Raw genomic sequence first — 55,603 nt, 5'->3', positions numbered from 1 at the left:
TGGTGATGGATCAGCTCTGCAACCAGGCGGCCAAGACCCATTACATGTCGGGCGGCAAGCTGAGCGTGCCCTTGGTGCTGCGCACCAATCTGGGCGCGACCCGGCGCTCGGCCGCGCAGCACAGCCAGTCGCTCCATGCGCTCGTGGCCCATATCCCGGGGCTGAAGGTCGCCCTGCCCTCTTCGGCCTACGAGGCCAAGGGGCTGATGAAGACCGCGATCCGCGACAACAGCCCGGTCGTCATTTTCGAAGACAAGCTGATGTATAACGACAAGGCTCCGGTGCCCGAGGAGGAGTATTACATTCCCTTCGGCGAGGCCAACGTGCTGCGCGAGGGCAGCGACATCACTCTGGTCGCCACCTCGTCGATGGTGCAGGTGGCGCAGGCTGCCGCCGAGACGCTGGCCGCGGAGGGCATCTCCGCCGAGGTGATCGACCCGCGCACCATCGTGCCGCTGGATGAGAAGACAATCCTCGACAGCGTGCGCAAGACCAGCCGCGCCATCGTCATCGACGAGGGCCACCAGAGCTACGGCATCACCGGCGAGATCGCCGCGCGCATCTCGGAGAAGGCCTTCTACCATCTCGACGCGCCGGTGCTGCGGATGGGCGCGATGGACGTGCCGGTGCCGTTCTCGCCCGCGCTCGAGGATCTGACCGTGCCGACGGCAGAGGGCGTGGCGCAAGCGGCCCGCCGGCTGGTCCGGCAGGAGGTGAGCGATGCCGCATGAGGTCATCATGCCCGCGCTCGGCATGGCCCAGCAATCGGGCCAACTGGTCGCCTGGCTGAAAGCGCCGGGCGATGCCGTGAAGGCGGGCGAACCCCTGATGGAGGTCGAAACCGACAAGGCCACGATGGAGGTCGAGGCGCAGGCCGACGGCTACCTCGGCGGGCTGCGCGCGAAGGCGGGCGATGACGTGCCCGTGGGCTCCGTGGTCGCGGTGATCGCCGAGACGAAGGAAGCCGCGGAGGCCGAAGCTGGCGGAGAGGTTGCCCAAGACGCACCTGCCGACGAGCCGGCCTCCGGGTCCGATACCGAGACCGCGAACGACGACGCGCTCCCCGAGGGTGCGGAGGTCATCATGCCCGCGCTTGGCATGGCGCAGGAGACCGGTCAGATCACGACCTGGCTCAAGGAGCCGGGCGACGCGGTGGGTGCCGACGACATTCTCTTCGAGGTCGAGACCGACAAGAGCGCCGTCGAAGTACCTGCCGGTGTCTCGGGCTACCTTGCCGCGATCCTCGCGGACCCCGGCGAGGAAGTCCCGGTCGGCGCGCCGATTGCGATCATTTCGGCGGAGGCGCCCGCGAATCCGGTCCGCCGCAGCCACGCGCAAAAACCGGCCGCGCCCAAGCCTGCCAAGGCAGAAGCCCCGGCGAACAAAGCCACGCCGGAAAAAGAGACCACATCGAAGCCCGCAGCGGCTAGGCCGTCTGCGAAACCCGCGGCAGCCCCCGCGCCCGGCGGTCGCATCCTCGCCTCGCCGAAGGCGAAACGGCTGGCCCGCGAACAAGGGCTCGACCTCGCGCGGCTGGCCGAGGCGGGCATCGCGCAGCCCTACCACGTCTCGGATCTCGAGACGCTGCGCACCCTGCCCGCACCGCAAGCGGCGACAGCGACGGCTCCGACCGCTCAAGCGCTGCATCTGAGCGCCGAGGTGTCGGCGAAAGGCTTCGCCGCGTTCTGCGACTGGATTGAAGCGGAGACGGGTCAGGCCCCCGATCCGGGCGCGCTGCTCGCCGGTCTCGCGACAGGTGCGACGTTCTCGGGCCCGGTCGCGGTTTCGCGTCACGGGCGCAGCCGCTGCTTTGCCGATCCGGGCCGTCACCCGCTGGGGCAAGCCCCCGAGTCGGAAGAGGATGCCACCCCCGCGCTCCTGATCCGCGATCTGCGCGGCAGCGCGTTGCAGCGGATCTCGCTCGGCGCAGAGGCGCAGCCAGTGCTGACGCTCACCGGCTCCGATCCGCTGACCCTCACGCTCGAGGCCGATCCCGGCCAGCTCGCGCCCGAGACGGCGCTCGACCTGATAACCGGATTTGCCGCGCGGCTGGCCGAGCCGCTGCGCCATCTCCTCTGATACAAGGAACCGGACCGACATGGACCAGACCGACCTCTATATCGACGGCGCGTGGCGCCAGGGCGCGAAAGGCGCCCGCTTCGATGTCATCAACCCCGCGACCGAGGAAGTGCTCGCCTCCGTCGCCTCCGCCGAGATCGAAGACGCGGATGCGGCGCTCGACGCCGCGCAGAAGGCCTTCGTGGACTGGGCGGCGCGCTCGCCCCGCGAACGCTCGGAAATCCTGCGCAAGGCGTTCGAGTTGATGACCGAACGGCTTGATCACTTCGCGCATCTCATCACGCTGGAGAACGGCAAGGCCGGGGCCGACGCGATGGGCGAAGCCCGCTACGCCGCCGAGTTCTTCCGCTGGTTCGCCGAGGAAGCCGTGCGCGCCGACGGGATGATTACCCGCGCCCCCGCCTCTGGCGCGCGGATCGTGGTGCAGCACAAACCGGCGGGCATCGCGGTGCTGGTGACGCCGTGGAACTACCCCGCCGCGATGGGCACCCGCAAGATCGCGCCTGCGCTGGCCGCAGGCTGCCCGGTGATCATCAAGCCCGCCTCCGAGACGCCGCTGACGATGCTCGCGCTGATGCCGCTGCTGGAAGAGGCCGGCGTGCCCAAGGGCCTCGTGAACGTGCTGCCGTCGGAGAATTCCGCGGAGATCGTCGATCACATGCTGCACGATCCGCGGGTGCGCGTCGTGAGCTTCACCGGCTCGACCGGGGTCGGCCGCAAGCTTCTGCGCTCCGCCGCCGATCAGGTGCTGAAACCGGCGATGGAGCTGGGCGGCAACGCGCCGCTGATCGTCTTCGAGGATGCCGATATCGACGTCGCTGTCGAAGGTGCGATGCTGGCCAAGATGCGCAATCTCGGCGAAGCCTGCACCGCAGCGAACCGGTTCTATGTCCACGAGGCGGTGGCCGAGGAATTCACCGCGAAGATGACAGCGGCGATGGGCGCGCTGAAGGTGGGCAACGGCGTCGAGAAGGATGTCGATGTCGGCCCGCTGGTCAACGCCAAGACCCGCGACAAGGTGGCGAGCTTCGTGACCGACGCGCTGGAGCGTGGCGCGGAACTGAAACTCGGCGGCAAGGTCCCGAACGGGCCGGGCTATTTCTACCCGCCGACCGTTCTGACGAAGGTGCCGCAGGATGCCGCATGCGTGCATGACGAGATCTTCGGCCCGGTCGCCGCGATCCAGACCTTCACCGACGAAGAAGACGTGATCGCACGCGCCAACGACACCGAATACGGGCTCGTGGGCTATGTCTTCACGCAGGACATGGCGCGCGGGATGCGGGTCTGCGAACGGCTCGATTACGGGATGGTCGGGCTCAATCGCGGCCTCGTCAGCGATCCTGCAGCGCCCTTCGGCGGCTCCAAGCAATCGGGTCTCGGCCGCGAAGGCGGGCATGAAGGGATGCTCGAATTCATGGAAACGCAATACATCTCGGCCAGCTGGTGAGGAGGATGCCATGAGCTATGTCGCAAGCCCTTCGGTGCGCAGCTACGCCGCCGAACGCGGGGTGGATCTCGACCGCCTCGCGCAGGAGACCGGGCGCGAGACGCTCGCGCGCGAAGATGTGGATCGCAAGGCCGACGGGGCGGGCTCCGGTGTCGCACCCGGCCCCGCCCCGGATGCCGCGCGCTACTGGGATGTCGATCATGCGGCCTTCGGGCCGGTGACCGAAGACCCACTCTCACGGATCGCCCGGGTCGCCGCCGACAACCTCTCGGCCGCGAATTCACTTATCCCGCAGGTCACGCATCACGATAGCGCCGACATGCGCGCGGTCGAAGCCTTCCGAAAAGGCCTTCGCGACGAGGCGCGGGACCGTGGCACCCGCCTGACGGCGCTCGCCTTCCATGTGCGGGTTCTGGCGCGCTGTCTGCGCGAATTCCCCCGGTTCAACGCCTCGCTCGACGCAAGCGGCGAGACGCTGGTGCTCAAGGATTACGTCCATGTGGGCATCGCGGTCGACACGCCGAACGGCCTGATGGTCCCGGTGATCCGCGACGCCGACCGCAAGGGGCTTTGGGAAATCGCGGCGGAAATCACCGACCTGTCGCGCAAGGCGCAGGGCCGGAAACTGCGCGCCGAGGAAATGGGCGGCGCCTCAATGACGATCTCCAATCTCGGCGGGATCGGCGGCAGCGCCTTCACCCCGATCGTGAACCCTCCGGAAGTCGCGATCCTCGGCATCACCCGAAGCCAGGTCACACCGGTCTGGGAAGGCGAATGGGTGCCGGTGCCGCTTTGCCCGCTCGATCTGAGCTACGATCACCGGGTCATCAACGGCGCCGATGCCGCGCGCTTCCTGTCGCGCTATGCAACACTGATGGCGGATCCGCGCCGGATGCTGATCTGACGGCGGAACGGGGCGCGAAGCATCGCGCCCTCGCCGTGGTCCACGTGGCGATCTGCCGCCCCCGCCGGAGACAGCCCGCCGATTACGATTGCCGGGTTAAAGCACAGCGTCCAAAGAGACGCGTGGCCGGTAGCTTCGAGCGACGTCCGTTCACCGGGCATCCCTTTTGAATCCGATCTGGGATCGTGCGGGTATGGCGGCGAAACCGAACTGCGAGTTCGTCGGTCTCACAGTAGCGGGGCAGCGGGACTTCCTGGGGCTCAGCACCGATCGATTGACGCTTTTCACACGCCATGTGTTCTGCCTCCCAGGTTCTGGGGGGATACGGCGAGCAATCCCCTGCACTGAGCCGTCGAGGCATGTTTCGAGTCGCGATTTTCCGTCTGGCAACTCCGGCATTTGTGGAAACCGGAACGGAGATGGGGCAACGCCCGTTCAAAAAAATCGAGCTCTCAACCCTATGCCAAACTTTCTGCTCAGAGATGATTAGCTTCCGACATACTGCCAGAAGGGCGGATTCCAGAAGTTCGCTGCGTTCGGTTCAAATGTATGGTTAGAGCGCGTTGCGGCGGGCTCGGGGGATGCCGGGCGGGAAACGGAATTTCCTTGCGATAACCACGAACGGCCCCAACGGGCAGGCACTGGACTTTCACTATATCGGCCAAAAAAATTAGACTTCATGGTCAGATGGCATTCAATGCATGCGTCATCGGGTATTTGAGTAACGAAGCTATTCTTCTGGCAAACCTGCCCGACGCATTGCGTCGTAGAACTCCTGCCGGTTCTCTACGGCTGATGGTGGAAGCGAGTCACTCAGTTTGCGAACGGTCAGTCCCGGATACGCTGCAAGCAGCTTTCGATAGGCTTCTTCGGCATCCGCCTGCCGTCCAAGCCGAATATTCAGAGACGCTATGAAACGGTAGGCCCATTCGACGCCAGGAGAGAGGGCCATTCCTCGCTTGAAGTGTTTGAGGCACTCCTCAAAGCGATCTTCATGGAGATATGTGACCCCGCGGCCAAACTCTATGTTGAACAGGAAAGGGTCGAGTGGACTAAGGGCTTCCGCACGATCAAAGCTCAAGCGCGCCTCTTCGGTTTCTCCAAGATAATGACGGTTCCAGCCGCGGCGCATCCAGCCCCAAGCACAATTTGGGTCGATCGCAAGCGCGCGATCAATAAAAGTTCTGCTGAAATCGTGATCCGTTGAAACGAGGTCAACTGCTGCGCCGACAGCCACCATCGAAGGCGCATGTTCACCGACGAATTGGGCAGCCTGCTGCGCCAACCGCAGCGCCTCTGCCTTATCTGCCAAAGGATTGTCTGACCATATGTAGGAGCACTGTTGCGCAAGCGCCCATGCCTTATGCGCCAGAGCAGGTCCATAGTCCGGAGCGATCGAAAGCGCTCTATCGAACAGGTCAATCGCTCGTGCGTTGCTTTTGCGTTGATGGGCCCACATGTGCGGCAGGCCGGTCAAAAACAATTCGTAAGCATTCCGGCTTTCCGGCGGAGTGGTTCTTGCGCGTGCGATCTCGGCATTGCGCAGACTGGGTAAAATCTGCCCCGCGACTTGGCCTGCGACCCTATCCTGCAAGGCGAATAGGTCGTCGAGCCGGTCGTCGAAGCGTTCAGTCCAGATTGTGCGACCGTCGCGCCCCTCTACGAGTTGAACTGAGATCCGCACTCTGTCGTCGGCGCGCCTGACAGTCCCCTCAACAACGTAATCAACCCCGAGTCTTTCGGCGACTTGAGGCACATCCAGATGCTCGCCGATAATCGCGATTGCAGATTGGCGGGCGATGACGTGGAACTCATGCACCCGGCCGAGCGCACCAGTAATTTCCTCGACCACCCCGTCGGCAAACATGTCTGTTGCAGCCACTCCGATCTCTTCGAAGGGGAGCACTGCAAGGCTCGGAAGCCGCCTTGCTCTATGAGGGGCGGCTGTAGCTGCAGGAGTGGCTGAGCCAGGGCGCTCGGCTTGCCGCATTTCCCGGAGCCAATCTTCGAAACCTTCCGTGGCAAGATCGAACCCTTCGAGAAATACGCCCGAGCCGGACTTGTCGGCGACCACTACGGTCGGGTCCAGCCAGACGAGTTGTCGGTTCGCGTCAAGAACCCCTTCGGGCAAAACGCGACGCAACACCGACAACTCCTGTCGGAGCGATGCCCGGGCTTGCCCCTCGGATCGGTCCGACCAGAGAAGGTCTGCCAATCGCGCACGCTCGGCCCGCATTTCCGGTTGTTGTGACAGGAAGGCAAGCAGCGCCTGCCCCCTTCGCGACAGGCCCACGAGTTCGAGGCCTGACCCATAATGGGCAGAGAACACTCCGTGAAGGATAAGTGTCAAATGCAGCTGTCCCGTCGACGTAGCCATAATATCTCGCGGTTCTCGAAGCTTCTTACGGTCGTCGCATTCGATTTTACGCGATTTTTACGCTGGAGGGAGAGTTTTGGTGGGCGGCTTTTGCGGGTGTTTTGCGGAAGACTGGCAATCTGGCTTCAGTTTGCCACTTCAGCAGGAGCCCAGAGATGCAAACCCTAAGCGACATTGCCCTCAAAATTCGCCGCCCAAAGGGCTGGATGCACGCCCTCCACTGGATTGTGGAGCAGAATGCCAACTACCGCGCTTCGCACAAGTTGCGCTCCATGACCGACGAACGGCTCAAGGACATGGGGATATCACGTGAGGACGCGGATACCGCCTTCTACAAACGCTTCGCGCTCCGCGACGATTGATCCTGTGCCGGGAGGGCGGTGGCATTTCCTTCACGGGTGTCATGCGCGAGCAGTCGCCCTCCAGCACACCTTTATTGCGTTGCAGCCGCGCAATGCATGACTGCTGTCATTAGATGAGAGGTTAATTCAAGCGAGCAGACGCCTGCTGTGCTCGGAGCAAGTGTCTGGTTTGGGATGGGCCGACAAGAGCTCGTCATCCGGGGCTGCTGGGCGTAGCTGATCGCTGCATGTGCACTAAAACATCGGGCGATCGGCCAATTTTCCGAGACTTTGTCTCCGACATGATGACCGTTCCGTATCGCTACCAGTTTATCTGACGCGCTCGACACCTACGCGCATCGGCAGTGCATTGAAGCATCAACATAACCCCATTCGACAGCGACGCGTCGGCGATATACCGCGCCTCGTAAAGATAACATCGGAGCGAACGGATGCAGCTGCAACGAAACTGAATCAGTTCGCATAAGCAAACGCTGTCCAGTTCTGGGTAGTTCATATCCTGTTCACCTTCAGGCCGCGCGCATAGCGCGCGGCCCGCAGGATCGATTAAAGACGTATAATCTGATACTTACCCGATCCGGTAGTTCGGACTCTCGCGGGTGATCGCGACGTCGTGGACGTGGCTTTCCTTGAGACCCGCGCCGGTGATGCGGACGAAATTGCAGTTCGTGCGCATCTCTGCGACCGTCGCGGAGCCGGTATAGCCCATCGCTGCGCGCAGACCGCCCACGAGCTGGTGGACGACGGCGCCTGCCGGGCCTTTGTAGGGCACCTGCCCCTCGATGCCTTCCGGCACAAGCTTGTCGTTCGCCGCATCCTTCTGGAAGTAGCGATCCGCCGAGCCGCGTGCCATCGCACCTAAGCTGCCCATGCCGCGATAGGATTTGAACGAGCGGCCCTGATAGAGGATCACTTCGCCGGGGCTCTCGTCGGTGCCCGCGATCATCGAGCCGACCATGGCGCAGCTTGCGCCCGCCGCGATGGCTTTCGCGAAATCGCCCGAGAACTTGATGCCGCCATCGGCGATGATCGGCACGTCTCCGGCGGCACTCACGCAATCCATGATTGCTGTCAACTGCGGCACGCCCACGCCCGCGACCATCCGCGTCGTGCAGATCGAACCCGGACCGATGCCGCATTTCACTGCATCCGCGCCCACGTCGATCAGCGCCTTGGTGGCATCTGCCGTCGCCACGTTGCCCGCGATCACCTGAATATCGTTCGACACCTGCTTGATGCGCTTCACCGCGTCGATCACGCCCTGACTATGGCCGTGGGCGGTGTCGACGACGATCAGGTCACAGCCCGCATCGATCAGCGCCTCGGACCGCTCGAAGCCCGCATCGCCGACCGAGGTCGCGGCGGCCACGCGCAGGCGGCCCAGCTCGTCCTTGCAGGCGGTGGGGTTGAGAACAGCCTGCTCGGTGTCGCGCAGCGTCAGCAGGCCGGTCAGCTTGCCCTCGTCATCGGTCACCAGCAGCTTCTCGATCCGGCGCTCGCGCATCATCGCGATCGCTTCGGACCGATCCGCCGGCTCCTGCAGGATCGCGAGGTTGTCGGTGGTCATCATCACCGAGACCGGAGTTTCGTCCTTCTGGGCGAAGCGCATGTCGCGGTTGGTCACGATGCCGACGACGCGGCGGTTTTCATCGACGACCGGAAAGCCGGAGAAACCGTAGCGCTCGGTCAGTGCTTTCGCATCGGCCAGCGTCTGATCCGGGCGCAGCGTGATCGGGTTGTAGACGATGCCGCTCTCGAAACGTTTGACGCGGCGGACCTCGTCGGCTTGCTGCGCGACGGTGAGGTTCTTGTGGATCACGCCCACGCCGCCCGCCTGCGCCATCGCGATCGCCATGCGCGCCTCGGTGACGGTGTCCATCGCGGAGGACAGAAGCGGGATGTTGAGCCGGATTTTCTTCGTCACCTGGGTCGAAACATCTGCGGTTGCCGGAAGCACCGAAGAGGCTGCGGGAAGAAGAAGAACGTCGTCGAAGGTGAGCGCCTCGCGAATCTGCATGGGGGGTCTCCAGTGTCCAGATGCGTTTGGCAGTTTGCTGTTTCACGCAATGGACGCGAAGGCAACCCCTCGCGGACGCGGTACGCAGCGGGTGTGCGGAAAGGTCGGCCTGCGTGCACCGCGCCAAAGGTCTCTGGGCGCGGGGGCGACCAGCCCCGGGCCGCGCCCGAGCCTCCCCCGGTTGGGCGCATCGGTCATGTCGTCGCGGGCACACTCGACATCCGGGCCTTCAAGACAAAGCGGCCGACCACGTGCGGAGCAAAGCGCCCACCCGAGGCTCGGGGCTGCCCTTTCGTCTCACGCAATCGCGGCGTTGGTCTTCATCGCAAGCTGCCCCTTCGCCCAAAGTTGCAACACCTTCAGCGCGATCGGTACTACGACCAGCGTCGCCGCCGTCAGCATCAGCGCGCCGGGCAGCGCCCAGACGCCGCCAAGCGCGAGCCAGCACCCCGCCGTGGCTGCGACCGGGAAGGTGAACGCTCCCCAGAGCGGCGAGAAGCCCCCAGCGAGCAGCCAGCGCACCGACACGACCAGTGCCAGCAAATAGCCCGCAGACAGGATCGCCATCGCCTGCGCGATGCCCATCGCGCCGAACCCGCTCGCGACAGTCCCGAGCAGCGCCGCAGGCGCGAGGTGAATGGCGAGTAGCGGGCGCAGCGGCGCGGGAACGCGCTCATGTGCGAATTGTCGCAGCGAGATCATCCAGATCACGACGGCCGACAGCATCGCGACCCAGAACATCACCAGAGCCGCGCTATCGAGCCCGAGGATCACGGCCGCCACCGCGCCGACGATCCAGCCCGAGAAGGTCAGCTGCCACGTGGGATTGACGCGGCGCTGCTCGGCCGGGCCGGTCGCGAGCGTGTAGATCACCGCCGCGATCAGCACCAGATGCACGACCACGCCCAGCCAGAAGACGATCGCTGCCAGCCCGCCATAGGGCGCAAGCGACGCCGCGATCAGATAGATCGTCAGCGTTCCCGCCGCGAGCCCCGCCCGCCCGGGCAGCACGCGCAGATCCTCGAACACCACGCCCGGACGCCGCACGATCTTCGCGCCATAGGCAACCAGCGTGAACAGCGCGAGCAAGGTCACCGCGCCCAGAAACAGCTCCGCCAGATCGGGCGGCAGCGCGAATTGCCCCACACCGCGCCGCCACGCGATCCCGAGGCCCATCAGCCCCAACACGGGCGGGAACATCGCGGGCGGGGTGCGGCGAAACAGGCCCTTGGGCGTCATCTTGGGCGGGGCGAAGGACATGCGCTCTCCTCGGGCAATCGGCAAATCATTTCGGTCGCGCAGAAGCTTGCAATATTTCGCGCGTGGCGAAAAGCTGTCGGGGGTGCGACAGGGTGTCTGGAGGCAAGATGGCGGGACATGGGTATGAGGCGGGGCGGCTGAACCTGCCTTTCGTGGGGATTTCGACTTTCGGCAAGCGCGCATACGTGGCCGATTGGGATGCGATCGAGGCGGATGTGGCGGTAATGGGCGCGCCCTTCGATTTCGGCACACAGTTCCGCCCGGGCGCGCGGTTCGGGCCGCGGGCGGTGCGCGAGGCTTCGACCCTGTTCTCCTTCGGCCATGCCGGGGCTTACGACCACGAGGATGACGCGACCTATCTCGGCCCCGAGGTCACCATCGTCGATATCGGCGATGCCGACATCGTCCATACCGACACGGTGAAGAGCCATGCGAATATCGAGGCCGGTGTGCGTGCGATGCTGAAGGCGGGCGCGCTGCCGGTGGTGATCGGCGGCGATCACTCGATCAATATCCCCTGCATCCGCGCCTTCGAGTCCGATTGCGCCGAGAAGGGACCGATCCATATCCTGCAAATCGACGCCCATCTCGATTTCGTGGACGAGCGTCACGGCGTCACCGAAGGCCACGGCAATCCGATGCGCCGCGCCGCCGAGAAGGACTATGTCTCGGGCATCACCGCGCTCGGCATTCGCAACGTCTCTTCCACCGCGAAAGACGGGTATGACGCCGCCCGCGCAATGGGCGACGACTTCCTGAGCGTGCGGCAGGTGCGCAAGCTGGGGTCCGAGGGCGTGCTGGCCCGCATCCCGGAAGGCGCACGGATCTATGTCACGATCGATATCGACGGGTTCGACCCCTCGATCGCGCCCGGCACCGGGACGCCGAGCCATGGCGGGTTTCTCTATTACGAGGTGCTGGAGATCCTGCAGGGCGTGGCAAAGCGGCACGAAGTTGTGGGCATCGATCTGGTCGAGGTCGCCCCCGATTACGACCCCAGCGGCTCGACCCCGATCCTCGCAGCGCAGGTGCTGCTGAATTTCCTCGGCTTCATCTTCCACGCGCGACAGTCCAGCGGCGCGTCTGCGGCTGGCTGAGGAGCCTCCGGCGGGGATATTTGGATCAAGAGGAAGGGGTTAGCCCGGCAACACCCACATAGTCGCCCCGAGACTGTGCGGCTTGGCGCCGGTGCCCAGTTTGAAGTGCATCCGCCCTGCCCCGTCCTCGCTATCCACCGCACCGAGATCGAGCTGTCGGATACCGCGCGCCTTCAGCCGCAGTGCGGCCTGCCAGAGCATCAGGTTATGCGCGCCGGACACGCGCCCCTCCCGCCCGGTCCAGCCTATGTGATAGCTGGCACCTTCGCCGTGAAGCAGGAAGATGCCGCCCGCGATCCGCTCTCCTTTCGATGTCGCGACGCGCAAGGCGAGAAGGTCGGCGGCGCTGCGATCCGCCCACGCGAGGGTGAAGCTCGGCGGCAAGGCGCGGTAACCGCGGGCGTGTTGCTGGGCCGCGTCGGAGGCGAGAAGCCACTCGATCTCGGGTTCGGGCTCCACGCACAGCCCGGCACGCTCTGCTGCCGCCAACCTGTTGCGCCATTTTCCCGCCAAGCCTGCGCGCAGCGTGTGGGCATCGGGGAGCAAGGACCAATGCGCATGGTGGCGCGGGGTGATCAGCGGGATCAGCCCGAACCCGGCCAGCGGGTTTTCCGGCGTCATCAGCACCAGCCCGGCACGGCGCGCGATCCGACGCAGCACTGCGCGCCGGATCCAGATATCGAGCTCCGGCGCAAAGACCGGCCCGCGCGACAGAAGCCACAAACCGCCGCGCGCGATCATCTGGGCCAGCGCGACCCGCCTGCCCTGACATGTCGCCTCCAGCCGCAGGCATCGCCGCCCGCGCGCGGTCGCGATCGTTCCATAGAGCGCCGCCTGCTGAACGGCCGGAGAGTGTTCCGGCGCAAGCGCGCGCAACGCACGGTTCCAGCTGTCGTCGGAGCCGGGAAACTGCATGACACGAAGAGGTTTCATCGCTGCCATTAAGGCAGGCTTCACCTAAGTCTGGGTTAATGGAGACGCGAAACGTTTCAACCTTGAGGCGAACATGCCCCGCATTCTCCCCAACGCGCTCCGCAACCTGCGCCAATCACCCAGACCCGCGCGCAAACCGTTGCGCCCACGCCAGACCGAGGAACCGCGAAATCTGCCAGCGTCGCGCGCGACGCTCTGGAGCGCGCTTTTCATCGCAATCTTCGGCGCGGCGCTCTGGCTCGGCCTTCTCGCGATTCTCAGCTTTTCCAGTGACTTCTGAACGCTTCAGTTCATAACTTGACGTTCAGGTCACCCTGGAGTGACCGCGAAGACACGCTTTTCCCTGCACAGCTGCAACAGAACGTGACGTCACCGTGATCCCCAGATTGATTTACACCTTCCGGGTGGTAGCGTCGCCAAAAGGAATTCCTTCGAGACGTTAGGATCTCCTTCGGGACACGTTAGGGAAGAGGACAATTATGAAACGTGTGATGACTTCTATGGTCGCCCTCGCAATTGGCGCAGGCGCGGCCCATGCGGGCGGGGTGGAGCGCTCGACGCAATCGGTCGGTATCCTGTTCGAGCAGGGGAACTACGCCGAATTCAGCGTGGGCGGTTTCAACCCGGATGTGTCGGGTACTATCGGCGGCGGAGCCTTGAAATCCGGCGACATGGCGCCGGGCTATGGCACGTTGAGCCTCGGTTACAAGCAGGCGCTCAACGACCAGTGGGATCTTGCTGTCATCTTCGATCAGCCCGTCGGCGCGAAGGTCAACTATCCGGCTGGAACCGGCTATCCGGTTGCAGGATCCAACGCTTCAATCAAATCTTCCGCGGTGACCGCCCTCGTCCGCTACAAGATGCCGAGCAACATATCAGTCTATGGCGGCCTGCGCAGCGAAAGCGTCAAAGGTAACGTCTACCTTCCAGCTTATGAATACACGATGTCCACGTCGGAAGAGACCGATTTCGGGTATGTCGTAGGCGCGGCTTGGGAAAAGCCCGAGATTGCCGCTCGCGTCGCGTTGACCTACAATTCCAAGATCGACCACGAGTTCTCCGTGACCGAGAATGGCGTGCCGAGCGCCCCCTTCACGACGACGGTTCCGGAATCGGTGAATCTCGAATTCCAGACCGGAATCATGAAGGACACGCTGCTGATGGGCTCGGTGCGCTGGGTGCATTGGAAGCAATTCGACATCACCCCGCTCGGCTACCAGATCGCGACCAAGGGTGACTCGCTCGTTGACTATGCGAACAACACGATCACCTATAATCTCGGCGTTGGTCGGCGCTTCAATGACCAATGGTCGGGCGCGATCATGTTCGGCTATGAGAAGCACCAAGGAGACATCGTCGGCAACCTCGGTCCGACCGATGGCTTCAAATCTGTCTCGCTCGCGGCTAGCTACCAGGCTACCAGCAACATCAAAATCACCGGCGGCGTGCGCTATGTCGATATTGGCAATGCCAAGACGGAAATCGGCCCCTACACCACCGACTTCTCCGGCAATGACGGCTGGGGCGCTGGCCTCCGCGTCGGGATCAACTTCTGATCGCAAGGTACTGATAATTCTCGAAAAGCCCCGTCTCGTGCGGGGCTTTTTCTTGGAATATCGACATTGCCGCAAGTTCCGGGTGGTGCGCGTCGCTGCCGCCCGCTAGATCGAAGCGATGAAACACGCACCCGCCCCTTTATCCCTCACCCCACTCGCCTGGGCGCTGCTCGCGGCGCTCGCGCTGATCTGGGGCTCGTCCTTCCTGTCGAACCGCGCGGCGCTGGAAGGTGCGGGCGTCTTTACCGTGGTCTTCCTGCGCGTGGCCTCGGGCGCGGTGCTGATCTGGGCCTATGTCGCGCTGCGCCGCCTGCCGGTGCCGCGGCACCCGATCTATCTCGGGCATTTCCTGATCATGGGGCTGTTGAACAACGCCATTCCCTTCTCTCTCATCGTCTGGGGCCAGAAGCATATCGATAGCGGGTTGGCCTCGATCCTAAACGCCTCGACCGCGATCTTCGGGGCGCTGGTCGCGGCGGTGGTCTTCACCGACGAGCGGTTGAGCGCGCGCAAGGCCACCGGCATCGCGGTCGGCTTCGCGGGCGTCGTGGTGGCGATCGGGCCGGATGCGCTGAAGGGGTTCGATCTGACCTCGGCGGGCCAGCTCGCCGTGCTGGGAGCCGCGCTGAGCTATGGTTTCGCGGGCGCCTATGCGCGCTTTGCAATCAGAGGCTTACGGCCCGAAGTTGCAGCAGCCGGGATGCTCACCGGCGGCGCGATCTGGACGCTGCCGATCCTGCTTCTCACCGAAGGCGTGCCGAGCTTCGACTACGCGCCCTCGGTCTGGATCGCGATGCTCTGGCTGGGTGTCGGCTGCTCGGCGCTGGCCTACCTGCTCTATTACCGCATCCTTGCGATGGCGGGGGCAGCCAATCTCGCCCTCGTCACGCTCTTGATCCCGCCGGTCGCGATCCTCGCAGGCTGGGCAGTCTATGGCGAGCGTCTGGGCTGGGCAGAGGCCTTGGGCTTCGCGATCCTCGCGCTCGGTCTGTTGATCCTGAACCGCCGCCCCAAAACCCCGTGACGTGCGCGCCTTGCCGGGCTACACCGGGGCGAAAGACCTATGGGGACACGATGATCTATTCCAATCGCGCCGAGTGGCTGGCCGCCAAATCGAGGAAGGTTGCCCTGTTCGGCATGTCCGGCCTCGGCAAGACCTGGGCTGCGAACCTGCTGCGCGACGAGGGCTGGTTCCACTACTCCGTCGATTACCGGATCGGCACGCGCTACATGGGCGAATATATCGCCGATAACTTCAAGCGCGAGGCGATGAAGAACCCGTTCCTGGCGGAGCTTCTGCTGTCGGACTCGGTCTATATCGCGTCGAACATCACGTTTGAGAACCTCGCGCCGCTGTCGACCTATCTCGGCAAGCCGGGCGATTCCGCCAAGGGCGGACTGCCCTTCGAGGAATACCTCGAACGCCAGCGCCAGCACCGCAAGGCCGAGATGGACGCGCTTCTCGACACCGCGCATTTCATCGACCGCGCGAAGCAGATTTACGGGATCGAGAATTTCCTGTGCGATTCCGGCGGCTCGATCTGCGAGGTCGTGGACCCCGACGACCCCGAGGATCCAATCCTGACCTCGCTGTCGCAGAACCTGCTGATGGTCTGGATCGAGGGCTCCGAGGCGCACACCGAGGAGCTGATCAAACGCTTCTCGCGCGCGCCGAAGCCGATGTATTATCAGCCCGCGTTTCTGGCCGCGAAATGGGACGAGTATCGCGATCTGAAAGGTGTGGCGGAGACGGAGGTCGACCCCGACGACTTCGTGCGCTGGACCTATGCGCAGGCGCTGGCCCATCGTCAGCCGCGCTATGCGGCGATGGCGAGAAACTGGGGCGTGACGATCCGTGCCGAAGACCTCTACCTTGTCCGCGACGCAAAAGGCTTTACATCGCTGATCGCCGACGCGCTGCCCGCGTGAGCCTGGACACTTCACGCATCACTTTAACTTCACCCTGCAAGAGACTGAGAAACAATGCCGATCAAGCTGCCTGAAAACCTCCCCGCCTTCGACATCCTGTCGCGGGAAGGCGTGATGGTGATGTCGCCCGAGCGCGCATCGCGGCAGGAAATCCGACCCATCCGGATCGGCCTTCTCAATCTCATGCCGAAGAAGATCCAGACCGAGAACCAGTTCGCACGCCTGATCGGGGCGACGCCGCTGCAGATCGACTTCCAGCTGATCCGCATGAGCGAGCATCAGACGAAGAACACCGCCGCCGAGCATATGGAAGAGTTCTACCGTCCCTTCGAAGAGGTCGAGGCCACCGGCGAGAAGTTCGACGGGCTGATCATCACCGGTGCTCCGATCGAACATTTGCCTTTCGAGGAGGTGACCTACTGGGAAGAGCTCAAGCGGATTTTCGACTGGACTCAGACCCATGTCTTTTCGACCTTCGGCGTCTGCTGGGGCGGCATGGCGATGGCCCACTACTTCCACGGCGTGAACAAGCACATGCTCGATCACAAGGCCTTCGGCTGCTTCCGGCATCGCAATTGCGCGCCCGCCTCGCCCTACCTGCGCGGCTTCTCGGACGATCTGCTGATCCCGGTGAGCCGCTGGACCGAGATGCGGCGTGACGAGTTGGAAGCGGCGGGCATGATCACGCTGATCCATTCCGATGAAACCGGGCCCTGTCTGGTCGAAGATCGCGCTCATCGGGCGCTCTACATCTTCAACCATCTGGAATATGACAGCGGCACGCTGAAAGAAGAATACGATCGTGACGTCGCGGCGGGGAAACCGATCAACGTCCCCGCGAATTACTATCCTGAGAACGACCCGAGCCGGGTGCCGACGAACCGGTGGAAGAGCCACGCCCACCTGCTTTACGGCAACTGGATTAACGAGATTTATCAGGAAACTCCGTATGATCTGGCCGAGATTGGTAACTAGCCTCGTCCTCGTGCTGCTCATTCTGGGCGGCGCGACCTGGGGACTCGAGAGCTGGCGCGGCCGGATGGCGGAGCAGCGCTATCCGCCCAACGGCATATTCGTGGACGTTGGGAACCAGCGTGTGCATATGGTCATCAAGGGCGATCACGGCCCGGCGGTCGTGTTGATCCACGGCGCCTCGGGCTCGGCCCGCGATCTGACCTTCGATCTCGCACCGGAACTAGCGAAACGCTATCGCGTCTTCGTGCCCGACCGTCCGGGGTTCGGCTATTCCGATCCGCTGCCGGAGGAGCACGACACGATCGAGGACCAGGCCAAGCTGCTGCAGCAGGCGACGAAGATGGCGGGCGCGGAGAAACCGATCGTGCTCGGCCATTCCTATGGCGGGGCTGTCGCAATTGCCTGGGCGGTATATCTGCCCGGTACGCTCTCGGGTCTGGTGCCGGTCTCCGCTCCCTCGCATAGCTGGGACACCGGGCTGCCGCTTCTCTATCAGATCACGTCGCCGCCACTGGGTCAGGCGATCGCCGTCCCGCTGATCTCGGCCTGGACGCCACCCGCGATCATTCGCTCCGAGGTGGAAGGAGTCTTCGCGCCGCAGGAGATGCCGATCGGCTACATGCGCTGGTTCGGCCCCGGCATGACGCTGCGTGTCGAAACGATGCGGGTGAATGCGCGCCAGCGTGCCGAGCTGAAGCCCGAAATTCAGCAGATGATCCCCCATTATCCCGATCTCGACCTCCCGGTCGTCTCTTTGCATGGCACGGCCGACACCATCGTGGGCGAGAAAATCCACGCGGTGCCCTTCACGAAGGAGGTGCCGGGGGCGGAACTGATCTCGCTCGACGGAATCGGACATATGGTCCCGCATGTCGCGTTGCTCCAGACCGTCGCCGCGGTGGACCGTGTCGCGGCGCGCGCTGGCTATGACATCGCGATGAAGGCGGCGGCGGAGTAACCGACACTCAAGCACTGCAGTCGCGTGAAAAGCGGTCACTCCTGCGGTTTTGCGCGCACGTCACACGCCCGGTATCGCCTGCCCGCCGCTGTGCGGCACCGCTTGCACCGTCCCGGCCCGCGCAGCATACTGCCGTGAAACGACAAAAGGCAGATCATGGCCAAGGACAAGAGTGACCCGCCGTTCGATATCCCCTTCGTGGGCGACATCACCCGCTACCTCGAGGAGGAAGCGCCGGACGTCGTGCGCGAGGCGATCGAGAAGGCGGGCAAGGATGACATGCTCTCGCCCTCCTACCCTTACGACGAGGAGATGAAGCGCAAGAAATACGACCGTCACATGGATGCGCTTCAGGTCGAACTGGTCAAGATGTTCTGGGACGCCAAGGAAACCGGCAAGCGGATCGCGGTGATCTTCGAAGGGCGCGACGCGGCGGGCAAAGGCGGCACGATCGGGCGGATGCGGCAGAACCTGAACCCGCGCTCGGCCTATGTCGTGGCGCTGCCGAAGCCCACCGAGACCGAAGCCACGCAATGGTATTTCCAGCGCTATGTCGACTGGCTTCCGGCCGCGGGCCAGATCGCGATGTTCGACCGCTCGTGGTACAACCGCGGCGTGGTGGAACATGTCTTCGGCTTCTGCACGCCCGAGCAGCGCGAGCATTTCTTCTGCCAGTTGCCCGATTTCGAGAAGATGCTGGTCGATGACGGGATCATCCTCGTGAAGCTCTGGCTCAACGTGGATCGCGCCGAACAGCTGCGCCGCTTTCTCAAGCGCGAGAAGGATCCGCTCAAACAGTGGAAGCTGAGCTGGATCGACGTCGAAGGGCTCAAGCGCTGGGACGCTTATTCCGACGCGATCCAGGAGACGCTGGCGCGATCCGACAACGCGCATGCGCCCTGGACGGTAATCCGCTCGGACGACAAGAAACGCGCCCGGATTGCCGCGATCCAGACGGTGTTGAACGCGGTCGATTATGCGCATAAGGACCGCGACGCGATCGGCGAGATCGACGGTGAAATCTGCGGTGGCATCGACGTTCTGAATGTCTAAGCAAGGCTATCATCACGGCAACCTGCGTCAGGCGCTCGTAGCCTCCGCGCTGGAGCTGATCGAGGAGAAGGGCCCGACCGGCTTCACGCTCTCGGAAGCGGCGAAACGCGCAGGCGTGACCCCGGCTGCGGTCTATCGCCATTTCGAGGGGCGCGAGGACCTGATCGCGGAATGTGCGCGGCAGGGCTATCTGATCTTCGGCGACCTGCTGGATCACGCGTGGAACGGCGGCAAGCCTTCGGCGCTGGCGGCGTTCTCGGCGGTGGGGCGCGCCTATCTCGCCTTCGCGCGGAAATATCCCGGTCACTACATGGCGATGTTCGAAAGCGGCATATCGCCCAACCGCTCACCCGATCTTGCGGCGGTGGCGCGCAAATCCAGCGACGCGATGGAACGTGCGACGCGCGCCCTGATGGCGCATATGCCGCCGGAAAAGCGCCCGCCCGTCGCGATGGTCGCGGCGCATGTCTGGGCGATGAGCCACGGCGTCGTGGAGCTTTATTCCCGCGAGGGAAATCGCGCGCCCTATGCCCCCGAGGACCTTCTGGAAAGCGGCATCGGCGTCTATCTGCGCGGGCTGGGCCTGATCGCTCCGGATTGAGCGGCCTTGCCCGATCCCGCCGCGTCGCAGCAACATCCGGACAAAGAAAAACGGGCGGAGGTTTCCCCCCGCCCGTCGATATCAGACGATCCGCCTGAGATCAGAACTTGTAGGACGCGGTTAGGTTCAGCGTCGTGGTGTTCAGATCGTCGGGGGTGCCGTCGAAGTTGTTGCCCTTGCGGTAGTCGAGCTCGGTACCGACGGTCCACTTCGGGTTAATGGCATATTTCATGCCGATACCAACCAGCGGAACGGTGTCGGAGTAGCTGGCGCCCGAACCGTTTTCAGCGTCGACGTAGGACGCGCCGAGCGTGCCGTAGAACAGCATGTTGTTGTAGGGCGCACCGGCGATCATCTTGAGGTCGGTCATCGAGTTGACCTTCGCGGCGGAGTTGCTGTCGTCGATGTTCGCGGCGTTATAGGCCAGCTCGCCACCGAGGACATAGCCGCCGAAGTCGCGCAGGTAACCCGCGTGCAGACCGCCCACGACGCCGTCGCCATCGATCGACTGGTCAGCCTTGCCGTAGCCGAGTTGAGCACCGGCATAGAAGCCGTCCCAGCTGAACTGCGCGGGCGCGACCGCGACCGGGGCCGGGGTGACTTCCGGAGCCGGTGCCGGGGTGGTGTAGCCGCCCGCCATCGCGGCGGAGCCAGCGAGTGCCAGAATGCTCGACGTAACGATGATACGTTTCATGTTTCTCTCTCTCCTGTCTTGGGGGTTCATCCCCCGTTGAGACGTTTTGGATCAGATCCGTTGCCCGGACCTATGCTCATTCAATGCAACGTCAATCGGCTTGGTTCCGACCATAGGCGGCAGGTTGCCGAAGCTGTCACAAGACGTGATCGGGGCGCCGGATGCTGCAGCCGCAAAATGCATTGGCAACACTGGACAAAGCGGCGGTTCCACTGGTTAATGAACACGCGTTCATTTCGAGGGAGTATCACATGGAGTTGAGCAAAATTCGCGCCATCATCACCGGCGGCGCTTCGGGGCTGGGGGCTGCGACCGCGCGGCACTTCGTTGAGTCGGGCGCGCAGGTGACGCTCTTCGACCGCGACCAGGCGGGCGGCGAGGCTTATGCGGCAGAGATCGGCGCGACCTTCGCCGAGGTCGACGTGACCTCCGAGGACAGCGTCGCCGCCGGGATCGCAGCCGCAGTAGACGCGATGGGCGGCATCGATGTGGCGGTCAATTGCGCCGGTATCGCCACCGGCGAGCGCGTGGTCGGCCGCGACGGGCCGCACCGGCTCGAGAGCTTCGCGCGCACGATCGACATCAACCTCGTGGGCAGCTTCAACGTCGCCCGCCTCGCCGCCGCCGAGATGGCCCGCAACCCCGGCCCCGAGCGTGGCGTGATCATCAACACTGCCTCCATCGCGGCTTTTGACGGCCAGAAGGGCCAGGCAGCCTATGCGGCGTCAAAAGGCGGAATCGTCGCGATGACCCTGCCCCTCGCCCGCGATCTGGCCAGCCAGGGCGTCCGTTGCTGCGCCATCGCGCCGGGCATTTTCGCCACGCCGATGATGAAGGGCCTGCCGCAGGAGGTGCAGGACAGCCTCGCCGCCGAAGTCACCTTCCCGAAGCGGCTCGGTGATCCCTCGGAATACGCCAAACTTGCCGGTTTCATCGTCCAGAGCGGCTATCTGAACGGCGAAGTGATCCGCCTCGACGGGGCGCTCCGGATGCGTTGACCTCACGTTTATGACGGCTTTGCGAAGGATCTGAAAAAATCCTCGAAAAACGGGTTGCAAGGGCGCGCGAGGGCGGCTAAATCCCGCCCTACGAAACGACCCCTGATGCGGAGAGGTGGCAGAGTGGTCGAATGCGGCGGTCTCGAAAACCGTTGTCGGTGAGAGCCGACCCAGGGTTCGAATCCCTGTCTCTCCGCCACTTCCCCCGGCGAATGAATGTGGGGAAAATATCCAAAAAAATCAGCGCTTAGCTAGCGTAGCTCGGCGCGTGGCTCGCCTCTTTCGGTGAATTTGCCATGCCAGCGGAGCGCTTGCCCTTTTCCCGGCTTCCGAATTTTGGCAAACAGCCGCCCCCTGCGGAAAGTCAGAGGCTCCCAGACCGAAGCCAGTCGCCGCGCCGGGAGCATTGTTCCCGGCGGCAGACGCGGCGCGTCGTGCTCGGACGAACGAAACCGATCCCTCCAAAACCGATTCTCACCGGCGTGTGACAAAACATTGCTCTCAGATGACGGTTTTGTGCACAAATTTTGTGCAGCCACCCCGAAAAATCCACCTCTGAGCTGTGAACCCGCAGAGGTTTCGCAATTTGCGCTTGCCGCCTGAGTCTCACGCTGCAAATTTGGTTCCACATCGGAACAACCCGAACGGCAATTGCGCCTCGCTTTGACACCGCTTTCCTGCGGCAAGTCAGCGGGGCGTTTTGCGTTTTGGATCAGGGGTGCTGCGGGAGCGGATATGAAGAAACGGATCGAACTTGGCCTGCTATATTCCCGCTCGGGGAGCTATTCTCTGATTTCAGAGGCTTGCCGGACCGGGGCGCTGAGCGCGATTGCAGAGATCAACGCGATGCCCGATTTCCCGCTCACCTTTGCTCCGGTCGAGCGCGACCCAGAGGGCAACATCGACGCCTACGGTCCGCTCTGCGAGGAAATTCTGCGAGACAGCGATGCCCGCCACGTGATTGGTTGCGTCACGTCGTGGAGCCGCAAGGAAGTGATCCCGACGCTGGAGAAAGCGGGCGGTACGCTCTGGTACGCGGTGCCCTACGAAGGGTTCGAAGCCTCCGATCATGTCGTCTACACCCATGCCTGCCCGAACCAGCACCTGCTGCCAATGCTGGGCTGGGCCTTCGCCCGGCTGGGACGGCGGGGCTTTCTGACCGGCTCGAATTACATCTGGGGCTGGGAGATGAACCGGCTCGCCCGAGACGTGATCTCGACCGCTAGCGGCGAGGTTCTGGGCGAACGTTACCTGCCGCTCGGCTCGCTTGATGTCGACCGGATGATTGCTGAAATTCGCGCGACCCGGCCCGATTTCATTCTCAACAACCTGATCGGCCCGTCGCAATACGCCTTCCTCGAAGCCTATCACAGGCTCGGTCAGGAGGACGCCCATTTCCGGCCCGAGACCTGCCCGATCCTCTCATGCAATCTGACCGAATGCGAATTGCCCGCGATCCATCCGGGCGCGGCCGAGGGGCTCGTGGCCGCCGGGCCGTATTTCCGCGGCGCGACCGGCTGGCCGCAGGCGCAGCGCAATTTCGGCTCCTCGCATGAAGCGGCCGCTTGGTCCTCGGTCTATCGTCTCGCGCTTCTGCTCTCGGGACACGAAGACGCCCCGGACCAGAGCCTCGCACAACTCTTGCACGATGCGCCGCAGGGTACCGAGGGCATCGACGCCTCGACCCACCATACCGCCCTGCCCGTCCTGATCGCGCAGGTCGAGAACGGCGCTTTCACCGTTCGCGAGCGGTTCGAAGCCGTCGCGGGCGACCCCTATCTCGCACGGGGTCGCAACGCGGTCTCGCCCGGCGCGCCCCGACTGAAGGTGGTGTCATGAAACGCAAGATCCGCATCCCCGATCTCGGTGGCGCCCGCGCCTATATCCTGCATCGCCCGCACGCGACCGTGCAGGCGCTCGAGCGGCAGTTGCGCGCGATCGGCCTGACGGTCGTGCATTGCTGGCCCGAACTTCCGGCGGAAGCGCTGTCGGGCGATTTCGTCTTCTTCGACGCGGATCAGGGCTATGACGAGCAATTCCCGTGGAAGCCGGGGCAAAGCCCGATGCCGATGATCGCGCTGATCGGGACCGAAGCGCCGGGCCGGATCGAATGGTCGCTGGAAGCCGGTGCCCATGCGCAGCTCCTCAAACCGGTGGGCGATGGCGGGGTCTATTCAGCGCTGCTGATCGCGCGGCTCGGTTTCGAGGCGCGGGCGCAGCTTTCGGCGGAGATCGCGGATCTGCGTCGCCGCCTCGACGAGCGCCAGACGGTGGTGCGGGCGGTCACTCTGCTGGCCGCGCGGGGAAAGAGTGAGGCGGAGGCCTATGACCAGCTCCGCCAGATGGCGATGGCCTGGCGCGTGAGTTTTGAGGATGCCGCGCGCCGCATCGTCGCCAACCATGACGAACAAAGGAAGACCGATGACCGACGCGACCTTGGCTGAGGGACCGGCCCGACCGCAAAGCGCCTTGCGCCGCCTGATGCGCCGCAAGCTCGCCCTTCTGGGCTTTGCGATCATCGCGATCGTAACGCTTGGCGCGATTTTCGCGCCGTGGATCGCGCCATTCGAGCCGCAGGACCAGATGTTCGACGGGCTGACGCTGGAAGGCGCCCCCATGCCGCCGGGCGAAAAGTTCTGGCTCGGCACCGACCTTCTCGGCCGCGACCTGTTCTCGCGCATCCTTTACGGCGCGCGGACCTCGCTGATCATCGGCGTCGTCGCGAACGGCCTTGCGCTGATTATCGGCACGCTGATCGGCGTGACGGCAGGCTATTTCCGCGGCTGGATCGGTGCGGTGCTGATGCGCTTCACCGACCTGATGATGGCCTTCCCGGCGCTGCTGCTGGCGATCTGCCTCGCCGCTATCTTCACGCCGTCGCTGTGGATCGTCGCGATGGTGATCGCGCTGGTGAACTGGGTGCAGACGGCGCGCGTGGTCTTCACCGAGACCTCGGCATTGGCCGAGCGTGAATTCGTCGCCGCCGAGCGGACCCTCGGCGCGGGCACCGTGCGCATCCTGTTCCGCCACATCCTGCCGCATTTGGTGCCGATGATCATCGTCTGGGGCACGCTGGGGATTTCGACCACGGTGCTGCTGGAGGCGACGCTGAGCTATCTCGGCGTGGGGGTTCAGCCGCCGACGCCGAGCTGGGGCAACATCATCTTCGAGAACCAGACCTATTTCCAGGCGGCCCCTTGGCTCGTCTTCATCCCGGGCGCCGCGATCCTGCTGCTGGCGCTGTCCTTCAACCTCGTGGGCGACGCATTGCGCGACGTGCTCGACCCGACGCAGAGAGGGCGTGACTGATGCTGGCCTATCTGATCCGACGCCTGATCCAGGCTGCCCTGATCCTTCTCGGCGTCTCCTTCATCACATTCTTCCTGCTCTTCGTGCTGCCGGCCGACCCGGTGCGTCAGATCGCGGGCCGCTCGGCCACGCCCGAGACGGTCGCCAATATCCGCCACCAGCTGGGCCTCGATCAGCCCTTCATCGTGCAATACTGGCGCTACCTGACCGGGTTGTTCCAGGGCGATATGGGCCGCAGCTACCTGCAGAAGACCGAGGTCGCGACGCTGGTCGCCGCGCGCCTGCCCGCGACGCTCCTGCTGATGCTGGGCGCGATCGTCGCCGAACTGATCATGGGGCTCACGCTGGGCATCGTCGCTGCGATCCGCCGCGGCGGCGCGCTCGACCAGTCGCTGATGATCACTTCGTTCGTCGCGGTCTCGGCGCCGCAATTCGTGGTCGGCCTGCTTCTGCTCTATGTCTTCGCGGTCAAGCTGAGCTGGTTCCCGATCGGTGGCTACGGCAGCTTCTCCAACCTCGTGCTGCCGGCGCTGACCCTCGGGATCATGGGCTCGGGCTGGTACAGCCGGATGATGCGCTCCTCGATGATCGACGTGCTGCGCTCGGACTATATCCGTACCGCCCGCGCCAAGGGGCTGCGGCGCTTCCGGGTGCTGGCGCTGCACGCGATGCCGAACGCCATCCTGCCGATCATCGCGATGATCGGGATCGATATCGGCATCTTCATGTCCGGCATCGTCGTCGTGGAAAGCGTCTTTGGCTGGCCCGGCATCGGGCAGCTCGCCTGGCAGGCGATCCAGCGCGTCGACATCCCGATCATCATGGGCGTCACGCTCGTATCCGCCTGCGCGATCGTGCTGGGCAACCTGCTGGCCGACCTGATCACACCTTTCATCGATCCGCGCATCAAGCTGCGCTGATCGCAACCAGAGCCCCGGAGGAACCGGGCCCCTCGACCAACGTCCAACGGAGAAAGAGAGACAAAATGAGCTTGATGAGAAAGATGCTCGTGACGAGCACCCTCGCGGTGTCGCTGGGCTTCGGCAGCTTTGCCGCGGCGGCGGACTACACCCCCGACCCGAACGCCAAGGAAGGCGGCGATATCGTCATCACCTACAAGGATGACGTGGCCACGCTGGACCCGGCGATCGGTTATGACTGGCAGAACTGGTCGATGATCAAATCGATCTTCGACGGGCTGATGGATTACGTTCCCGGCACCACCGAGCTGCGCCCCGGCCTCGCCGAGAGCTACGAGATCTCGGATGACGGCACGGTCTTCACCTTCCACCTGCGCAAGGGCGTAAAGTTCCACAACGGTCGCGAAATGACCGCCGAAGACGTGAAATACTCGCTCGACCGCGTGACCACGCCCGCGACCCAGTCGCCCGGCGCAGGCTTCTTCGGCTCGATCAAGGGCTATGACGCGATGGCGGACGGCTCGGCCACGAGCCTCGAAGGCGTGACCGTCGTCGATCCCTACACCGTCAAGATCGAGCTGTCGCGCGCCGACGCGACCTTCCTGCACGTGATGGCGCTGAACTTCGCCTCGGTCGTGCCGAAGGAAGCGGTCGACGAATACGGCACCGATTTCGGCAAGCATCCCGTGGGCACCGGCGCGTTCAAGCTCGCCGACTGGACGATCGGCCAGCAGCTCGTGTTCCAGAAGAACGCCGATTACTGGCGCGAGGGCATCCCCTATCTCGACACCATCACCTTCGAGGTCGGCCAAGAGCCGATCGTGGCCCTGCTGCGCCTGCAGAAGGGTGAGGTGGACGTGCCCGGCGATGGCATCCCGCCGGCGAAGTTCAACGAGGTGATGAACAATCCCGACGAGGCCAAACGCGTCGTCATGGGCGGCCAGCTGCATACCGGCTACATCACGCTGAACACCCAGATGGCGCCCTTCGACAAGGTCGAGGTGCGTCGGGCGATGAACATGGCGATCAACAAGGATCGCATCGTGCAGATGATCAACGGTCGCGCCACGCCCGCGAACCAGCCGCTGCCGCCGTCGATGCCGGGCTACACCAAGGATTACGAGGGCTATCCCTTCGATCAGGAAAAGGCCAAGCAGATGCTCGCGGATGCGGGCTATCCCGACGGGTTCGAGACCGAGCTCTACGTGATGAACACCGACCCGAACCCGCGCATCGCCCAGGCGATCCAGCAGGACCTGTCGCAGATCGGCGTGAAGGTCGACATCAAGGCGCTGGCGCAGGCCAACGTGATCGAAGCGGGCGGCACGCCGAAAACCGCACCGATGATCTGGTCGGGCGGCATGGCGTGGATCGCCGACTTCCCCGATCCGTCCAACTTCTACGGGCCGATCCTGGGTTGCGCGGGCGCGGTCGAGGGCGGCTGGAACTGGTCGTGGTACTGCAACAAGGAACTCGACGCGATGGCGACCGAGGCGGACTCGATTACCGACCCGGCCAAGCAGGACGAACGCCTGCAGAAATGGTCCGACGTTTACATGAAGGTCATGGAAGACGCGCCGTGGGTGCCGGTGTTCAACGAGAACCGCTACACCATGAAGTCGAGCCGTATGGGCGGCGAAGATGCGCTCTATGTCGACCCGGTCTCGATCCCCGTGAACTACGACTACGTGTACGTGACGGAGTAAGCGCGCATGTGCAAAGCCTGTGACTATACGATCCACGGCGCACAGCACCATTTCGGCTGGGACAACTCGCTTGTCCCGGCCGAGACGGTGGCCCCGGGATCGACCATCGAATTCCATTGCCACGACAGCTCGGCCGGACAGCTCGGACCGTCCTCGACCGTGGAAGACGTCAAGACGCTCGATTTCGGCAAGATCAACCCGGTCTCCGGCCCGATCTATGTCGAAGGCGCGAAGCCCGGTGACGTGCTAAAGGTCACCATCGACAGCTTCACCCCGCGCGAGCAGGAAGGCTCCGCCTGGGGCTGGACCGCGAATATCCCGGGCTTCGGCCTGCTGGCGGATCAGTTCGAGGATCCGGCGCTGACGATCTGGAAATACGACGCCGCCTCGCCCGACAAGGCGCTTTGGGGCAGCGAAGGCAAGGTCGGCCTCAAGCCGTTCTGTGGCACCATCGGCGTCGCCCCGGCAGAAGCCGGCCCGCATTCCATCGTCCCGCCGCGCCGCGTGGGCGGGAATCTCGACATTCGCGATCTGGCGGCGGGCACCACGCTCTACCTGCCGGTCGAGGTCGAGGGCGCGCTGTTCTCCGTGGGCGACACCCATGCCGCCCAAGGCGATGGCGAGGTCTGCGGCACCGCGATCGAGAGCCCGATGAACTGCGTGCTCAGCTTCGACCTGATCAAGAACGAGACGCTGAAATTCCCGCGCTTCACCACGCCGGGGCCGGTCACGCGCCACCTCGACACGGCGGGCTACGAGGTCACGACGGGCATCGGCCCGGACCTGATGTCGGGCGCGCGCGATGCGGTCTCGGGCATGATCGACCTTCTGTGCGCACAGCGCGGCATGTCGGCGGTCGACGCCTATATGCTGGTTTCGACCTGTGGCGATCTGCGCATCTCCGAGATCGTCGATATGCCCAACTGGGTCGTCAGCTTCTACTTCCCGAGAAACGTGTTCGAATGATCGAGATGCAACAAACGAAAGCCGGGGCCGTCATGGCCCCGGAGCCCGCCCAGCCGGTGCTCGCCGTCGAAGGTCTCACGATCTCGGTGCGCTCGGAGGGGCGCGAGCGCGCGTTGGTCAGCGATCTGAGCTTCACGCTCGCACGCGGCGAGACCATCGCCATCGCGGGCGAGAGCGGGTCGGGCAAGTCGCTGACCTCTCTGGCCATCATGGGTCTGTTGCCGCCCCCTGCCCTTCGGGTCAGTTCCGGCGCCATCCGCTTCCATGACGAAGACCTGACGCGCCTGCCCGAGGGCCGGATGCGCGCCATTCGCGGCAACCGCATCGCGATGATCTTCCAGGAGCCGATGACCTCGCTCAACCCGGTGCTGACGATCGGCTTGCAACTCTCCGAAGCGATCCGCGCGCATGAGCCGGTCTCGAAGCCAGAGGCTCGGACCCGTGCGCTTGAGGCACTGCGGCGTGTGCGCATCTCCGAACCCGAGCGTCGCATGACGCAATATCCGCACGAGCTGTCCGGCGGCATGCGGCAGCGCGTGATGATCGCGATGGCGCTGGCGCTGCGCCCCGACGTGCTGATCGCCGATGAGCCCACGACCGCGCTCGACGTGACAGTGCAGCGCGAGGTGCTCGATCTGCTGCGCGATCTGCAGGACGAGATGGGAACGGCGATCATCCTGATCACCCACGACATGGGCGTCGTCGCCGAGATGGCCGAGCGGGTCATCGTCATGAAGCAGGGTCAGGCGGTCGAGACCGGCCCTGTCTCGCAGATTTTCACCGCCCCGCGCGAGGCCTATACGCAGGACCTGCTGGCCGCGGTACCGCGCATGGGCGACGGCAGCGGCGCTGCGGGCGCGTCCCCGGATGCCAAACCCGTGGCGCGGTTGCGCGACGTGAAGGTGCATTTCGACATCCGCGGCGGTATCCTGTCGCAGGTCACGCACCGGGTGCACGCGGTCGAAGGTGTCAGCTTCGACATCATGGAGGGCGAGACCTTCTCGCTCGTCGGTGAAAGCGGCTGCGGCAAATCCACCATCGCGAAGGCGCTGACCGGCCTCGTGCCGCATCAGGGCCGCATCGAGGTCGCAGGCCACACGATGGGCAGTTTGAGCGGCGCGAAGATGAAGGAGATGCGCCGCGACGTGCAGATCGTTTTTCAGGACCCGATGGCCGCGCTAGATCCGCGGATGCGGGTGGGCGATCTGGTGGCCGAGCCGCTGGTGATCCATGGCATCGGTACCCCCGAGGAGCAACGCGAGAAGGTCGCGGCGCTGTTCGAACGCGTCGGCCTCACCCGCGATCAGCTCGACCGCTATCCGCACGAGTTCTCGGGCGGCCAGCGCCAGCGAATCTGCATCGCCCGCGCGCTGGCGCTGCAGCCCAAGCTGATCGTCGCGGATGAAAGCGTCTCGGCGCTGGATGTGTCGGTGCAGGCACGGGTGCTGGACCTACTCGAGGCGCTGAAGCGCGAGTTCGGCATCGCGTACCTGTTCATCAGCCATGACATGGCCGTGGTCGAGAACATCTCGGACCGGATCGCGGTGATGTATATGGGGCAAATCGTGGAGATGGGCACGCGGGCGCAGATCTTCGGCGCACCGCAGCACCCCTACACGAAGCGCCTGATGGCCGCCGTGCCGATCCCCGACCCCGACAAGGTGCGCGAACCCATTCCGCGCCTCTCCGGCGAGGTTCCCAGCCCGGTCTACAAGCTGGGCACCGGCCCGCAGCGGCTCACGCTGCGCGATGTTGGCGACGGACACCTGGTGGCGGATGGTGATCTCCCCGCGATGCCCTCCGATACCGCGGCCGAATAAGCGCGAACAGCCAACAGATAAACGAAAACACCGCGGCGCTGTTCGGCGCCGCGGTGTTCTATTTGGCAGATCGGTGGCCTTCGTTCCCGAAGCGGCTTTACGTCTCGACGCCGATCCGTTCGTGGCGAAGCGTCGCCTCCGTAGCTTTCGCATGGCTGGCGATTTCTTCCATCGGTGCGAACCAGACGTCGCCCGTCGCCACGGCGCGTTCCAGCAGCCGTTCCATCTCGCGCCAGCGCGCCAACCGGCCCGTCAGGAACGGGTGGAGCACCGGCATCCAGAACCCGCCTGCCTCGTGCAACGCGTCGAACTCCTCGGCGAAGGCGCGGATGCCATCGGAGGGCGCACGGATCGGCATCAGGTAGTCGATCTCGCCGAAATGCGCGAAGGGCGGCCAGTCATCGGTGCCCCAATGCGGCGGCATCTCGATCAGGCTGCCTTTCGGGGTTTCGACGCGGTAGGGCAACTCGTCGGCCATCATCGAGCTGTCATAGAGAAACCCGTGCTCGATCAACCGGTTCAGCATCGCGGGCGTGAAGGAATAGACCGGCGCGCGATAGCCGCGCGGCTTGCGGCCCGTCATCGAGACATGAACCTCCAGCGCGCGCCCGAACAGCTCCGCCTCGCGTTCGTCGGAATGTTCCATCGGGTCTTCGTGCATCCACGAATGGTGCCCGATTTCGTGCCCTGCCTTCAGGATCGCCTCGACCGTCGCGGGATAATTCTGCATCACCCAGGCGGGCATGAAGAAGGTCTGCGTGAGGCCCAGACGGCGATAGGTCTCGAGGATGCGCGGCACCGCGACCGTCGGCCCGTAGCGACCCATCGAAATCGGCTGCAGGCGCAGCTCGGCATCGTCAGGACGGGCGGTGCGGATCAACGAATCCGCGTCGATATCGAAGGTCACGCAGGCGGCGCAGCGCTTGCCCTCGGGCCAGGTGATCGGGTTGAGAAACATGTCACTCTCCGCTCAGGAAGGATCGGCGGACACCGGGAGCGTCACCGAGAACAGCGCCACAATATCGTTGCGCAGCCAGGTCTCGATATCGTCCCGGCGCGCGGCGTCGGTGGAAATGAACTGGATGAAACGGGCGTTCTGCAGCTGGAACAGCGCGCGGCCCAGGTGGAGCGGGTTGAGATCGGCACTGAGCCGGCCGTCCCGCTGCATCGCCTCGATCCGGCGCACCAGCACCGAGGCAAGCTGTTCGTCGAGCTTGAAATAGGCCTTGGACAGCTGCGTGCCCGCCTCGATCGTGACCGCAGCGATGACCTGACGCCAGATTTCCTTCTCCAGCGTCTGCATCGCGTGTTCCATGATCTCATGCGCGAAGGCGAGCGTCAGCTCGACGAGATCGGCCTCTTTCCCGGGCAACCTGGCGTCGAGCCGTTCCAAGAGCTGCTTGTCGCTCTCGATGACCAGCGCGAGCAGCACCCCCGCCTTGGTTCCGTAGTAGTTATGGACAGTCACCCCCGAGACGCCCGCGGCGACCGCGATCGCCTCGATCGTCGTCTTGTCATAGCCCTTTTCGCGAAAAAGCTCTTTGGCCGATGTCACGATGCGGTTGCGACGGTCTTGTTTTTGTTGGGCGCGCAGGTTGCTCACAAGGTCCTCCTAGGGTTGCGAACAGTTGTCTGCGATGGCTCGTTTTTGGTCAAGACAAAATTTTTATTGCATAAAAGTTTTTATCTCATAAAGTTTTCTTCACAAGATCAAGAATCCATACCAACAGCGAGGTCCGCTTATGCGCTCCGTTCTCAAAATCGCCGCCGCCTCCGCGGTCGCCCTCTCCGCGGGCAGCCTCTCCGCTGCCGCCGCTGAAACCGTCAATGTCGGGGTCTGCGTCTCCTGGCCGGGCTATGCCATGCTCGAAGTCGCCAAGGAGCAGAACCTGATCCCCGATTACGATCTCAACATCACGATCTTCGAAGATCCGCTGGGCGGGCATGCCGCCCTCGCCGCGGGTCAGATCGACGTCTATGGTTGCACCGCCGATTACACGCCGCTGGTCGTGGATCGCGGCACCGACGTGGTGAACGTGGCGCAGCTCAACCCCTCCTACGGGGTCGATCACGTCATCCTCGCACCGGACACCGAGCCCGCCGACCTGCCGGGCAAGAAGGTCGCGGCCCCGCAGGCTTATATCGGCCAGCTGCTGATGGGGATCTGGCTCGATTCCGAGGGCATCACTCCCGATCAGGTGGAATGGGTGAACCTCAACGCCGATGAAGCCGTCGGTCCGATGATGTCGGGCGACCTGTCCGCCGCCTACATGTACGAGCCGTGGATTTCCAAGGTGCTCGAGGCGAAACCGGGCGCGCGCTCCATCGTCGACACCTCCGATCCGGAAATGCTCAAGACCGGGATCTTCATGGACGCGCTCTACATGAACAAGAAGTTCATCGCCGATAACCGCGAGGCGGCGCTGGCGGTACTGAAGGCGCGCTGGGATGGTCTGGCCTACTGGAACCAGCATACCGAAGAGGCCAACAAGATGATCGCCTCCTTCCTGCAATGGCCCGCCGAGGATGTCGGCTACGTTATCGGCACCAACGGCAAGTCCTTCGAGGGCGGCATCTACATGATGGATTTCGACGAGTCTGCCCGGCTCTGCGGCGTGCTCGACGGCGAAGGCCCGCTTGGCATGGCCAACGGCTCGATGGTCGACTCGATCGCGATGACCAATGACTGGTGGATCAAACTCGGCCTGATGGAAAACAAGGTCGATGCGTCGAAGGGCGTCGACTGCTCGCTGATGGGCGATCTGGTCAAGTCCGGCTACCGCCAGAGCCTGACCGCACACTAAGACACGCGGGAAGCGCCACGTCCCGGCGCTTCCCTTCCCCCAAGCCGGAGCATCTGCCTTGAGCGCCCGACCCACTCCCTTTCTTCAGCTGCGCAAGCCCGTGAACCGCCGTCAGAAGCTGCTTTCCGCGCTCGCCGTTTGGGTGCTGTTCTTCGGCATCTGGATCGTCGCCTCGGCCAGCGGTCTGGTGAACCCGCTTCTCGTCCCAGCCCCGCATCAGGTCTTCGCGACCACCTTCGATCTGTTCTTCAGTCGCGGGTTCAGCAGCGATGTCCTGATCTCCATCAGCCGCGTGCTGATCGCCTTCGCGCTGGCCAGCGCCGTGGCGGTGCCGCTGGGCGTGATGATGGGCTCCTTCCCCGCGATCGAGGCGTTCTTCGCCCCCTTCGTCTCCGCCTGGCGCTATCTGCCCGCGCCGTCCTTCATCCCGATCCTGCTAATGTGGTTCGGCACCGGCGAGGCCCCTAAACTGGCGCTGCTGTTCCTCGGGGTGATCTTCTTCCTGATCACGCTGATCATGGATCACACCAAGAACGTCCGCGAGGAACTCGTCGAGACTGCCCTCACGCTAGGCGCACCGCGCCGCAAGGTCGTGGCCCGCGTGATCTTCCCCGCCGTTCTGCCCGATATCGTGACCGCGATGCGCCAGATGCTGGCGATGACCTGGACCTATCTGGTGATCGCCGAGATCGTCGCCTCCACCACCGGCATCGGCGCGATGATGATGCGCGCGCGACGTTTCCTGAAGACCGATGAAATCCTGTCGGGGATCATCGTGATCGGGGTGCTGGGCCTGCTGTTCGACCTCGCCTTCTCCGCCCTGCATCGCTGGGCCTTCCCTTATCTGAGAAAGAGCTGAGCATGGCTGCCGAAACCGCATTGGAAATCCGCGAAATCACGAAGGAATTCGAGCTGTCGGGCGGGCGCAAGCTGGTCGCCGTCGAGGGCGCGGGCTTCACCGTCGAACGCAACTCCATCTGCGTCCTTCTCGGCCCGTCGGGCTGCGGGAAATCGACGATCCTGCGCATGATCGCGGGGCTCGAGACCCCGAGCGGCGGCGAGATCATCATCGGCGGCCGTCGCGTAGAGGGACCGGGCCGCGACCGGGGCATGGTCTTTCAGGCCTATACCTCCTTCGACTGGCTGACGGTGCGCAAGAATGTCGAGTTCGGGATGCAGATCAACGGCGTCCCGGCCGCCGAGCGCCGCGAACGCGCGGAGCGCTTCATAAATCTCGTAGGCCTCGGGAAATTCGCCGAAGCCTACCCGTCGCAACTCTCGGGCGGGATGCGTCAGCGCGTCGCCATCGCGCGCACGCTCGCCAATGACCCCGAGGTCTTGCTGATGGACGAGCCGTTCGGCGCACTCGATGCCGAGACCCGTTGGCTGATGCAGGAGCTGATGATCGACGTCGCCGAGAAGACCAACACGACGATGGTGATCGTCACCCACGATCTGGAGGAGGCGATTTTCCTCGCCGACAAGATCGTCTTTCTCTCGAGCCATCCGGGCCGAGTGAAAGAGGTGATCGTGCCCGAATTCAAGCAGGGCACGCGGATCGCCGACAAGGAAAAGGCCGTGAAACTGGAAGGCTACTCCGACTTGGAGGGGCATCTGATGCGGCTGATGAGAGAGGAAGGACGCGGCAAGGAATGAGTGTGACATTCGACTTCACCGGAAAGACCGTTCTGGTCACAGGCGCATCGAGCGGGATCGGCTATGGCATCGCCGAAGGGTTTGCCCGCGCCGGCGCCGACCTAATCATCCTGTCAGAGACCGACGCGATCTATGAGGCCGCCGAGAGCCTGCCCGGCAAGGTCCGCGCGATCCGCTGCGACATCGCCGAGGCGGAGATGGTGACCGAGGCGCTGGCCGATATCGAACGCGTCGATGTGCTGGTGAACAATGCAGGGCTCGAGCGCCCCACGCCGCTCACCGGCGACAATCCCACGGGCAACGCGATGTTCGAGCGGATCGTGGCGATCAACGTGACCGGCACGCAGAACGTGACCGACGCGCTGATCTCGCGCATTCCCGAGGGCGGGCGCATCGTGATCACCGCCTCGATCTGGGCGCGCACCGCCGTACCGGGCTTCTCGGCCTACGTCGCCAGCAAACACGCCCTTCTGGGGCTGACCCGGACATGGGCGCAGGAGCTGGGCCCTCGCGGCATCCGCGTCAACGCGATCTGCCCCGGCTGGGTGAAAACCGGGCCGGCGGCCAATTCGCTGCGGGAACTGGCGGTGTCCAGCGGGCGCAGCGAGGCCGAGGTCGAGGCCGAGATCATGGCCGCGCAAGCCATCGACGGGCTGATGGTGCCCGCCGACATGGCCGATCCGTATATGTTCCTCGCGTCCGAGGCTGGCGCGAATATCACCGGTCAGGCGCTCAACGTCGACCGCGGCGAGGTCATGTCATGAGCCTCGACGGTAAAGTTGCACTGGTCACCGGCGGCTCGCGCGGGATCGGGCGCGCCATCTCGCTGGCGCTGGCGGCACAAGGCGCGAAAGTCGCGTTCTGCCATCCCGACGATGCGCAGGCGCGCGAAACGCTCGCCGAACTTCAAAAGCTGACCGAGGCGGAATCCCTGCCCGCCGACGTCTCCGACGAGGCGCAGGTCGAGGGGATGTTCGACGCCGTCAAGTCGCGGTTCGGACGGATCGACATCCTCGTGAACAACGCGGGGATCCTGCGCGAAAGCCCGATTGCCGAGACGAAGATAGACGAGTTCGACCGCGTGATCGCGGTGAACCTGCGCGGCACATTCCTCGCCGCCCGTGCCTTCGTGCGCAGGGCCGAGGAAGGCCGGATCATCAATATCGCGAGCGATCTGGGTTTTCTCGGGCGCGAGGAAATGTCCGCCTATACCGCCTCTAAGGGCGGGATCATCGCGCTCACCCGGACACTCGCGCGCGAACTGGCACCGAAAGTCCTTGTCAACGCCATCGCGCCGGGCTCGATCGAGACCGACATGACGAGCCCCGCCTCGATGAGCCCCGAACAGCTGGCAATCGACATGGCGACGCCCCTCGCCCGGTTCGGCCAGCCCGAGGATATCGCCGCGATGGCCTGCTATCTCGCGGGCCCGCAGAGCAATTTCATCACCGGTCAATGCTTCGGCGTGAACGGTGGCAGTGTCATGACCTGACAGGAGCGACCCCATGTCCAGCGATCCCTTTTTCCACCCCGTTTCCGGCTTCGATCTACCCCGCTTCGCGGGCGTGCCGACCTTCATGCGCCTGCCGCATGTGCCGCTCGACGATCCGCGCCTGAGCGACGTGCAGATCGGTCTGATCGGCAGTCCGTGGGACTCCGGCACCACCAACCGTCCCGGCCCGCGCCACGGCCCGCGCCAGTTGCGCGATCTTTCGACGATGATCCGGGCGCAGAACGGCGCGACCGGCGTGCGCCCCTTCGAGATGGTCAACTGCGCCGATCTCGGCGATGTCTCCCCGAACCCCGCCGACATTCAGGACGCGATGGACCGGATCACCCGGTTTTTCGAGACGGTCCGCGAGCATGGAATCCGCCCGCTCACCGCAGGCGGCGACCACCTCAATTCGCTGCCGATCCTGCGCGCGTTGGGCACGCCCGAGCCGCTCGGCATGGTACATTTCGACAGCCATACCGACCTGTTCCACAGTTATTTCGGCGGCACCATGTACACGCATGGCACGCCCTTCCGCCGCGCCATCGAAGAAGAGCTGCTCGACCCGAAACGCGTGGTGCAGATCGGTATTCGCGGCTCCACCTATGATAGCGAAGATCGCGATTTTGCCGACAGCGTAGGCGTGCGCGTGATCCCGATCGAGGAGTTCCACGCCCGCGGCGTCGAGGATGTGATGACCGAGGCGCGTGAGATCGTCGGTTCCAAGCCCACCTATCTCTCCTACGATATCGACTTCATCGACCCGGCTTTCGCGCCCGGAACGGGCACGCCCGAGGTTGGCGGCCCGAATTCCTATCAGGCATTGCAGGTGATCCGTCTGCTCGACGGGGTGGATATCGTGGGCGCCGATCTCGTCGAGGTCTCCCCGCCCTTCGACCCTTCCGGCGCGACTGCCTTCCTCGGCGTCTCGGTGATGTTCGAGATCCTGTGCCAGATGGCCGTGACCATGACGCGCGGGTAACCGCGACCGCCCCATCCTGCCCTGTCCTGTCCCGGCATTTCGCAGGCCGCCCTTCACATTCCCGAGGACGGTCTGCGATGATCGCGGGACCGGCTCACCCCACCCAGCGCATCGCGTTCGCGCGGGTGCGATAAACCGGGGTCATATTGTTGGCGAGGCTCGCAGCGAGGTCGAGATCGGCGCTCAGCAAACTGGCGACCTCCTGCAGCGCGAGGCCGAGATAGCGCGCGATCTCTTGTGGAGAGAGGCCGAGATCGCGCAACGCCGAGACCTCCAATGTGCGGTCCGGTCCCGTTTTCCGAAGCCGCACTCCGGTCGGTCCGGCCGTGTCGTCCGGTCTGGCGCGCGCGCTCGGCAGCGGCCACGGAACGGTCTCCGGCGCGAGGCCATCGTCCCGCGACCTTCGCGGCTGCGGCAGAAGGTCAGAACTGTTCTCGGGGGTGATCCAACGAAACATCCGCACACTCCTTCGAGCTTGGCTATGACGCCTCCCAGCTAAAACCAATCCGGCCAGCCGCGCCATTGACCGCCGTCAATGCGAAACCCGCAAACCCTCTCGGACGGTCTGTCTGGGCGGGGTTTCGCCCATTTCTCGCAGAGGTTTGCGACAGGCGCGAGACAGGGTCACAGTTGCGCGAAAAAATTTGGTCAAAGCGCCGGAGAGTTTGGCCGCCCGGCCCCTGGGCGCGTCAAACGTGACGAAAGGCCATCGTCCGACGCGCGACGTCGATGTCTTCACATCGGAAATCACACGACAACGATGACCCTTCGATCGATGGAGCTCTCCGTGTCGGGGCGGACCGGCCACCGGGCCGCAGCGCGCAGCGTATCCGTATGGCGATCTCCGTATCGACTCCTCGCATCGATTTCGGAAGTCTGCGCGCGATCCGCGCGGCCTGCATTGACCAGCGACAATCGCGCGGCAGGTGCCTTCATTCCTGCAAGGTGGCGACATGCTCCGCGATCGCCAGCACCCGGCCCCGGATCACCGCCTCGGTTCCGAAACGCCCGACCAACGGCTCCAGCTCGTTGCGGAACAGCGCGCCGAAGACCGGCATCGGCCCGCCATGCCCGCGCACTTCCGTCCGCCCGTCGAGGATCTGGATAACCTTGAGCAGCGGGAACGTCCCGTCGTTGGCCGCAGACAACCCGGTCAGCGCGGGAATGTCCTGAATGAAGGCCTCTGCGAGCGGGCCGTCACCCTGCCCCTTCATGCCGTGACAGGCGGCACAATTGTCCGCATAAAGCTGCGCGCCCATCTCGTCGGACGTCATGGCGTCCTGAGCCGCGAGCGGTCCCGCCGCGCCGATCAAGACGAGAGCGAGCAGGAAAGGTCGAACCTGAGTCATTTGATATCCTCCCATATCGGTGGCCCAGCTTTCCCGCGGCGCGGTGCCGCGGCATTGTCCGCCGTCAATTCGGAGGCGCTGGCGGGGCGCGCCTGGTCCTACGCGCAGATAGCCGAGCCCCGCACCGGCGCCTTCGCTACGCCGCGATTGACGCCCGATAATGGCGCCTGCTCCGCGCTGGGGCATCATTTGGCATTCGCGGAAGGCTCGGGGTGACCTCGCTCGGTCGCCCCGGTCGAAGAGCATTTCGCGAATCCCGTCGGCCACCATGCGCCCCTCCCCGAGGCGTGGCCGGCGGGACCGAATTCATCGGCGTGGCGGTCTCTCTCCGCCGGCTTCTATCCCCATGCTCCGCGCAACAATATTGCGCACAACGCCGCTCAAATTTCATAAATTAACATTTCTCTACAATTCACCGCCTGACAGATGCCCTCCGACACGGCAAGATTCCTCTCGTCACGCAGGTGACCGTTGCCCGCGAACTGCCACCGACCGGGCGACCCAAGGGGGAGGGAAACATGTCAAGTATTCAGCCGATACGGCCGCAATTCGACGCGAAATGCGACGACTGCACGGCGCGCCAGACAGGGCTCTGCAGCGCTTTCGATCGTGACGCGCTACTCGATTTCGCCCGGCGCAGCTACCGTGAAACCTATCGCCAAGGGGCCGAAATCGCGGCACAGGGCGAAGCGGCGGACCGGATCGGGATCGTCGCATCCGGGCTCGTGAAACTCGTCGTTCTGACCGAAGGCGGCGACGAACACGTTCTGCAGATTCTGCGCACGGGCCACCTGATCGGCGACCCCGAACGCGAGGTGAACGGGTTCTCGAGCGAGGCCGCCACCGAGACCACCATCTGCTGGATGCCGCGCCAGACCTGGCACGGTTTTCTGCAGTCACATCCGCAAATCTTCCGGGGCTTCCTGTCGGCGCTGAACCGCCAATTCGAAGAATTGCAGATGAGCGTGGTGAAGATGCGCGGGCGCAGTACGGTGCAGCGGCTCGCGCTCTGGCTCGTGGAGCAGTTGCCCGGCGCGACCGAGGGCAGCACGCCGCAAATCCGCATCGTGCTGACCCGGCGCGATCTGGCCTCGCTGTTGGACATGACAGTGGAGACCCTGTGCCGCGCGCTGCACCAGATCGAGGAGCGCGGCGCGATCCGCCTGCTTGCGCCCGATCATCTCGCCGTCACCGATCTCGGGCGGTTGCGGCGACTTGCCAAGTTCCAGAACGAGCGGATCGGCGCGGCCCTTGCAGAACCCGCTCCCGCGCCGCGCCTGTCGGACTTCGACCGAGGGGCGATGGGCGGGAAAGCCGCGGCCATGCGTAGCGGCGCGGGACAAGCGCCCAAAGGCTCGCTGGCTGCCGCGTTTCCCGGGACGCGGCGCTAGGCAACCGCCCCGGGCCAAAGCAGGTTTCGCCACGCGCGCATTGATCTCCATCAATGCACGCGCCTGCCCCTGCGGCAAAGCTCGGGGAGCCGACATCAACTCCGGAGGAGGCTCCGATGCCCAGCTCGACCGACGCGACCGTGTACACCAATGCGGGCTACGCCGAACTGCTGAAACGCCTGCTTCCACCCGACGGACCGGACCCTGCGCTGCTTGGCCCCTTCGTCGCGATGCAGATGCAGGCGGCGGATCGGACATTGCAGTTCAACCAGGAATGGCTGCGCTTCACCACCGATCGGATCACCTGTGACCGCGCCCTGCTCGCCAATCTCGCCAATCCCGGCGATCCGGCGGCCATCGCCGCCGCGTGGTCGGAATTCGTCTCGGGCGCGATCGACGACTATTCCGCGCTCTATCGCCGCCTCTGGGGACAGGTCGCCGAGGAAATGACGGCGGCTGTGTTCGACACGCAAAAACAGGCGCAGGAGCTTTTCGTGACCTCACTGCAGGTCGCGGGCTCCGGAGAGAAGCGTCACGCGACGCCCGTATGAGAGCCCGCGCCAGCGGTTGGCGCGGCACGGGACGCGTGGTGCCAAGCGCGCAAGGAGTGGCGTCGATGGCAAATTCCGAACAGTGCAGGCCCGACCCGAGACCGGGCCACCGCGCTGCGGCGCTCGCCGAGGATCTGGAGGGCGTGGTCGATCTGATACCTGTTCCGGTCGCGGTGTTCGACACCGAGATGCGGTTCGTCGCGGCTTCGGCGGCGTTTCTGGCGGCCTACGGGGGCGATATCGCACATGCCGTCGGGTCGGACCATGACGCGTTGCTGCCGTGGCTGCCCACAGCCTGCCGCGACGCGCGCGGCAAAGCGCTGGCGGGCGAAACCGTGCAGTGCGACGAGAGCCGCACGATGCGTCCCGATGGCCGCGAGGCGTGGACCCGCTGGACCGTCGCACCGCTGCGCCGCGCAGGACAAGTCGCGGGGATCATCCTGATCATCGAGGACATCAGCGCCGAAAAGGAATTTCAACAGCTGACGGACCTGCGCGCGGAAGAGATCATCGAGGCGATGAAAGCCGCGGGAATTGCGTTCTTCGAGATGGATTTCGACCGCGACACGCTCGTCGCGACGGAGCCCGCCCGGCAACTCCTCGAGACGCAGGAGGTGCCCGACAGCTTCGACACGTGGATTGCCCTCGCCGCGCCCGAAGATCGTGTGCGCCTGAAAGAGGCGCATCGCGCGGCGATCGACCCCACGGGCAGCCGGAAATTCTCCATCGAGTTCAAGCTCGCCCGCAGCGCCGAGCCCAAGGTGATCGAATTGCGCGGGAACATCCGCTTCGACGAGAGCGCCGACCCGCCCCGCCCGGTCGGCGCTATCGGCGCAATCCTCGACCGGACCGAGCGCGCACGGATCGCGGCGGCGATGGTGCGCGGGCAGCGGATGGAAACCGTAGGCCGGATGGCGGGGCTGATCGCGCATGATTTCAACAATCTTCTGACCGTCATCCTGTCCAATCTGGAGCTGGCGGCGCGCACCGAGATGGCCGATCTCGCGCGCGGGCATCTCGAACGCGCCATCGACGCGACGCGGATCGGCGCGGGGTTCAACCAGCGGCTGCTGGCGCTCGCGGGGGCGCGGACGCCCAAACCGGTGCGCTTCGGCCTCGATGCGCAGCTCGCAGAGACATGGACGCTGCTCGAGCGGGTGCTCGGAGAACAGGTGCATCTGCGTCTCTTGCCGGGCGCGGATCGAGGCCAGATCTACATGGATCGCGGGGAACTGGACGGGGCGCTGCTCAATCTCGTCATCAATGCCCGCGATGCGATCTCGGCGGCTGGCACCATCACAATCCGGACCGGCAGCGCGCAGCTCGACGTGCAGCAGGCAGGCGAAATCGAAGGCGCGCGCCCGGGCAGGTTCCTGACGGTGAGCGTGAGCGATACCGGCCACGGCATGACGCCGGATGTGCGGAGGCAGGCGCTCGATCCGTTCTTCACCACCAAGGATGCGCGGGTCGGGAACGGGCTCGGGCTGACGAGCGTCGCGAGTTCGGTGGCGCGGGCGGGCGGTTTTCTCGACATCGACAGCGCCCCCGGCAAGGGCACGACGATCACGCTCTATCTTCCCGAGGTCGACGGGGATCCCATGCTTGCCACAGCCGAAGATCGCGACGTGCTGCGGATGGGTGACGGTCAACTCGTGCTCGTGGTCGAGGACGATCCGCTGGTGCGCGAGACGGTTCTCGACCGGCTGGAAGCCCTGGGATACGCGGTGATCGAGGCCGGGAATGCGCATCAGGCGCTGGAGCAGATCGAGGCGGGCGAGCCGGTGGAGCTGCTGTTTTCCGACATCGTCCTGCCCGGCAGTTGCTCGGGCTTCGACCTGGTCGATCGGGTGCGCGCCCGAGACCCCCGATTGCCGGTGCTTCTGACTTCGGGGCACGCATCGGAGAAATTCGCCGGGCGTCCGAAGGTCGAGCAAGAGATCGAATTGCTCACGAAACCCTATTCGCTCTCGACGTTGAGCGCAGCCGTCGCGCGCGCGCTCAACCCCGACGCGCCTCCTGGTTGATCTGCCCGGTGAAGACATAGCCCACGCCGCGCACCGAGCGGATCATCCGGGGCGACGCGTCTCCCGGTTCGATCTTGCGCCGCAGCCGGGCGATATGGGTGTCGATGGTGCGGTCGTAGGGCGACCAGTCGCGCCCGTGAAGAGCCCGGTTGATATCGTCGCGCGAGAGCACCTGCGCCGGGCGGCTGAGGAACAGCTCGAGCAGTTTCGTCTCGGTCCCGGTCAGGTCCTCGCGGCGCCCGTCGCGATGCTCGATCACACCCCGACGCAGGTCGATGCTGCTGTGATCGATATGGAGCCGGTCGACCGGCACGGCCCGCGTCCGGTATCCCTCGAGCACGCGGCGGATGCGGATCACCACTTCGCGCGCGGCAAAGGGTTTGACGATATAGTCGTCCGCCCCCGCCTCCAGCCCGCGTACCCGGTCTAGTGGCTGACCATATCCCGTGATGAAGACGACCGGAATGTTTCTGCGCCCGCGCAGCACCCGGGCCAAGGCAAACCCGTCATCGGCGCCGAGCCCCAGATCGAGCGTCACGAGGTCGATGCCGCCCGTTTCGATCTCGCGCAACATGCCGGCCGCGTCTTGCGCCTCGCGCACCGCCCAGCCTTCCGCCTCGAGACACTCCCGCAGCGCCGCACGCACGGCGGCATCATCTTCGACGATAAGAATTGTCTGCCGTTCCACAGGCGCCTCCTCCGAAGGTACGCCATGATCCCTTCGCCCTGCCGGTTCTGTCTTTGACCGTGATCAAGCGACGAAACGGGGCGCGGGCAATTAACCTTGAGCGCCGCGTGATCATCGGCCCCTCGCCAAAGCCCTTGAGCCGGTCGGGGCCTTGGCGCGAGACATGTCGGAAAATCACCGGTTGGACGGGACGCGAGTATACGGACGTTGTGCGCGGTGGAACTCGACCCCAGAATGCGCAGCGCGCGCTTCCGATGTGGAAACGCGCGCTACTCCCCCAACAGACCTGCAAGCAGTGTCGTTTTATCGACCCCAACCGCCCGCGCGGCCTGCACCCGTTCCCATGCCGCCAACTCTCAATTGCGGCGCTCCATCAGCAGGGCGACCAGCAGCCCGGTCCCCACCATCCCCAGCAGCACCCCGGCCCACGGCACGGGATGGCTGCGCACGCTGCGGCGCAGGTCGTGCTGCGCCTCGGTGAGCGCCTCGCGCATCTCGAAGACCGCGTCGCGGGCATCTTCCACGAACTCGTGGCCGCGCCGCGTCGCTTCGGCGCCAAGATCGCTGGCCCGCAACCGGCCATGACGACGCAGCGCCTGCGCCAGTTCCGTCACATCCTCGCGCAGATCATCGAGATCGGAGCGGATCGCCTCGACTGCCAGACGCTCGTGTTCCTCGATATCGGCGCGGTCGGGCGTGTCTTCGCTGGAGGACTTGGCCATGACACTTCTCCTCTGATCGGGTTCGACTCCGTGCGGCAGGGTCAGGATGCGAAGCCGCGAGGCGGCGCGCATTGATCGCTGTCACTGCAAAATGCAAATACGCGGGTCACGTCACCTTCAGCGCCTCCTGCAGTTTTTCGCGGAACTGGTTCGGCGAAAGGCTCGCAAGGTTAGAGCGGATTTCGCGGCTCACGCGCGCCGCGAGGGAATCGGGCATCGCCTCGCGCATCGCACCGAGCATGCGTGGCGGCGCGACGAGGACGAGCGTGTCGAACTCTCCCTCCCCGAGGCTGCGTTCGAGGCGGTCGCTCAGATCGCGGGCGAAGGCGAGTTCCTGAACATGGCTCGGATCACCATGCGGCGCCATCGCGGCCCGCCGCCCGGGCGATCCGATCGCGAAACTGCGCCCGGCCCTGTCGCGGTCTCGGTCGCGCGGGCGTGCATGTGGCGATTCAAGCTCGAAGACCAGCGCATGGCCCTCGGCATCGGCTAGCACATGCGCGCTGGCAGAGTTCATCACCACGATCCATTCGATTTTCTTCGGCTGGGGCATCGGCTCACCTATTTCGAAAACAGCACCGGCAGATGGGAAGTCTCCAACAGGCGCGTCGTCACCGCGCCGATCACGAAATCATAGAGGCGCGAATGACCGAACGCGCCGACGGCGATCAGCTCGGCGCCGCGTTCGCGCGCGGTATGCAGCAACTCGTCGCCCGCCTCCGACGTCGTTTTCATCCGGTCGAGAAGCGTCACGTCATATCCGCGCCGGTCGAGCGCCGTCGCCAGATCGTCGCGCAGATCGTCGACCGCCTGCCGCTCTCCCCCGGAGGGCGACACCGAGAGCAGATCGATCCGCGCGCCGCTGGCCGCAAGATAGAGCATGTCATGCGCCGCACGCATCGCCTCGCGGCTGCAGGAAACACCGAGAAGAACGTGCCGCGCGGGCCGCTCCAGCTTTGCGGTCTCGCTCACCACCAGCACCGGACGTCCGGTCTGGCGGATCAGTTGCTCCTGCAGACGGATGTCGCTCGCGCGGCCGGCATGGGGCGGCACCCGCGCCGAGACGACCAGATCGGCGGCGCGGCAGCTATCGACGAGAAAGTCGACCAGCGCGTCGCGCGTGTCGACCGGGCTGCGGAACTCTCCCTGAACATCCTCCGCCGTCAGCGCGTGCTCGAAGGTCTCGCGGATCGCGGCGGCCTCCTTGCGCTGCCAGTCGAGGAATTCGGGGTAGATAATCGGATCGCTCGCCAGATCGCCCCCCAACAGCGGCAGCGGCTCTACGCCATGCACCCCGATCAGATGGGCGTTGAAACCGCGACACAACCCGGCCGTCATCGGGGCGAGCCATCGGGCGTCGTCGGTCTCGAGAAAGGCGGCGGCAACGGTGCGCGGAATCATCTTCGGGCTCCTGGGTGGCTGGCATCGCGCCGAGACTGCGCCGCTGCGGGCGATGCGGCATTGATCGCGCGCAACGTCGGAGCGGTTCGGAACCATCGGTCCGCCGCGCCCCCTATGCGCGCCGTCAATGCGCAAGCCGCACCGGTCGTGACAGCTTCGATGGCGTTCTACCAAGACACTTCGCATGGGAGATCCAGCATGACACCACAAGCCACCGAGATCGGCGTCAAGCACGAGAGCGCCCCGCCGACCAGCAAGCCCCCGAGCGCCGAAACAACGGCGAAACCTCCAGCCTCCAGCGCCGCCCCGCCCGCGCGGGGGCGCGATGTCTTCGCGATGCTGCGTTCCGAGATCGACCGCCTGTTCGACGACTTTGCGCGTCCCGGAGCCGGATGGCCGCGCGCCCTGACCCTGCCGTCGGGCTTCGGCGACCTTTCGCTCTCCGCGCCCGCGATGGATTTCGTCGCGAATGACGGAAGCTACGAGCTGCGCGTCGACATGCCCGGGCTCAAGCCCGAGGAGATCGAGCTCAAGCTCGACGACGGACGCCTGAAGATCCGCGGAGAAAGCTCCAGCAAGCGCGAGACGCATGAGGGCGACTACGTCGTGCAGGAACGGAGCTCCGGCAGGCTCGAACGCACGATCACCTTGCCGCGCGGGGTCGATCCAGACCGCATCGACGCGGTTCTGAGCGACGGGGTTCTGACCGTGACCCTGCCGAAAACCACCGAAGCGCGCGAGAAAGACCGGCGCATCGCGGTCAAGGCGCAATAATTGCGCATGACCGGAGGCTTGCCCCGTGCGCCGCAACCGTTAGGCGCGCGGGGCCGCCCCAAATCTGGAAGGACAATCCTGCTGATCGCGGAATACCTCGCGAGTATCCAAAGCTGAGGCGGTGTCTTCAGCACTTCGACCGGGAGGTTCGACCGATGAAAGTGACCGGCCTGAGCGCCATCGACCACGCCCCGCAGATCGTGGCGGAATGGCTCAACGATCTGGAATATCGTCTGGACAACAAGGATCGCAGCCACGCCTATCTGCTGCTGCGTACCACCTTGCATGCGATCCGCGATTTCCTGACCACCGCGGAAGCGGCCGATCTCGGGGCGCAGCTTCCAGTGTTGCTGCGCGGCATCTACTATGACGGTTTTGTGCCCTCCCGCCAGCCCGCGCATCCGCGCAATCGCGATGCCTTCGTGGCGAGGGTCACGGAGGCGTTCGCAGACCGCCCGCTCGACGATCCCGAAGCGGAGGTGGCGGCGGTGTTCGATCTGTTGCACGAGCGGATTTCCGAGGGCGAATACCGGCAGGTGACGCAGGCGATGCGTCATTCGTTGCGCAGCCTCCTGGCCTGATCGCGCCGCTGGGCCGCTATGCCGGATCCTTGCCCAAGGGGCGCGCCCGCGCCTTCGCGAGAATTTGCGTGACCTCGGCGTCCGGCACCTGATCGAAATAGGTGTAATAGGCCCCGACCGCCCCGAAGAATTCCACCTCGAGCGGGCAGACCACGCGGTCGGCCTCGGTGCGGATCGCCTCCAACGCGTCGGTGGCGCCGACCGGGGTCGCACAGACCAGCTCGGCTGGACCGGCGGCGCGCACTGCCCGCAACGCCGCGCGCATCGTGGCCCCCGTGGCCACCCCATCATCCACGAGGATCGCGACCCGCCCGGCCAGCGGCAGCCCCGGGGCCCCGTAAAGCTTGATCCGGTCCGCGATCACCTCGCGTTCGCGGGCTGCGAGACGCTCCAGCGTCGCCGCGTCGCAGCCGGTGGCGCGGATCACGTCCGCGTTGCGCACGATCACCTCGCCGCGAAGACCCGCGATCGCTGCAAGCGCCACTTCGGGATTGCTGGGCGCGCCGAGCTTGCGCACGAAGACGAGGTCCAGCGACAGATCGAGACGCTCCGCGATCTCCCACGCGATCGGCACCCCACCGCGCGGCAGGGCGAGCACCACCGCGTCGCGCCCGCGATAGGCGTCGAGCTTTCGGGCGAGGATGATCCCCGCCTCCCTCCGGTCGGTGTAACCTTCGAAATCGGACATCCGGATGAGCCTCTGCAGGGGCGTATTCGACCGTAAGCCTGCCGTGCCCTCCGGCCCGTGGCATTGATTTCGAACAACGAGGGCGGATTTGTTTTCGCTCTGCTGGGTCTTGCGCAGCCCGCGCCCGGCGCAAAGAATTTCGGGACGATCTCGCGCAGGGCCCTAAGTCGATTTGAAGCGCAGACCGCCCCGCCCTCACCGCGGGCCCGACAGGAGGAGACCATCGTCATGAGTTTGAAAGACAACCGCATTCTCGTCGTCGGCGGTTCGTCCGGCATCGGCTTCGGCGTGGCGCAGGCGGCGCTCGCGCGCGGCGCGCAGGTGACCATCGCCTCCCGCTCGGCTCAGAAGATCGAGGATGCCTGCAAACGGCTGGGCGGCAAAGTCGCGGGCGTCACGCTCGATACCGGCGACGCCGCCGCGCTGGAGGCGTTTTTCGCGGAGCGCGAAGCGTGGGAACATGTCTACTGCTCGGCAGCGAGCACCAAGGTCGCGGCGGTGAAGGAGTTGTCGCTGGAGGACGCGCAGGCCTCGTTCGAGTCGAAGTTCTGGGGCGCTTATCGGCTCGCTCGTGCGGCGAAGATCGGCCACGGCGGCTCGCTCACCTTCACCTCGGGCTTTCTGTCGAAGCGGCCCAAGGCAGGCGCGGCGATCCAGGGCGCGATCAATGCCGGCCTCGAGGGGCTGACCCGTGGCCTCGCGCTGGAATTCGCGCCGGTGCGGGTTAACTGCATCTCTCCCGGGCTGGTGAAAACCGAGATGTACGAGACCCTTGAAGGCGACAGCCGCCGCGCGATGTTCGACAATGCCGCGGACCGCCTTCCTGCGGGTCGCGTGGGCCTGCCCGAGCATATCGCGATTCAGGCGCTCGCCCTGATGGACAACCCTTACATGACCGGCACCACCGTCTTCGTCGAAGGTGGTGGGCTGCTGGTCTGAGCAAGCGAAAGGACCTCCCATGAAACGCACAGCTCTCGGAACGACCGGCTTCGAGATCGCCCCCATCGTCTTCGGTGGCAATGTCTTCGGCTGGACGCTCGACGAGGTCGCAAGCTTCCGCATTCTCGACGCTTTCATCGACCACGGCTTCGACGCGATCGACACCGCCGATGTCTATTCGAAATGGGCCGAGGGCAATGCGGGCGGCGAGTCCGAGACGGTTCTTGGCCGCTGGTTCGACGCACGCCCCGGAATGCGCGACAAGGTGAAGCTGTTCACCAAGGTCGGCTCGGATATGGGCGGCCCGGGCGAGAAAGGCCTCGGCGCGGAGTGGATTTCCAAGGCCATCGAGCGGTCGCTGGCGCGGCTGCGCACCGATCACGTCGATCTCTATTTCTCGCATTGGCCCGATGACAGCGTGAGCCATGCCGAGACGCTGGGCGCCTATGACAAGCTTCTCAAAGCGGGCAAGATCGGCGCGATCGGAGCGTCGAATTACGATGCCGCCATGCTGAAAGCGGCGCTGGAGACTGCCGATAGCGAGGGGTTGCCGCGCTATCAGGTGATCCAGCCGGAATATAACCTTTATGACCGCGAGGCTTTCGACGGGCCGTTGCGCGATCTCTGTGTGAGCAAGACTATCGGGGTGGTCACCTATTTCTCGCTCGCCGCCGGGTTCCTGTCGGGCAAGTATCGCTCGAAAGCCGATCTGGAGGGCCGCAAGCGCGGCGGGATGGTCGAGAAATACCTCACCGATCGCGGCATGGCGCTTCTCGACGTGCTCGAAGACGTGGCGAGCCAGAAAGGCGCGAAACCCGCCGAGGTGGCCATCGCCTGGCTGATCAACCGGGAGGGCGTCAGCGCCCCGATCGCCAGCGCTACCAGCATCGAGCAGGTGGAAAGCTTCGCGAAGGCCGCGGAGATGACGCTCAGCGACGAAGAGATGCGCCGCCTCACAGACGCGGGCGCCTGATCGCCTTCTTTCGGGTGGCCCGCCGGGCCGCCCGCTTCTCCCCTCCTGACCGGACACCGTTCACATGTATGAAACCGTTTTGCTGATCGTCGCGGCGCTGGTCGTCGGCATGTCGAAGGGAGGGCTTTCGTCCGCTGCGGCCATCGCGGTGCCAATGCTCGCGCTGTTCATGAACCCGGTGAAGGCGGCAGCCACGCTACTGCCGGTCTATATCGTGACCGACTGGGTGGGCGTCTGGCTCTACCGTCACCATTTTTCCAAGCGGAACCTGTTCATTCTCGTGCCCGCGATGCTTGCCGGCGTCGCCATCGCGACCGTGATCACGCCCTACACGCCGGAATGGGCGTTGCTCATCTTCACCGGGCTGATCGGGATATGGCATGTCGGGCGCGCCTGGCTGAAACGGCATGACGACAGCCAGGCCGAGGCCAAGGTGATCCCGGGGCTGTTCTGGGGCACGCTCACCGGGATCGCGACCTTCATCACCCATTCCGGCTCGCCGCCTGCGCAGGCCTACCTGCTACCGCAGAAGCTGCCCAAGCTGGAATTCGCGGGCACAATCGCCATCGCCTTCGCCATCGGAAATATCGTGAAACTGCCCGCCTATTGGGTGATAGGTCAGCTCGATGGGCTGAACTGGCCCCTTGTCGCGGGGCTGGCCGTGGCGGGGATCGCAGGAACCGTTGCGGGGCGTTGGCTGACCGCGCGGCTGTCGCAGCAACTCTACATGCGGGTTATCCAGATCATGCTGGCAGTGCTGTCGGTCCTGCTGCTGATCCGCGGCGCGACGCAGGTGATGTGATCAGCGCGGCGGGTAATGGCTGCGCAGCGCCATCGCGTCCTGCCCGATCAGCCGCGTGACCGAATTCCCGTCCTCCGAGAAAATCGAGCTTTGGGTGTAATACGGATCTTCCAGATCGGTCGAGAAACCGAGCGATTGCACGATCTCTTCCAGCACGACCGAGCGGATATCGCGCATCTGGATGTCCCGGCTGAAGGCGATATCGGCATCCATGATCCGGCCCGTGCTGGTCTGCCAGTAGAAGGTCACCTTCGCGACCGTGCCCGGTCCCAGTCGCCGGCCATTGAGCCGCATCGATGGTGTGCCGCGCACCGTGCCGCCCACGGGCGTGTCGGTCAGGTAGAGCTTGATATCGGCGGGACGCGCCCCGGCATAGCTAAGGTGCAACGCAGCGCCGGTCTTGTTGATCTGCGCGATCGCGGCCCGGGCGGCCTGCTCGATGGCATGGGCGCGCTTGGCGGGAAAATGCTGTGAGCGGAAGGCGAGGCCGACCGTCAGATCGCGGCATTTGCTGGCCGCCCAGCGGCGGTAGGGCAAGGTGCAGGCGCCCCCAGGCCGCGCGGCGCAGGCCATCGCGCGATAGAAGTCGCGGTCGCTCATCTTGCCGGAATTGGCAATGTTCCGGTCGGCGCCGGTGTCGCTCGCCCAGGCGGGGGCCGCAAGGTTGAGTGCAAGTGCGAGGCAGGTCGCGCCCGGGATCAGACCGAACGCAATTCTAAGTTTTTTCTCAAACGCTTGCAGACCGATCTTAAAGCCCCCTCTTAACTCAGAACCGAACAGGCGCGGCGGGTTGCGAGCGCGTAACCCTCGATCCCGAAGCCTGCCAGAACCCCCTCCGCCCGTTGCGAGATGTAGGAATGATGGCGGAAGCTTTCCCGCTTGTGAACATTGGAAATATGCACTTCGAAGACCGGGCCTTCGAAGGTGTTGAGCGCATCGAGGATCGCGACGGAAGTGTGGGTGTAGGCCCCCGCATTGATCACGATGGCACAGGCCTCGTCGCGCGCATGGTGAATCTGCTCGACGATTTCGCCCTCGAAATTCGACTGGAACAGCGCGACATCGAAGCCGCGGGGCTGCGCCTCCTCGCGGCAAATCCGCTCCACGTCCTCGAGCGTGTCCGAGCCGTAGATCTCGGGCTGGCGCTTGCCCAGAAGGTTCAGGTTCGGGCCGTTGAGGATATGGATTTTCTTCGACATTCTGCGCTCCGAGTGGCGCGTGAGGCAGGCGCGCCCTGCCCCCTCGCGCGGATCAATTCCCCCAAGCTATAGTGTCTTGCGCGGCCCTCCGTCCAGCAAAAGGGCGTGATCGGTTGCGGCGGCGAGCGGTCGCTGACACCACGACACCCACCAGCGCATCCTAGATCCCCGCCTCGGCCTTGCTGAACAGTTGCGGCGGCGGATGTCGCGCGACCAATGCGATGGCCACTCCGCCCCCGTCCAGCGTGCGAAAACAAATCGCACGTAGCGGCCGCCAAGGACTTGGCAGCGGGGCCGTTTTCGCCCACTCTGTCGGCGAGGGCTGAAGGCGATGGCGTCGCCAGCGCGTTGCGCGCCCGCCCGATCACCCGTCCTGTACGCCGGGATCTTGCTTTGTCGCAGCGCGCGACGGGGGAAGATCGTCCCTCGGCGCGTTGCGGCCTCTGATAAGGAAGAGTGCCGATGGACCGTCCTGCTTTTTACCGATTTCACCAAGGCGAGCGTATCCTGCCCTTCGCTGCCAGCGAATACGAGGCGCGGCTCGCGGGTCTCCGCGCGGCGATGAGCCAAGCGGGCATTGATGCCTGCCTGTTCACTTCGATGCATAACATCGCCTATTACTCGGGCTTTCTATACTGCGCCTTTGGGCGGCCCTACGCGCTGGTCGTGACGCCAAGCGACAGCGTGACGATCTCGGCGGGGATCGATGCCGCGCAACCGTGGCGGCGCGGCCATGGCGACAATATCACCTATACCGACTGGGCGCGGAACAATTACTGGCGCGCGATCGCCTCCGTCACCGGCAAACGCCGCGTGCTGGGCATCGAGTCCGATCACCTGACGCTTGGGCAGGCGGCGCTTCTGCAGGATTTCCTCGAGCCGACCGAGACCCGCGACATCGCCCCCGCCACGATGCGGCAACGGATGCACAAATCGCCCGCCGAGATCGCCCTGATCCGGCAAGGAGCCGCGGTCGCGGACGTGGGTGGCTATGCTATCCGCGAGACGATCCGCGAAGGCGTGCGCGAGATCGACGTGGCGATGGCGGGCCGCGACGCGATGGAGTTGGAAATCGCCAGGCGATTTCCCGACGCGGAGTATCGCGATACCTGGGTCTGGTTCCAGTCGGGCATCAACACCGACGGCGCGCATAACCCGGTGACGGGGCGCGTTTTGCAGCGCGGCGACATCCTGTCGCTCAACACCTTCCCCATGATTTCAGGCTATTACACGGCGCTGGAGCGCACGCTGTTCGTGGGCGAGGTTGACGACGCCTCGCGCGCGATCTGGGAGGCGAATGTCGCCGCCCATGAATACGGGATGAGCCTTCTGAAACCCGGGGCGAGTTGCGCCGAGGTGACCGAGAAAATCAATGCCTTCTTCGCCGAGCGCGACTTGCTGCAATATCGCACCTTCGGCTATGGCCACAGCTTCGGCGTGCTGTCGCATTACTACGGGCGCGAAGCGGGGCTGGAGTTGCGCGAGGATATCGACACGGTGCTGGAGCCCGGAATGGTGATCTCGATGGAGCCGATGCTGACGATCCCCGAGGGCCAGCCGGGCGCCGGCGGCTATCGTGAGCACGACATCCTCGTGATCACCGAGAACGGCAACGAAGACATCACAGGCTACCCCTACGGGCCGGAGTTCAACGTGGTGGGATGATGTGACCGGCACGTGGGCGGCCCGGCTGCCCGCGCGCTACAAAAGCCCGAAGCGCAATGCGATCGCCACGGCTTCGGCGATCGTCCGGGCGCCGAGTTTGCGGCGCAGGTTGGCGCTGTGCATATCGATTGTCGGCATGGCGAGATCGAGGTCATGGGCCAGCTGATCGCGCCTGCGGCCGCGGATCATCCCGTGCAGGACATCGCGCTCGCGCGGGGTAAGGTGAATCCTGTCGCGCGGTGCATCCACCAGATCGCGAAGGGCTGTCTCTTCCTCGCTCGTGACGATGACGAGGACCCGGCGCCCGCCATCTGTGCGCGGCAGAAGGTTCAGTCGCAGCCTCGGAATGATCCGCCCGTCCGCCCCACGCATCTGCGGCAGATCGAGCGAGCCCGCAGCGCTTTTGCCAGCATCGGTCGCCCGGCCGATCGCGCGGCGCAAGGCAGGTTGCGCCGCCCCGCGCGCCCGCAGCACACGCTGGAAATTCAGCACGAGAAGCGGGTGGATTGCTATCAGCGTCTCGGCCATCCCGTTCATCCGCACAAGGCGGCCCTCGTGGTCGAGCTCGAAAATCGGGGCGTCGTCGAGCAGGCTGTTATCAGACGCGGTGACCTGCTGGATACTGGCGCGATGAAGCTCCCGACGGATCTTGTGCAGCCGCCCCAGATCCTGGACATGCGCGCCGAGAGTCTTCATCTCGGGGTCGGTGAAATCCCCCCCGCGCTTGCCCTTGTGGAACGCCGTGGCGACCAAACCGTCGCGGGTGCTCTGCATCATCGCGAGACACCAGTAGCGATCGACACCGTTCTTCACGATGAAATCGTTATACATTTCGCTGCGTTCGAACTCCTGCGCGCTCACGTGGTCCGACAAACGAAACAGCCCTGTTCCACACTTCTCCGGCGTGCCATGGGCCAACCATGGGTCGTGCCCCTCGAAGGAATTGTAGTCGAGATTGGCCTCCGCCTGGGTTCCGGCGGTAATTTCGCGATAGTCGCCGGGATGGAGCCAGATGAAGACCGCGGAGGGAATGTCGATCTCCCGCGCCATCATGCTGGGCAGCAACGTGAACAACTCGTCGTCAAGCGCGGCGTCGTAGATCTCGTGATGCGATATGAGATGTGACATCGGATCAGGTCAGTCGTCGCGGGCGGACCATTGGTGACATGATGTGCGTTTCTTGAAAAACGACGCGCAGAAACGAACCCGGCATTGCCCCCCCAAACTTTTCAAACAACCGCCAATCGGACCGTCGAGCCTGCACCCGACTGCGACGAAGCTGAAATGCTCACCGATTATGTTTTTTGACATAAAACACCGACTTTTCCTCAAAAATCAAGCTTGAGGGAAAAAGCGCAATCGACCGAGTTCGTCGTGTAGAGCGCGACATTCGACCGGGTGCGCCGCGCCGTGCAAGAAATTCTGGGCGTTTGACCGAGGATTTTCACCCGCTTCAACTCCAGGCTCAGCCCGAGGCTTGCGGCCCGGTCGCGGCGATGCACGCCGACGATCGGAAAGGCGGTATCATAGCGGCGCTCGCCATAGCTGAGCGACAGCCCGCCCCGTACGCCCGCGATCAAGGGGCGCTCGAAACCCACGCGCAATTCGGCGCCGGAATAGCGGTGATAGTCCGTCCGGGGCACGGCGCGCTCCAGCCTCAGGCCATAGCTCAGGGCACCGCGCCGCCCCACCCGCGTCCGGCGTGCGAGATCGACGTAATATCTCGGCCCGCTCAGGTAGGACTTCTCGCCATAGCTGGCATATTCGCCGCCCAGCCGGAAAACCGTGCGCCCGCCCGCCACGGACCGCCACGCCTTCGCGAACCGGACTCCGCGCGTGAGATTGTCCGACGTGATGTCTTGCGACCCGCCGCCATAGCGCCTGTCGCGGACGAACGCCTCGACCGACCAGGGCCCGCGACGGCCGAGATGCTCATATTGCACCGCAAGGCCGGGCTCGGAATAACGCAATGTCGCAGTGTGGTACCACGCCCCCGCATAAGAGGCGCGAAACCGGATGCGATGACCCGGGCGCGGCTGAAGGAACCAGTCGAGATTGGCGCCATAGCCGAGCCCGACCCCGGAGGTGTCGTTGCCGCCATCTTTGATCAGGAAGGTCCCGAAATCCGTCACGAGGTAACGCTCCGACGCGACATGATCGACATTGCTGCTCGGCAGGATCGAGGCGGTGGCGGAGAAGCGCAGCGGATGCGCGCGATCGAGCGCCTGCCACGCCGCGAGAAGCGCGTCTTCGTGCTTTGGATCCTTGGCGAGCGCGTAACGCAGGAACGCCTCGTTGCGGCGCACGGAGCCAAGTTTCCTGAAGCTTTGCTCCAACCCGGCCTGCGCCGGAGAAAATTCCGGATGGCGCGACGCGATTTCGCCGAAAATCAGCAGCGCCCGCCCCGGTTTGCCCTGCGCGAGCTGCGCATTCGCCACGCCGAGCCAATCCGAAACCGTCTGTTCGGCGAAGCTACGCGTCGGCAAGAGCGTGGAGGTGACAAGCGCGAAGGCGAGCCAGATCAGGAGGAAGGAAGAACGGTATCGCATCGCGCTTGTCGTTTGCCTCTCGGCGAGACGGAAAGAGACCGGACGCAGAACGTCCGGCCTGTGCAGGAAAAGCCCCGCCTCAATTCTCCGTGGCGTAATAATTGCCGCCGACGTTGCGGACATCAGTGCCGTCGGTCAACGTGCCGCCAATTTTCCCCACCGCGGTCAACGCGTCCCCGTTGTTGGCATCCGTATAGAAACCGCCGTCCATATTCAGAGCGAAATCTGCGCCGGGCGAAGTGCCATCCGACATCGTGCCCGTCGCGGTCGCGGCCATGGTCGAGCCGGAAACCGTGCCCGCAACGTCGAGCGAGCCCGTCACATCGGCTTCTTTCGTCAGGACGTCGCCGCTGTAGATGCCGAAGTTCGTTCCCTTGCCGGTCAGCTTTCCCGTGCCAAAATCGACATC

The 55,603-nt window shown here is 64.7% G+C and carries 56 protein-coding genes and 1 tRNA gene (2 of these 57 running past the window's edge); 38 read left to right on the top strand and 19 right to left on the bottom strand.

Annotated features, from left to right (window positions below; genetic code table 11):
• The 4 genes in view from B6V74_RS10085 to B6V74_RS10070 are tightly spaced (at most 19 nt apart) and all read left to right on the top strand, a layout consistent with a single transcriptional unit that may run on beyond the window.
• Positions 1-731 carry the 3' portion of an alpha-ketoacid dehydrogenase subunit beta gene (locus tag B6V74_RS10085; RefSeq protein WP_075776530.1) on the top strand. It extends 265 nt beyond the left edge of the window, so only the last 731 of its 996 coding nucleotides appear in the window; the start codon falls outside the window, past its left edge; its stop codon occupies positions 729-731.
• Positions 721-2,079, top strand: a complete 1,359-nt coding sequence (locus B6V74_RS10080) for a biotin/lipoyl-containing protein (RefSeq protein ID WP_088722713.1) — start codon at positions 721-723, stop codon at positions 2,077-2,079. Before B6V74_RS10085 ends, B6V74_RS10080 begins: the two co-directional genes overlap by 11 nt.
• A gap of 19 nt (positions 2,080-2,098) precedes the next feature.
• Positions 2,099-3,529: an NAD-dependent succinate-semialdehyde dehydrogenase gene (locus B6V74_RS10075; protein WP_088718688.1), complete on the top strand. Its 1,431-nt coding sequence runs from the start codon at positions 2,099-2,101 to the stop codon at positions 3,527-3,529.
• A gap of 10 nt (positions 3,530-3,539) precedes the next feature.
• Positions 3,540-4,433 carry a 2-oxo acid dehydrogenase subunit E2 gene (locus B6V74_RS10070; protein WP_240497089.1) on the top strand — a complete coding sequence of 298 codons (894 nt, stop codon included), beginning with the start codon at positions 3,540-3,542 and terminating at the stop codon, positions 4,431-4,433.
• Positions 4,434-5,163: 730 nt separating this feature from the next.
• On the opposite strand, the gene B6V74_RS10065 is transcribed toward B6V74_RS10070, so the two are convergent.
• On the bottom strand, positions 5,164-6,579 hold the full coding sequence (locus B6V74_RS10065) for a hypothetical protein (RefSeq protein ID WP_146694542.1): 1,416 nt from the start codon (positions 6,577-6,579) through the stop codon (positions 5,164-5,166).
• Between the two features lie 386 nt (positions 6,580-6,965).
• Here B6V74_RS10065 and B6V74_RS10060 point away from each other — a divergent pair, with 386 nt between their 5' ends.
• On the top strand, positions 6,966-7,172 hold the full coding sequence (locus tag B6V74_RS10060; RefSeq protein ID WP_088722710.1) for a DUF1127 domain-containing protein: 207 nt from the start codon (positions 6,966-6,968) through the stop codon (positions 7,170-7,172).
• A gap of 568 nt (positions 7,173-7,740) precedes the next feature.
• Here B6V74_RS10060 and guaB read toward each other — a convergent pair.
• Positions 7,741-9,189 (bottom strand): IMP dehydrogenase, encoded by a 1,449-nt coding sequence (gene guaB / locus B6V74_RS10055; protein WP_075776536.1) that lies wholly within the window; start codon positions 9,187-9,189, stop codon positions 7,741-7,743.
• Between the two features lie 297 nt (positions 9,190-9,486).
• Positions 9,487-10,449 (bottom strand): tellurium resistance protein, encoded by a 963-nt coding sequence (locus B6V74_RS10050; RefSeq protein WP_088722709.1) that lies wholly within the window; start codon positions 10,447-10,449, stop codon positions 9,487-9,489.
• A gap of 107 nt (positions 10,450-10,556) precedes the next feature.
• Here B6V74_RS10050 and speB point away from each other — a divergent pair, with 107 nt between their 5' ends.
• On the top strand, positions 10,557-11,546 hold the full coding sequence (speB, locus tag B6V74_RS10045; RefSeq protein WP_088722708.1) for an agmatinase: 990 nt from the start codon (positions 10,557-10,559) through the stop codon (positions 11,544-11,546).
• Between the two features lie 39 nt (positions 11,547-11,585).
• On the opposite strand, the gene B6V74_RS10040 is transcribed toward speB, so the two are convergent.
• The gene (locus tag B6V74_RS10040; RefSeq protein WP_168184210.1) at positions 11,586-12,479 is read right to left on the bottom strand and encodes a GNAT family N-acetyltransferase; all 894 of its coding nucleotides are present in this window, start codon (positions 12,477-12,479) and stop codon (positions 11,586-11,588) included.
• 73 nt (positions 12,480-12,552) lie between these two features.
• On the opposite strand from B6V74_RS10040, the gene B6V74_RS10035 reads away from it, so the two are divergent.
• The 8 genes from B6V74_RS10035 (at position 12,553) to B6V74_RS10000 (ending at position 19,551) form a co-directional block, all read left to right on the top strand.
• A complete protein-coding gene (locus B6V74_RS10035) occupies positions 12,553-12,759 on the top strand; it encodes a hypothetical protein (protein ID WP_088718694.1) in 207 nt (68 codons plus the stop codon).
• A 199-nt stretch (positions 12,760-12,958) separates the two neighbouring features.
• A complete protein-coding gene (locus B6V74_RS10030) occupies positions 12,959-14,035 on the top strand; it encodes a hypothetical protein (RefSeq protein WP_088722706.1) in 1,077 nt (358 codons plus the stop codon).
• A gap of 118 nt (positions 14,036-14,153) precedes the next feature.
• Entirely contained in the window at positions 14,154-15,059 is a 906-nt protein-coding gene (locus tag B6V74_RS10025) for a DMT family transporter (RefSeq protein ID WP_088722705.1), read from the top strand.
• Positions 15,060-15,109: 50 nt separating this feature from the next.
• Positions 15,110-15,964, top strand: a complete 855-nt coding sequence (locus tag B6V74_RS10020) for an ATPase (protein WP_088722704.1) — start codon at positions 15,110-15,112, stop codon at positions 15,962-15,964.
• 54 nt (positions 15,965-16,018) lie between these two features.
• Positions 16,019-16,939 (top strand): homoserine O-succinyltransferase, encoded by a 921-nt coding sequence (metA, locus tag B6V74_RS10015; RefSeq protein ID WP_075776544.1) that lies wholly within the window; start codon positions 16,019-16,021, stop codon positions 16,937-16,939.
• Positions 16,914-17,897 (top strand): alpha/beta hydrolase, encoded by a 984-nt coding sequence (locus tag B6V74_RS10010; RefSeq protein WP_088722703.1) that lies wholly within the window; start codon positions 16,914-16,916, stop codon positions 17,895-17,897. Before metA ends, B6V74_RS10010 begins: the two co-directional genes overlap by 26 nt.
• 156 nt (positions 17,898-18,053) lie before the next feature.
• Complete coding sequence (ppk2, locus tag B6V74_RS10005) at positions 18,054-18,950, top strand: polyphosphate kinase 2 (protein WP_088722702.1); 897 nt, start codon at positions 18,054-18,056, stop codon at positions 18,948-18,950.
• A complete protein-coding gene (locus tag B6V74_RS10000; protein WP_075776547.1) occupies positions 18,943-19,551 on the top strand; it encodes a TetR/AcrR family transcriptional regulator in 609 nt (202 codons plus the stop codon). The genes ppk2 and B6V74_RS10000 overlap by 8 nt, the downstream gene beginning before the upstream one ends.
• Before the next feature lie 100 nt (positions 19,552-19,651).
• On the opposite strand, the gene B6V74_RS09995 is transcribed toward B6V74_RS10000, so the two are convergent.
• The gene (locus B6V74_RS09995; protein ID WP_088722701.1) at positions 19,652-20,245 is read right to left on the bottom strand and encodes a porin family protein; all 594 of its coding nucleotides are present in this window, start codon (positions 20,243-20,245) and stop codon (positions 19,652-19,654) included.
• 251 nt (positions 20,246-20,496) lie between these two features.
• Between B6V74_RS09995 and B6V74_RS09990 the strand changes: the two genes are divergently transcribed.
• The 9 genes from B6V74_RS09990 (at position 20,497) to B6V74_RS09950 (ending at position 29,964) form a co-directional block, all read left to right on the top strand.
• The gene (locus tag B6V74_RS09990) at positions 20,497-21,243 is read left to right on the top strand and encodes an SDR family NAD(P)-dependent oxidoreductase (RefSeq protein WP_075776549.1); all 747 of its coding nucleotides are present in this window, start codon (positions 20,497-20,499) and stop codon (positions 21,241-21,243) included.
• 109 nt (positions 21,244-21,352) lie between these two features.
• Positions 21,353-21,442 (top strand) — tRNA-Ser (locus B6V74_RS09985).
• A 536-nt stretch (positions 21,443-21,978) separates the two neighbouring features.
• A complete protein-coding gene (locus tag B6V74_RS09980; RefSeq protein ID WP_088718709.1) occupies positions 21,979-23,082 on the top strand; it encodes a transporter substrate-binding protein in 1,104 nt (367 codons plus the stop codon).
• Positions 23,079-23,687, top strand: a complete 609-nt coding sequence (locus B6V74_RS09975; protein ID WP_075776566.1) for an ANTAR domain-containing protein — start codon at positions 23,079-23,081, stop codon at positions 23,685-23,687. Before B6V74_RS09980 ends, B6V74_RS09975 begins: the two co-directional genes overlap by 4 nt.
• Positions 23,665-24,552, top strand: a complete 888-nt coding sequence (locus tag B6V74_RS09970; protein WP_075776567.1) for an ABC transporter permease — start codon at positions 23,665-23,667, stop codon at positions 24,550-24,552. The genes B6V74_RS09975 and B6V74_RS09970 overlap by 23 nt, the downstream gene beginning before the upstream one ends.
• Positions 24,552-25,472 carry an ABC transporter permease gene (locus tag B6V74_RS09965; protein WP_075776568.1) on the top strand — a complete coding sequence of 307 codons (921 nt, stop codon included), beginning with the start codon at positions 24,552-24,554 and terminating at the stop codon, positions 25,470-25,472. The genes B6V74_RS09970 and B6V74_RS09965 overlap by 1 nt, the downstream gene beginning before the upstream one ends.
• A 74-nt stretch (positions 25,473-25,546) precedes the next feature.
• Positions 25,547-27,178, top strand: coding sequence for an ABC transporter substrate-binding protein (locus tag B6V74_RS09960; RefSeq protein ID WP_075776625.1), 1,632 nt, complete (start codon positions 25,547-25,549; stop codon positions 27,176-27,178).
• Between the two features lie 6 nt (positions 27,179-27,184).
• A complete protein-coding gene (locus B6V74_RS09955; protein ID WP_075776569.1) occupies positions 27,185-28,144 on the top strand; it encodes an acetamidase/formamidase family protein in 960 nt (319 codons plus the stop codon).
• 5 nt (positions 28,145-28,149) lie between these two features.
• A complete protein-coding gene (locus B6V74_RS09950) occupies positions 28,150-29,964 on the top strand; it encodes an ABC transporter ATP-binding protein (RefSeq protein ID WP_075776626.1) in 1,815 nt (604 codons plus the stop codon).
• Between the two features lie 97 nt (positions 29,965-30,061).
• Here the strand turns inward: B6V74_RS09950 and B6V74_RS09945 are convergent, their stop codons facing one another.
• Complete coding sequence (locus tag B6V74_RS09945; RefSeq protein ID WP_088722700.1) at positions 30,062-30,922, bottom strand: polysaccharide deacetylase; 861 nt, start codon at positions 30,920-30,922, stop codon at positions 30,062-30,064.
• Between the two features lie 12 nt (positions 30,923-30,934).
• Positions 30,935-31,567, bottom strand: a complete 633-nt coding sequence (locus tag B6V74_RS09940) for a TetR/AcrR family transcriptional regulator (RefSeq protein ID WP_075776571.1) — start codon at positions 31,565-31,567, stop codon at positions 30,935-30,937.
• A gap of 139 nt (positions 31,568-31,706) precedes the next feature.
• Between B6V74_RS09940 and B6V74_RS09935 the strand changes: the two genes are divergently transcribed.
• Genes B6V74_RS09935 through B6V74_RS09910 form a run of 6 tightly spaced genes read left to right on the top strand, consistent with a single transcriptional unit; the run spans position 31,707 to position 36,898 of the window.
• Complete coding sequence (locus B6V74_RS09935; RefSeq protein WP_077701207.1) at positions 31,707-32,768, top strand: ABC transporter substrate-binding protein; 1,062 nt, start codon at positions 31,707-31,709, stop codon at positions 32,766-32,768.
• A 58-nt stretch (positions 32,769-32,826) separates the two neighbouring features.
• Complete coding sequence (locus B6V74_RS09930) at positions 32,827-33,627, top strand: ABC transporter permease (RefSeq protein ID WP_077701206.1); 801 nt, start codon at positions 32,827-32,829, stop codon at positions 33,625-33,627.
• 2 nt (positions 33,628-33,629) lie between these two features.
• A complete protein-coding gene (locus tag B6V74_RS09925) occupies positions 33,630-34,424 on the top strand; it encodes an ABC transporter ATP-binding protein (protein ID WP_088722699.1) in 795 nt (264 codons plus the stop codon).
• Positions 34,421-35,188: an SDR family oxidoreductase gene (locus B6V74_RS09920; RefSeq protein WP_206185198.1), complete on the top strand. Its 768-nt coding sequence runs from the start codon at positions 34,421-34,423 to the stop codon at positions 35,186-35,188. The genes B6V74_RS09925 and B6V74_RS09920 overlap by 4 nt, the downstream gene beginning before the upstream one ends.
• Positions 35,185-35,916: a 3-oxoacyl-ACP reductase family protein gene (locus B6V74_RS09915; protein WP_088722698.1), complete on the top strand. Its 732-nt coding sequence runs from the start codon at positions 35,185-35,187 to the stop codon at positions 35,914-35,916. The genes B6V74_RS09920 and B6V74_RS09915 overlap by 4 nt, the downstream gene beginning before the upstream one ends.
• A gap of 13 nt (positions 35,917-35,929) precedes the next feature.
• The gene (locus B6V74_RS09910; RefSeq protein WP_075776575.1) at positions 35,930-36,898 is read left to right on the top strand and encodes an agmatinase; all 969 of its coding nucleotides are present in this window, start codon (positions 35,930-35,932) and stop codon (positions 36,896-36,898) included.
• 94 nt (positions 36,899-36,992) lie between these two features.
• On the opposite strand, the gene B6V74_RS09905 is transcribed toward B6V74_RS09910, so the two are convergent.
• On the bottom strand, positions 36,993-37,355 hold the full coding sequence (locus B6V74_RS09905; RefSeq protein WP_088722697.1) for a hypothetical protein: 363 nt from the start codon (positions 37,353-37,355) through the stop codon (positions 36,993-36,995).
• Between the two features lie 475 nt (positions 37,356-37,830).
• Positions 37,831-38,247, bottom strand: a complete 417-nt coding sequence (locus B6V74_RS09900) for a cytochrome c (RefSeq protein WP_075776577.1) — start codon at positions 38,245-38,247, stop codon at positions 37,831-37,833.
• A gap of 518 nt (positions 38,248-38,765) precedes the next feature.
• On the opposite strand from B6V74_RS09900, the gene B6V74_RS09895 reads away from it, so the two are divergent.
• From B6V74_RS09895 to B6V74_RS09885, 3 genes are all read left to right on the top strand, one after another.
• Complete coding sequence (locus B6V74_RS09895; protein ID WP_088718713.1) at positions 38,766-39,638, top strand: Crp/Fnr family transcriptional regulator; 873 nt, start codon at positions 38,766-38,768, stop codon at positions 39,636-39,638.
• Between the two features lie 116 nt (positions 39,639-39,754).
• Complete coding sequence (locus B6V74_RS09890) at positions 39,755-40,189, top strand: hypothetical protein (protein WP_088722696.1); 435 nt, start codon at positions 39,755-39,757, stop codon at positions 40,187-40,189.
• A gap of 65 nt (positions 40,190-40,254) precedes the next feature.
• On the top strand, positions 40,255-42,213 hold the full coding sequence (locus B6V74_RS09885; protein WP_168184209.1) for a PAS domain-containing sensor histidine kinase: 1,959 nt from the start codon (positions 40,255-40,257) through the stop codon (positions 42,211-42,213).
• On the opposite strand, the gene B6V74_RS09880 is transcribed toward B6V74_RS09885, so the two are convergent.
• The 4 genes from B6V74_RS09880 to B6V74_RS18975 form a co-directional block, all read right to left on the bottom strand.
• Complete coding sequence (locus B6V74_RS09880; RefSeq protein WP_088718716.1) at positions 42,188-42,901, bottom strand: response regulator transcription factor; 714 nt, start codon at positions 42,899-42,901, stop codon at positions 42,188-42,190. The genes B6V74_RS09885 and B6V74_RS09880 overlap by 26 nt on opposite strands.
• Before the next feature lie 356 nt (positions 42,902-43,257).
• Positions 43,258-43,623 (bottom strand): hypothetical protein, encoded by a 366-nt coding sequence (locus tag B6V74_RS09875; protein WP_088722694.1) that lies wholly within the window; start codon positions 43,621-43,623, stop codon positions 43,258-43,260.
• A gap of 106 nt (positions 43,624-43,729) precedes the next feature.
• The gene (locus tag B6V74_RS09870; protein ID WP_075776583.1) at positions 43,730-44,176 is read right to left on the bottom strand and encodes a host attachment protein; all 447 of its coding nucleotides are present in this window, start codon (positions 44,174-44,176) and stop codon (positions 43,730-43,732) included.
• A gap of 8 nt (positions 44,177-44,184) precedes the next feature.
• Complete coding sequence (locus B6V74_RS18975) at positions 44,185-45,024, bottom strand: universal stress protein (RefSeq protein WP_075776584.1); 840 nt, start codon at positions 45,022-45,024, stop codon at positions 44,185-44,187.
• A 198-nt stretch (positions 45,025-45,222) separates the two neighbouring features.
• On the opposite strand from B6V74_RS18975, the gene B6V74_RS18970 reads away from it, so the two are divergent.
• Both B6V74_RS18970 and B6V74_RS09860 read left to right on the top strand, forming a co-directional pair.
• On the top strand, positions 45,223-45,798 hold the full coding sequence (locus B6V74_RS18970; RefSeq protein WP_158275154.1) for an Hsp20/alpha crystallin family protein: 576 nt from the start codon (positions 45,223-45,225) through the stop codon (positions 45,796-45,798).
• Between the two features lie 155 nt (positions 45,799-45,953).
• Complete coding sequence (locus B6V74_RS09860) at positions 45,954-46,379, top strand: DUF2267 domain-containing protein (RefSeq protein ID WP_075776585.1); 426 nt, start codon at positions 45,954-45,956, stop codon at positions 46,377-46,379.
• Between the two features lie 16 nt (positions 46,380-46,395).
• Here B6V74_RS09860 and B6V74_RS09855 read toward each other — a convergent pair whose 3' ends face one another.
• Positions 46,396-47,067, bottom strand: coding sequence for a phosphoribosyltransferase family protein (locus B6V74_RS09855; RefSeq protein WP_088722692.1), 672 nt, complete (start codon positions 47,065-47,067; stop codon positions 46,396-46,398).
• A gap of 228 nt (positions 47,068-47,295) precedes the next feature.
• Between B6V74_RS09855 and B6V74_RS09850 the strand changes: the two genes are divergently transcribed.
• The 3 genes from B6V74_RS09850 to B6V74_RS09840 all read left to right on the top strand — a co-directional run bounded on the left by B6V74_RS09850 (position 47,296) and on the right by B6V74_RS09840 (position 49,781).
• Entirely contained in the window at positions 47,296-48,006 is a 711-nt protein-coding gene (locus B6V74_RS09850; RefSeq protein ID WP_088722691.1) for an SDR family oxidoreductase, read from the top strand.
• Between the two features lie 19 nt (positions 48,007-48,025).
• Positions 48,026-48,979 (top strand): aldo/keto reductase, encoded by a 954-nt coding sequence (locus tag B6V74_RS09845; protein WP_088722690.1) that lies wholly within the window; start codon positions 48,026-48,028, stop codon positions 48,977-48,979.
• Positions 48,980-49,043: 64 nt separating this feature from the next.
• On the top strand, positions 49,044-49,781 hold the full coding sequence (locus B6V74_RS09840) for a sulfite exporter TauE/SafE family protein (RefSeq protein ID WP_088722689.1): 738 nt from the start codon (positions 49,044-49,046) through the stop codon (positions 49,779-49,781).
• On the opposite strand, the gene B6V74_RS09835 is transcribed toward B6V74_RS09840, so the two are convergent.
• Together B6V74_RS09835 and aroQ are read right to left on the bottom strand one after the other, a co-directional pair.
• Positions 49,782-50,381, bottom strand: a complete 600-nt coding sequence (locus B6V74_RS09835) for a DUF2927 domain-containing protein (protein WP_088722688.1) — start codon at positions 50,379-50,381, stop codon at positions 49,782-49,784.
• 161 nt (positions 50,382-50,542) lie between these two features.
• Positions 50,543-50,980: a type II 3-dehydroquinate dehydratase gene (aroQ, locus tag B6V74_RS09830; protein WP_088722687.1), complete on the bottom strand. Its 438-nt coding sequence runs from the start codon at positions 50,978-50,980 to the stop codon at positions 50,543-50,545.
• A 462-nt stretch (positions 50,981-51,442) separates the two neighbouring features.
• Between aroQ and B6V74_RS09825 the strand changes: the two genes are divergently transcribed.
• Positions 51,443-52,645, top strand: coding sequence for a M24 family metallopeptidase (locus B6V74_RS09825; protein ID WP_088722686.1), 1,203 nt, complete (start codon positions 51,443-51,445; stop codon positions 52,643-52,645).
• 36 nt (positions 52,646-52,681) lie between these two features.
• Here the strand turns inward: B6V74_RS09825 and B6V74_RS09820 are convergent, their stop codons facing one another.
• The 3 genes from B6V74_RS09820 to B6V74_RS09810 form a co-directional block, all read right to left on the bottom strand.
• Positions 52,682-53,773, bottom strand: coding sequence for a LuxR C-terminal-related transcriptional regulator (locus B6V74_RS09820; protein ID WP_088722685.1), 1,092 nt, complete (start codon positions 53,771-53,773; stop codon positions 52,682-52,684).
• A gap of 200 nt (positions 53,774-53,973) precedes the next feature.
• Positions 53,974-55,194, bottom strand: a complete 1,221-nt coding sequence (locus B6V74_RS09815) for a surface lipoprotein assembly modifier (protein ID WP_168184208.1) — start codon at positions 55,192-55,194, stop codon at positions 53,974-53,976.
• 79 nt (positions 55,195-55,273) lie between these two features.
• On the bottom strand, positions 55,274-55,603 hold the 3' portion of the coding sequence (locus B6V74_RS09810) for a hypothetical protein (RefSeq protein ID WP_088722683.1). Its footprint extends 264 nt past the window's final position; the window shows 330 of its 594 coding nt (coding positions 265-594); the start codon falls outside the window, past its right edge — the gene reads right to left on this strand; the stop codon is at positions 55,274-55,276.

The organism is Thioclava sp. F42-5, from assembly GCF_002213195.1.
In the GTDB taxonomy this organism is placed as follows: domain Bacteria; phylum Pseudomonadota; class Alphaproteobacteria; order Rhodobacterales; family Rhodobacteraceae; genus Thioclava; species Thioclava nitratireducens.
Note: the sequence above shows the minus strand (reverse complement) of the source record. Positions and strands in the feature narration are given on the sequence as shown.

Coding starts and splice junctions, on each gene's coding strand:
- B6V74_RS09840 (WP_088722689.1), top strand. CDS start 49,044: ATGTATGAAACCGTTTTGCTGATCGTCGCGGCGCTGGTCGTCGGCATG.
- B6V74_RS09845 (WP_088722690.1), top strand. CDS start 48,026: ATGAAACGCACAGCTCTCGGAACGACCGGCTTCGAGATCGCCCCCATC.
- B6V74_RS09825 (WP_088722686.1), top strand. CDS start 51,443: ATGGACCGTCCTGCTTTTTACCGATTTCACCAAGGCGAGCGTATCCTG.
- speB (WP_088722708.1), top strand. CDS start 10,557: ATGGCGGGACATGGGTATGAGGCGGGGCGGCTGAACCTGCCTTTCGTG.
- B6V74_RS09895 (WP_088718713.1), top strand. CDS start 38,766: ATGTCAAGTATTCAGCCGATACGGCCGCAATTCGACGCGAAATGCGAC.
- B6V74_RS09870 (WP_075776583.1), bottom strand. CDS start 44,176: ATGCCCCAGCCGAAGAAAATCGAATGGATCGTGGTGATGAACTCTGCC.
- B6V74_RS10000 (WP_075776547.1), top strand. CDS start 18,943: ATGTCTAAGCAAGGCTATCATCACGGCAACCTGCGTCAGGCGCTCGTA.
- B6V74_RS10035 (WP_088718694.1), top strand. CDS start 12,553: ATGCCCCGCATTCTCCCCAACGCGCTCCGCAACCTGCGCCAATCACCC.
- B6V74_RS09855 (WP_088722692.1), bottom strand. CDS start 47,067: ATGTCCGATTTCGAAGGTTACACCGACCGGAGGGAGGCGGGGATCATC.
- guaB (WP_075776536.1), bottom strand. CDS start 9,189: ATGCAGATTCGCGAGGCGCTCACCTTCGACGACGTTCTTCTTCTTCCC.
- metA (WP_075776544.1), top strand. CDS start 16,019: ATGCCGATCAAGCTGCCTGAAAACCTCCCCGCCTTCGACATCCTGTCG.
- B6V74_RS09920 (WP_206185198.1), top strand. CDS start 34,421: ATGAGTGTGACATTCGACTTCACCGGAAAGACCGTTCTGGTCACAGGC.
- B6V74_RS09915 (WP_088722698.1), top strand. CDS start 35,185: ATGAGCCTCGACGGTAAAGTTGCACTGGTCACCGGCGGCTCGCGCGGG.
- B6V74_RS09990 (WP_075776549.1), top strand. CDS start 20,497: ATGGAGTTGAGCAAAATTCGCGCCATCATCACCGGCGGCGCTTCGGGG.
- ppk2 (WP_088722702.1), top strand. CDS start 18,054: ATGGCCAAGGACAAGAGTGACCCGCCGTTCGATATCCCCTTCGTGGGC.
- B6V74_RS09935 (WP_077701207.1), top strand. CDS start 31,707: ATGCGCTCCGTTCTCAAAATCGCCGCCGCCTCCGCGGTCGCCCTCTCC.
- B6V74_RS10075 (WP_088718688.1), top strand. CDS start 2,099: ATGGACCAGACCGACCTCTATATCGACGGCGCGTGGCGCCAGGGCGCG.
- B6V74_RS09900 (WP_075776577.1), bottom strand. CDS start 38,247: ATGACTCAGGTTCGACCTTTCCTGCTCGCTCTCGTCTTGATCGGCGCG.
- B6V74_RS09995 (WP_088722701.1), bottom strand. CDS start 20,245: ATGAAACGTATCATCGTTACGTCGAGCATTCTGGCACTCGCTGGCTCC.
- B6V74_RS10040 (WP_168184210.1), bottom strand. CDS start 12,479: ATGAAACCTCTTCGTGTCATGCAGTTTCCCGGCTCCGACGACAGCTGG.
- B6V74_RS09815 (WP_168184208.1), bottom strand. CDS start 55,194: ATGCGATACCGTTCTTCCTTCCTCCTGATCTGGCTCGCCTTCGCGCTT.
- B6V74_RS09945 (WP_088722700.1), bottom strand. CDS start 30,922: ATGTTTCTCAACCCGATCACCTGGCCCGAGGGCAAGCGCTGCGCCGCC.
- B6V74_RS09875 (WP_088722694.1), bottom strand. CDS start 43,623: ATGGCCAAGTCCTCCAGCGAAGACACGCCCGACCGCGCCGATATCGAG.
- B6V74_RS09925 (WP_088722699.1), top strand. CDS start 33,630: ATGGCTGCCGAAACCGCATTGGAAATCCGCGAAATCACGAAGGAATTC.
- B6V74_RS10060 (WP_088722710.1), top strand. CDS start 6,966: ATGCAAACCCTAAGCGACATTGCCCTCAAAATTCGCCGCCCAAAGGGC.
- B6V74_RS10050 (WP_088722709.1), bottom strand. CDS start 10,449: ATGTCCTTCGCCCCGCCCAAGATGACGCCCAAGGGCCTGTTTCGCCGC.
- B6V74_RS09965 (WP_075776568.1), top strand. CDS start 24,552: ATGCTGGCCTATCTGATCCGACGCCTGATCCAGGCTGCCCTGATCCTT.
- B6V74_RS09860 (WP_075776585.1), top strand. CDS start 45,954: ATGAAAGTGACCGGCCTGAGCGCCATCGACCACGCCCCGCAGATCGTG.
- B6V74_RS09970 (WP_075776567.1), top strand. CDS start 23,665: ATGACCGACGCGACCTTGGCTGAGGGACCGGCCCGACCGCAAAGCGCC.
- B6V74_RS09905 (WP_088722697.1), bottom strand. CDS start 37,355: ATGTTTCGTTGGATCACCCCCGAGAACAGTTCTGACCTTCTGCCGCAG.
- B6V74_RS18975 (WP_075776584.1), bottom strand. CDS start 45,024: ATGATTCCGCGCACCGTTGCCGCCGCCTTTCTCGAGACCGACGACGCC.
- B6V74_RS09910 (WP_075776575.1), top strand. CDS start 35,930: ATGTCCAGCGATCCCTTTTTCCACCCCGTTTCCGGCTTCGATCTACCC.
- B6V74_RS09890 (WP_088722696.1), top strand. CDS start 39,755: ATGCCCAGCTCGACCGACGCGACCGTGTACACCAATGCGGGCTACGCC.
- B6V74_RS09950 (WP_075776626.1), top strand. CDS start 28,150: ATGCAACAAACGAAAGCCGGGGCCGTCATGGCCCCGGAGCCCGCCCAG.
- B6V74_RS18970 (WP_158275154.1), top strand. CDS start 45,223: ATGACACCACAAGCCACCGAGATCGGCGTCAAGCACGAGAGCGCCCCG.
- B6V74_RS10070 (WP_240497089.1), top strand. CDS start 3,540: ATGAGCTATGTCGCAAGCCCTTCGGTGCGCAGCTACGCCGCCGAACGC.
- B6V74_RS09835 (WP_088722688.1), bottom strand. CDS start 50,381: ATGAGCGACCGCGACTTCTATCGCGCGATGGCCTGCGCCGCGCGGCCT.
- B6V74_RS09980 (WP_088718709.1), top strand. CDS start 21,979: ATGAAGAAACGGATCGAACTTGGCCTGCTATATTCCCGCTCGGGGAGC.
- B6V74_RS10080 (WP_088722713.1), top strand. CDS start 721: ATGCCGCATGAGGTCATCATGCCCGCGCTCGGCATGGCCCAGCAATCG.
- B6V74_RS09960 (WP_075776625.1), top strand. CDS start 25,547: ATGAGAAAGATGCTCGTGACGAGCACCCTCGCGGTGTCGCTGGGCTTC.
- aroQ (WP_088722687.1), bottom strand. CDS start 50,980: ATGTCGAAGAAAATCCATATCCTCAACGGCCCGAACCTGAACCTTCTG.
- B6V74_RS09850 (WP_088722691.1), top strand. CDS start 47,296: ATGAGTTTGAAAGACAACCGCATTCTCGTCGTCGGCGGTTCGTCCGGC.
- B6V74_RS10030 (WP_088722706.1), top strand. CDS start 12,959: ATGAAACGTGTGATGACTTCTATGGTCGCCCTCGCAATTGGCGCAGGC.
- B6V74_RS09955 (WP_075776569.1), top strand. CDS start 27,185: ATGTGCAAAGCCTGTGACTATACGATCCACGGCGCACAGCACCATTTC.
- B6V74_RS10025 (WP_088722705.1), top strand. CDS start 14,154: ATGAAACACGCACCCGCCCCTTTATCCCTCACCCCACTCGCCTGGGCG.
- B6V74_RS10020 (WP_088722704.1), top strand. CDS start 15,110: ATGATCTATTCCAATCGCGCCGAGTGGCTGGCCGCCAAATCGAGGAAG.
- B6V74_RS10010 (WP_088722703.1), top strand. CDS start 16,914: ATGATCTGGCCGAGATTGGTAACTAGCCTCGTCCTCGTGCTGCTCATT.
- B6V74_RS09820 (WP_088722685.1), bottom strand. CDS start 53,773: ATGTCACATCTCATATCGCATCACGAGATCTACGACGCCGCGCTTGAC.
- B6V74_RS09885 (WP_168184209.1), top strand. CDS start 40,255: ATGGCAAATTCCGAACAGTGCAGGCCCGACCCGAGACCGGGCCACCGC.
- B6V74_RS09975 (WP_075776566.1), top strand. CDS start 23,079: ATGAAACGCAAGATCCGCATCCCCGATCTCGGTGGCGCCCGCGCCTAT.